Consider the following 52,845-nt stretch of genomic DNA (forward strand, 5'->3'; position numbering starts at 1 on the left):
TCCCACATTGTTATGAATCCTTTTGTTCCGCGAAAGATATTAAATTGACGCATATTAAAGACTTAATTAAAGTCTCATATGTATCTGAACTTATTCATAACATTTTAAAAGTCCTATTGAAGCGCTCCGTTATGAATAACTTAAATCACTTGGCGGTTGAACCGCCAAGTGATTTAATTCCTGAGAAAAGTATTAAGGAGAGTTAAAAAAGTGCTGAAAAAGCCAGTGATAAGAGCTATCAGCGTTGGCCTATCTTTGTACCATTTGTATGTTCTGTTACCGCTCATATCGCATTTATTATACCAATTTAAAATGAAATTAAAAACCCCTTTCTACCTCAACTCAACCTTATGCTCGGATTAAATTTATATCTCCCGTCTACGCAAAAGCATAGCATTAATAGCCACGATAACCGTACTTGCCGACATAAACACCGCCGCAAGCGCAGGCTGGAGCAAAATACCTTTAAATGCGAGCACTCCGGCCGCCAAGGGCAACGCTACTATATTGTACCCGGTCGCCCACCAAAGATTCTGGATCATTTTTGCATAGGTCATCTGCGAGAGTGTGATAATCTTTACAATATCTCGCGGGTCATTGCGAACAAGAATAATCCCCGCCGATTCAATGGCGACATTCGTACCGGCGCCAATCGCGATACCAAGATCGGCTTGCATAAGAGCGGGAGCATCATTAATACCGTCACCGACCATTGCCACTTTCAAATTACGCTTTTGAAGTTCTTTAACCTTCTCGGATTTTTGATCAGGCAGCACTCGGGCAAAATATTCATCAATGCCAAGTTCCTTGCTGATCCACTGCGCCGCATCATCTGAGTCTCCGGTAATCATCACAGGGCGGATCCCTTTCTCTTTCAACGCTTTTATAGCTTCTCGCGATTCTTCTCTAATAATGTCAGCTAAAGCGATTGATCCCAAAAGCGCGCCCTCTTCTATGACAAAAATAATAGTTTGTCCTTTCTTGCCCGCCTCTTCTATTTGACCTGAAAGTTCTTTCGGGACAATAATCCCAATACTCTCAAGAAGCGCCGGTCCGCCAACCATCACTTCTTTTTCCTCAACAAACGCCCTCACTCCTCTACCTTTCAGTGCCTCAAATTTTTTCGGCTCTTTCAGTGAAAGACCCTTTTCTCTCGCTTTAGCAGTAACCGCTTTTGCTATAGGGTGTTCTGACAAGGCATCCAGAGAAGCGGCTAATTCTAATACCTCATCTTGCGTTTTACCGCCAATACTCCATATCGTTATAACGCCAAATTCGCCCTTAGTGAGCGTTCCTGTCTTATCAAACAACACTGCATCAATCTTTCGCGCGGTTTCCAACGCGAGTCTCTGCTTTACAAGAAAACCGTTTTGCGCCGCTTTTGTCGTAGAGATGGAAGCAACGAGTGGTACGGCAAGCCCCAATGAATGCGGACAGGCAATGACAAACACGGCAACAAGTCGAGCAACAGCAAAAGTAACCCCGGCGCCGGCAAAAATCCAAACAACCATGGTTATACTGCCTCCAAAAACGGCGACGATGGTCAAATATAATGCCGCCCTATCTGACAATATTTGAAGGCGTGATTTGGAAGCTTGCGCCTCAGCAACCAAACGCATAACACCGGCGAGAAATGTTTTTTCTCCAATTTGAGCAACTTTCACCCTCAGCGCGCCATCACCGTTTATCGTGCCGGCAATAACCGCATCATTTTCTTTCTTGGAAACCGGTTTTGACTCTCCGGTAACCATTGACTCATTTACATGAGATTCGCCGTCAATAATTTTTCCGTCAGCGGGGATTTTTATACCGGGCTTTACCAAGACTATATCATTTTCCCTAAGTTCTGAAAGATTAACTATCTCTGTTCCATCATCTCTGATTACTTCCGCTGTATCCGGAAGCAGTTTTGACAGTTCTTTCAACGCCCCTTGCGAACTAGACACCGCCCGCATTTCAAGCCAATGACCGAGAAGCATAACGGTAATTAAAGTGGCTAATTCCCAAAAAAGAGATTTCTCACCGGCGAATGTCGCGTAAACACTCCAAAGATATGCCGTGGTAATAGCGAGAGAAATAAGCACCATCATGCCGGGCATGCGCGCTTTTACTTCTTTTATCGCCCCCATTAAAAATACCCATCCTCCATAAAAGAAAATCACGGAACCAAAAACAAGCATCAGATATTCAGACCCCGGAAATTGCGGGGCTTCCAAGCCAAAAAATAGCTTAGGTAGTTCGGAATACGCAATAACGGGAACGGACAGAATCAAACTAACCAAAAATTTCCGGAAAAACATTGCAGTGCTGTGGCCGGCATGTTTACCCTGAAGAGAACCGGAGGGTTTATTATGGTTATGTTCTTGATGGTTCATTTCGCTATAGACAATTTGCGATTAATTGCAAACTGCAAAAGTTATTTTATTTAATTTTTTATTTTTTCTAATTCTTCTTCAATTATAGATTCGTAGACGCTAAAAGAATTTATCCCGGAAACAATTGTGCCGTTTATAAATACCGTCGGCGTGCCGTCGGCGCCGGCTTTTATGGCATCTTCGGTGTCTTTCTTAACTTCTTCCACATATCTTCCCGAAGAGAGGCATTCTTTAAAAGATTTTTCTTCAAGCCCTAAAGACAAAGCTATTTTTAACAGCGATGCCTCCGTATATGTCGTATCATGACCTCCGCCGCCGCTATGCATATAATCGGCAAAATCCCAATATTTGCCTTGCTCGCCGGCGCAATTAGCCCCACCGGCAGCCAAGATTGAATTGTCACTCATCGTTATAAGGTCGCGATAAACATATTTCACCTTGCCGGTTTTCACATATTTTTCTATAATCAACGGCTTAATCTCCTTCTGGAACTGAGCGCAAAATTGGCATCTGAAATCTCCGAAATTAATAAAAACAACAGGCGCTTCGGGATTGCCGAGAGCAGGATCGTCGTCCGCGTCTATTTCGAATACCTCAATATTGCCTGAAGCCCCGTCATTATTTGAAGACCCATTTTTACCATTATTGTTTCCATCTGTGGCAAAAAATGACCCGCCGATTATCAAGCCGGCGATAATAACGGCGATTGGTATAGCGTAAGATTTTTTATTTTGGATTTCCATGTTTAATTATATCCATATTACAAGATTTATGCTCACTGCACCACTTCTGACATTTCCCTGCCTGCCGGCAGGCAGGTCCGCCCATTCTTTGTCTTCATATTCATAACCGCACTGCTCGCACTGATATAATTCTTTATCATCTTTTTTTATTATTTTTACCATAATAATTATTATTTACTAATTAATCTGATAAATAACTACAAACTAAATATTGTTACTTTACACTCCGCAACTGCCACCGCCTTGGATCTTTACAGGCTCAACATCAGATAGGACTTGCCTATACCCCGCTCCGCTTGAGTAAAGTTCGCCCAAGACTTCCTTTGCGTCAACCTGAGACCAAGCCACTCCCCGCTTCTTAAAATATTTGGCGATAGTTAAGTATGTCTCCGGAAACCAATAAGAATTCACTACGAGCGCCGTCTGATACATCTCTTCTTCCGTGGCTCCATTTGAGGCCATAAGCTCCAAGAGGCCAAGCATCGCCATACCATGATTGCAGTCAGGAAAATAAGTTGAATTCCCGCAACACGGACGATAGATATTCTTTGACACGCGCTCTACAAGAGCCTGCTCTCGTGCGTCCAACACCACAAACTTATATTTACTATAATGATCCATCGCATCGCCTTGCGCGATACTCCACCCGCCCGTTGAAGCAAAACCGCCTGCCCCGCCATAACGATGGTCCATCATAGGACCTTCTTCAAGAATCGGGTTCTTATTTGAGAGACCGAAAGCCCAAGTAAGATTTAGTATCACACTGGCATTCTCCGGAGTGATTTTAATATTGCCGTTATTCTCTCCGTAAAGAAGCACTTTCTCATCGTCGCTCAATCCGCCTCTGTTGGCATATAAAGATTCGAATTTCTCGGCATCTATTACGCCACTTTCCATCATCTCTTTCCCTATTGAACCCCAAGCAATTGGTAAGACAACCCCGTCCTGAGGTAAGACTTCTGCCACTGGAACAGCTGACAAATCAGAAGAGATATCTATATCTTGTTGTTCTTTCTTTTTATCTGCGCCATTTACCTGGCCCACAACAATAAAGACCAAAAATGCCAACACTAATATATTCCAGATTGGTCCTTTAAACTTTTCTTCTGACTGCTCTTCTTTTTTGTTTGTCATTTTATTTTAGCCAGTAGTTTTTAGTCGTTAGCCACTAGTGATAACACTAGTGATAATATAATTTAATCCTATTGGCTAGTGACTAATGGCTAGTCGCTAATTTATTATTAATTTTTAATCTCTACAAAGATCTTGAACTCCATCTCGCTATTGTCCGGATCATTTGTCGGGACAAAAATTGAACGGAAGAAACGGCCTTGCGGCTCCTCATGAAAATTCGGGTCAAAAAACACAGTCAACGTTACGCTTTCGCCTGTAGGTATTTCCTCTTTATCTACTTTAGCTGTGGTACAACCACAAGAAGTGGTAATATCACCCGCCTTAATCTTGAGCACACCTTCCCCTTCATTTTTGATCATAAAATCAGTGTTTACTATTCCATTCTTCTTTTCTATAACTCCAAAATCAAACTCCCCCTCGCCGACCTCGACGATTGGCAAAAGTCCGGAAAGATTATCACTAGTCGCCGATCCGCTATTCCTCTTTAATAATCTTTTTACTCCGGCGTTTGCTTCATCTACCTCATCATCCAAGTGCGCGATCATATTTTCAGTTTTTATCAAACGTGACTGTATATCATATATGACAAAGCCGAAGGCAACGATAGCCACGATCACTACAACCGGCATATATACATGAATTTTTGCTATATAATTTTTCATATTTTTTACTTTATTACGTCCGCCTCAAAGACGACCTCTAACTTTGGTTTTGCCTGAGAATTAGTCTCAAGATAGACAACCCTCTTCACTTTGCCTGTTCCATCCGGACCATGAGCCGCCGGATCAAACACTGCTTCAAGCGCCACAGACCCACCCGGAAGAATCTCTATATTAGCTTCTTCTATTGGTCCGTGACCTTGCATGCCATACTCGCCGTGCCTCTTTCCACCTTCTTCTATGACAGAAGCAGTGGTACACATGCAAGAAGTATAAACCTTGCTTATCATTACAGGCTCATTGCTTTCATTTTTAACTTCAAAATTGTGTGAGACATTGCCGTCTGCCATAGAGATAGTGCCGAAGTCATAATTTTCCTCCAAGATATTTAAGACGCCTGCCGAATAAGCCAAAGGATTGCTATTATTCACAGTTTTACCGCCGGATAACAACGCCATTGCAACCACAAGGCCGATAACAACTGCCACCCCCGCTACATAAGTCACTAAATTTTTATTCATATTTTTATTTTAAATTAAAAGACCGAGTAATAAATTAAACCGGCAATCTTCAAAAATAGGCTAAATTAAACTATCCTTAAAGATATTATGCCAGCAAAGACAAAAGATAATCTCCTTTATTTAGAAGAGCAAGCCATGAAATAAAATCCTCAAGAGGATTAAACTTAATATATTTATCAGGCCTGAAATTAAAACAATATTTATCCGTTAAAAAAACAGTAGAGACCGCAAGGAGGACAGCTAAAAACAATACCGAAAGTAACGCTGAAAAACTTACTGTAATAAATGACGCGGATATCATCTTGAATCCCGCTAGATGATGCGCTAGTAGGACTATGGCATTTGTGTCAGGAGAGCAACTTCCACCAAGCATCTGAAATAACGGACACTCAGCATGAATGATTTCGCTCATATACAAAAACCCAAAAACACCTGAAGTGATCAGAAAAATTATAATAAGAAATGGCAGAAGTTTAGATTTCATATTAAATCCATTGTATCAGTAAAATCGATTAATAAATACCCTCCAAAGTCGCGCTGTAGTTTGAAAGAAATGACGGCACGATAAACAGCAAGGCAACAAGTGGCAAGATAAACACCGCAAGAGTTATAATAAGCGTCCAAAGAAAGTATTTTCTCGTCTTTTCTACAGACTTATATATTTCATTTATCTTCTGGTCGCTTTCTTCCAACTTCTTTAGAATCTCATTTTCCATCAACTTATTATACTAGATACTCTCTTGTCATTCAACCAACATTATTCGTCTGTCTCATCTTCTATCTCCCCCATGATCTGTTCCAAAATATCTTCCATAGTCACTAATCCTATAATCTCACTCGGGTCTCCGTCTTTATGTGCAAGATACATATGGACTTGATTTTTGTTCATAAGCCTGAAGAGTCTTTCAATCTTCATAGTCTCAGACACTGCATCCACAGGAGAGATAAAATCCTTAACAGCCCTGTCTCTCTCGTCTGAATTAAGCGCCTTCATTATCTGATTTACGTGTATATATCCTATTATTTTATCTTCATCATTGTCTTCATAAACAGGGAAACGAGAAAAGCCTGAATGAGACACAAAATAAGCAACCTGCTCCACCGGCGCCTCGCCATTTAACATATCCATCTTATACTTCGATGTCATTATCTCACCCACAGATACATCATCAAATTTAAACACATTTTCTATCATCTCATGCTCACTGTAATCTATCGCTCCATTCTCTACTCCAAGTCTTGCCATCGTTCTAATCTCTTCTTCAGTAATGCCGACAGGCGGTTTTATTTTAAAAATTTTATTTAATAATTTATTAAGCCTTAAAAGAATAAAAGCTATCGGGAAAAATACTATATACAATAAATAAACAGGCCATGCAAACAAAAGAGCTATTCTTTCATTATGACTGTAGGCAAAAGATTTCGGCACAATCTCGCCGAAAATAAGAATTAGGATAGTCACTCCGCCCGTTGCCACGCCTAAGGCCGCGGAGCCGAAAAATCTTGTAGCCACTATTGTGGCATAAGCGGCAGTAAAGAGATTTACCACATTATTCCCTATAAGTACGGTTATAAGGAGACGTTGGGGCTTTGATTTAAGTTTTTCTATAATAGAAGCATTCTTTCTCTTTTTCTCCTGCATCATTCTAACCCTGCTCTGATGAAGGCTGAAAAAAGCAGTTTCAGACGCAGAAAAAAAAGCCGATAGGGCAATCAAAAGGATAAATAAGGCGATTTCCATTTATTAACTATAATATCATATTTTAGGAAAATAGACATAAATACTAAAGTAAATACTAATTTATATGTAAACTATAGATATAGTATATTGGCTATAAAAAACTGGATTTTAGGCTAAATTTATGTTAAAAATTAAACATTGCGGGATCATCTAATGGTAGGATGCGACCCTCTGGAGGTTGTCATCTAGGTTCGAGTCCTAGTCCCGCAGCCACCATATGCTAAATCAGGTGACTGACACGCATCAGGTTCTATTGGGGATTGTTAAACACCGAGTGTTTAACAATCTGACATAATAGTCACTAGACGCTTCGATGAAACAATATAAATTAAATCTAATCCATGAAAAAAATTAAATTATCTTACATTACAGGATTAAGGGATATCGTCTTAAAGGAGATAGGTAAAAATAAAGATTTCCATGTATTCAAAGAGTGCCCTGATTCTGTCTATCTGGATAATATAGAAGACCTCGATAATATTAGAAAGTTAAGAAGTGTCGCTCGCGCGTATATTGTATTGCAAGACACTAGATACAACCCTCGTCATATTTCCAATCATAAATCTGTTCTAGGTAGTCTTATAGATGTAATTATTTCTAACGATGAGAGCGAGTTTAAAACTTTCAAAATTACTTGCGCCGGATCATACTCCCCGGAAGCTCGCTCTATTGCTAAATACATACAGGATACATATCAAATTATAGAAAAAGAAAAGGCTGACTTAAAGATACATATTATAAAACAAGACGATGTATGGGAAATTGGTATCCAAATTACTCCGCGCCCGCTCTCTCTACGAGAATATAAGGTGAGAAATATGAGCGGGGCTATGGATCCCACTGCCTCTTATGCCGTGAATTCATTTTGTGCGTTAGATAAAGCAAAAACTTATCTAAATGTTTTTTCCGGTAGCGCCACACTGCTTATTGAAGCGGGTCAGTCTTACCCAAACTTGGAAGATCTGGTCGGCTTTGATAACAATAAAAAACATCTTTCTCTAGCGATACAAAATATCAAGAAAGCCGGATTGATTAAAAAGATTAAGGTTAAAGAAGCAGATATTTATGACAAGCCCGACTTTGGAAAGTTCGATGCGATAACATCTGACCTGCCGTTTGGTATGTCTATATCTAAAGATGAAGATCTAGAGAAGTTGTATAGAAGTTTTATCAAGTATTGCCAAGAGGCGTTAAACCCAAACGGGAGATTGGTGGTCTATACAAGCGAATATGAGACACTAGAGAAAGTTCTTCAAAAATCGAGATTTAAAATAACGAAAAGTCTGGAACTAAAATTCATGACATCAGTAGATGCTTATCTTCGACCAAAGATTTTTGTATGTAGATTAAAATAATTTATGAAAACAATGATTAAAATCTACTTAGCGCGACATGGCCAAAATATAGATAATATTGAAGAAAACAGTTGTTAGACACCCGGTGTCTAACAAAAACGGTATTTTCGCCATCTCATCATACTTGGTTTTTTATGTGTTACAATACTCTTTATGAAACAGAAAACTGCGCTTGATATATTAAAAGCCGGGAAAAATGTGTATCTGACGGGTCCGGCCGGCAGTGGTAAAACCCACGTGATAAACGAATATATCACTTACTTAAAACACCGCGAAGTACCGGTGGGAGTAACAGCTTCCACAGGTATCGCGGCTACTCATATCGGTGGTGTGACCATCCACTCTTGGTCCGGCGCAGGCATAAAAGACACTCTATCAGGTAAAGAGATTGAAGCCCTTACAGAGAAAGAATACTTATATAAACGGCTATCAAAGACAAAAGTCCTGATAATAGACGAGGTGTCGATGCTCTCCCCTTCTTTATTTGATACGGTAGAACACATCTGTCGCGCGATGAAAAGAAACGATGAACCTTTTGGCGGGATGCAGATAGTCCTATCTGGAGATTTCTTTCAATTACCGCCTATCGGACAAAGAGGTATGGATGTAGAATTTGTCACCGCCTCAAATGCGTGGAAGTCTATGGATGTCCGTGTGTGCTACTTAGACGAACAATTTCGCCACAACGATAATACGCTAGAAAGTATATTGAAAGAGATGCGAAGTGGAGAGATATCTTCCACTACACGAGAAAAGCTCTCTAAAATGTGCGACAATGCCACAAAACAGACTGTCACGCCGACACGACTATATACCCATAATATTGATGTCGACGCAGAGAATGAAAAGGAGCTTCGGAAATTACCCGGTGGCGAACACCTCTTTGAAATGAGCGCTAAAGGACGCAAAGCCATCGTTGACTCACTTAAGAAAAGCGTCCTTGCTCCCGAGACACTAAGACTTAAAAAAGATGCCGTAGTGATGTTTGTAAAAAATAATTTTGAAGAAGGTTATGTAAACGGCACACTTGGCGTGGTAAAAGATTTTGACCAAGGAGTCCCAGTAGTTGAAACTCTTTCCGGTAAGACTATCTATGTAGGACAAGCAGAATGGGCTATTGAAGAAGACGGGAAAATACACGCGAAAGTTGAGCAGTTACCCATACGCCTGGCTTGGGCTATCACAGTGCACAAAAGCCAAGGGATGAGCTTGGACTCTGCACAGATTGATCTTTCAAAATCATTTGTTCCCGGGCAGGGATATGTGGCGCTCTCGCGGCTAAGAACACTTGAAGGACTTTCTCTGTCCGGTATCAATGATATGGCGTTTGCCGTGCATCCGCGAGCTCTTGAGATAGACCGGTACCTTCTTTCTGAATCATCGAAATGGGAACAAGTACTGCAGAGATTCAAACCGGAAAATCTATGTGAAATGCACGATGAATTTATAAAGAAATGCGGTGGCACCACTGATAAAAAGCAGGTAGAAAAAAATGTTAAAAAAGGAGAAGAGAAAAAGGAAAAAGAAGAACGTACCCCCACTCACGAGAAAACACTTACCCTCATAAACAAAGGACTTTCTCTAAATGAGATAGCGGACAAAAGAGGAATGACAAAAGGGACTATTATCTCACATTTAGAGAAGATCAAAGAGCTTAAACCTGACTCTGATATCAGTCGTTTCAAACCAAAAGAGCAGGATATCAAAAGGATAAAAGAAGCGTTTAAGAAGACGGGCGACACCAAGCTCTCCCCCGTCCATAAAAAACTCAGCGGAATGTACACTTATGACGAACTCCGGTTAGCTAGGTTGTTTTTGGAATAAACCGGAAAAGGATTCCTCAAGGTCTCACCTTTAAGAAATATCTTATCCACAGAAAGACTATTTTTACAGTTTTTTTTACTAAATTTAAGTTAAAATATAAGAAAGGGGCATATACCCTAAAAGCTTTTAAAAAAAGATTATTTAAAAAGTAAAAAGGTCGAGTCAATCTTATAAATCTTATAACTTAAAATATATTTTTATGAAAATAGTAAATTATGTAGCTGATATATTAGTAATCGTAGGAGGTATAAATTGGGGTCTTGTTGGACTACTAAACTTCAATCTAGTAGCAAAAATCTTTGGAAGTGTCCCTGTATTGGAAAAGATTATTTATATCTTAGTGGGAATAAGCGCTATCTACTCTATAACTCTTCTAAGGAAATTGGGCGGTGCATGCGAACACCAGACAATGTAATCTAGATTACATTGATACGCAAAAAAATAAAAGCGCATTTATAGCGCTTTTATTTTTTTTGCTCAATTTATTAATTTGTTAGACACCAAGTTGTTAGACACCGGGTGTTTAACAACTTGGTGTCTAACAAATTGTATTATTGTATGTATGAGTTAGAACTTTTTCTCCGCATAGACAGAGATACTTCTTCGTTTAAATGCCTTACCCTTCAAGATATGACGGTGGGACTTTGAGATCTTATGTATCGTAAAATAAGGATCGAGTATTTTTTCAATCTCTTCTTCAGTAAAGACATGTTCAGGCGTGCCACTCTTTGGGTGGATATATGTCCCCTCTTCACAGCTCGGACTCTCACGAAGAAGACGTTCGGCGTGTCTGTCTTCGTCTAGTAGAAACGTCTTAAAGAAAAACCAGCCTCCGGGTTTAAGCACTCTTACCACCTCTTTAAGGAGGCGTTCTCTCGCCTCCTCTTTCAAAACATGCGACGCCATCATATCAAGCGCGAGAGAACAAGACTCGTCTTCAAGAAGAAACGGGTCAGCGATTGACTGACATCGGTATTCCAAAGGAAGCCCCTTACTCATGTCTTTAGCTTGAGCTATCGCCTCTTTAGAGATATCAATACCTACTCCACTCGCGCCGAAAGTCTTTGACAGATAGACCAAGTTCCTGCCATTACCGCAACCAACGTCAATAATATTATCAGCATTATCAAATTGCACGGGTGGACGCTTGCGACCAAGCCATCTAATAAACTTAAGAAGGTCCTCACTTGGATTACTCGAAAGAGAGAGGTGTTTTACCTCTTTATATTCTTTATTCCAAAATTTACGATCATCGCGTCCTCTTTTCCTCTTATTCATAGTTGGTATTACATCATAATATTATACTAATGACAATATATCGTTTTTTATATATACTTTAAAATTATGCCCAAAGTGAACCAAAAGACTTATGTTTACGGCAAGCACGCGCTCAAAGAGGCGCTTCTTCACGCTCCTGAAACAATCAAGAAAGTATTCCTTGCGCCAAATATCAATGCTCCGGATCTAATCGCCCTTATAAAGAAAACGGGTGTCCAAACAGCGGAACTATCCAAGACAAAGACATCTGAGAAAAACCTTGAGTCGGCCGTGCATCAAGGTGTAGTCGCTCTTGTTTCAATAGAGAAACTAGTCAAACCATACCATGAATTCATAAACTCACTTCAGATAACAAACGACACCGTGCTTGTGCTCTTAGACGAACTCCAAGACCCGCAGAATATAGGAGCTGTGATACGTTCGGCTGCCGCCTTTGGCGCATCGGGCGTGCTTATACCCGAACATCATCAAGGGCAGGTGACTGGGGCCGTCCTTAAGGTCTCTGCCGGTATGGCCTTCCGTATACCTCTTGTCTTGATAGGCAATGTAAACAACACATTAGGCGATCTTAAGAGGCGCGGTTTCTGGACATACGGACTGATCGGAGAAGGTAAAGAAAATATCAATAATGAATCGTTTAGCTCCCCTACTGTAATAATCCTTGGCAATGAGTCTAAAGGGATCCGCGAGAAGACACGGGAACTTTGCGATATACAACTCTCCATACCGATAAACTCAAAATGCGAATCATTAAACGCCGCCACTTCTTTAGCAATAGCTCTCTATGCCTGGAGCTCTAAGCACCCAAAAGCACTGAATGAAGACCAAAGACCAGCTGACCAATCTAAATAAATTTAATATAATACTAAAACAATCTATTATAAATAACGAAAATATATGAAATTAAAAATAGCATACATAGGACTGGGGAAAATGGGTCTCAATATGGTGGAACGCCTGATTAAGAAAGGTTATGAGATCTCAGCCTTTGATATAAATGAGGAAGCTAGAAGAAAAGCCGACGAAGCCGGAGCGTTAACATTTGACTCTATTGAAAAGCTTGTCAGGCGGGAAGAAAGCCCGAGGTTGATTTGGATAATGGTCCCTTATAAATTTGTCGATGATGTGCTTGAGAAAGTTAAACCAATACTTCAAAAAGGCGATACTGTTATAGACGGAGGCAATTCTCCTTACAAAGAATCCATAAGGCGAGCTAAAAAGCTTAAAGAAATGGGCATAAACTTCCTGGATGTCGGCGTATCAGGCGGTCCGAGCGGGGCCAGAAACGGCGCATCACTCATGATTGGTGGAGAAAAAAAAGATTATGAAAAATATGAGGAACTGTTTAAAGACTTATCAGCACCGGAAGGTTATGGCTATATGGGCGACCATGGCGCCGGTCATTTTGTGAAGATGGTACACAATGGAATAGAATACGGCATGATGCAGGCGATCGCCGAGGGTTTTGCAATAATGAAAAAATCACCACTCAACTTAAACCTTACAAAGATAGCCGAAGTGTATAACAACGGCACTGTTATAGAATCGCGCCTTATAAGTTGGCTTGGCAAGGCTTTCAAGGAAGAAGGAGAAGGCCTTAAAGAAATCTCTGGAAAGATCTCTCACAGCGGAGAAGGCCTTTGGACAGTAGAAGCGTCTAAAGAACTTGAAGTGCCTGCGCCTGTTATTGAAGATTCTTTAAACTTTCGAATTAACTCTCAAGAGAATCCTAGCTACACCGGACAGATTGTCTCTGCTTTAAGAAACCAATTCGGTGGCCACGAAGTGAAGGAAAAGTAGAAATTTGTGCACCTTCCGGAATTTGTGCACCTTCCGGTGGTGCACATTACCGCGGCGGATTGACAAACTAATGTTATTGATATATTATTCTAGGACAAGCTAAAGTCTCACTAATAACAGTAGCGAGCCGAAAAATTGGCCCGCTACTTTTAGATTATAAGATAAGGCTATGGCTTATATAAAATATGTATAAACAAAATTTCAAAAGAGATTTAAAAAGAAGACCGTTTCATAAAGGACTGCCATCTCGTAATGGCCGTCGTTTTCATGCCGGACACAGGATAAAAAGCAAAGGCATTGATATTTCTAAATTTGTTAATAAGGCAGTAGAAGCTGAAGCATCAGCGCCTTTTACCCCCGAGCACCTATTTAAAGATTTTAATATTAAAGAAGATATTAAGAAAAATATCCTTGCGAAAGGATATGAATCTCCTACTCCTATCCAAGACAAGATCATTCCTCATATCCTTAATGGATCTGATGTTGTAGGTATTGCAAACACCGGCACTGGCAAGACGGGTGCGTTCCTGATCCCTCTTATAAACAAAGTGCTTATGGATCATAAAGAAAATGTGCTTATCGTCGCTCCTACTCGAGAACTCGCTATCCAGATCAACCAAGAGTTTAAAGATTTCAGCAGATATCTTAAGATATTTTCCGTATGCTGTGTCGGAGGGGCGCATATCGGCCGGCAAATCTCTGAGCTTAAAAGACCTCATCGTTTCATTATTGGCACTCCGGGAAGGATTAAGGACTTAAACAAAAGAAAATTGATCGACTTCTCAAGATTCAACACTGTTGTCCTTGACGAAGCGGACAGGATGCTTGATATGGGCTTTATAGAAGATATGCGATTTATGATGTCTCGACTGCCAAAAGAGCGTCAGACATTATTTTTCTCAGCCACACTGTCAAAAGAGATTGAGAAACTTATTGCCGAATTTCTTAATAATCCTATCACTGTTTCTGTAAAGACGCGCGACACTGCAAGCAATGTGGAACAAGACATAATAAAAATAAAACACGGTGAAGATAAGATAGAAGTGCTTTATAATCTGCTCTCTAAACCGGAATTTAATAAGGTGATTATTTTCGGCAAGACAAAACACGGAGTAGAGAAATTATATGCTACTCTCGCTAAAAAAGGACTGCGTGTTGAATCAATCCACGGAGACAAAAATCATTCCAAAAGGCAAAGAGCGCTAGGACTCTTCAAAGACAATCGCGCTAAAATCCTTGTGGCTACAGATGTTGCGGCTCGAGGTCTTGATATTGATAATGTAAGCCATGTAATAAACTTTGATATCCCGGCAACATATGAAGATTATGTTCATCGTATCGGCAGGACAGGAAGAGGCAATAAAAAAGGAAAGGCGCTTACTTTCGTCAACTAAAAAAGAAAAAAATCAGATTATATCTATGGATGAAAATACTTAGACTTTCAAGTATTTTCTTACTGCAACATAACTTGAAACAGTGCCCAGAAATATTCCTATGACAAAAAGAATGGCAAAAATCTGGAGAAAATTGTTGAGATAATATCCAAAAATATCAATACCCAAGAAGGCGCTCCTTGCAATCGGACTTACCCAGACAAGAAACGGGTAAAAAAGCGCTATGGTTATAATACTCGCAAAAGCCCCGGACATCGCCCCCTCAATAACAAATGGACCCCTTACATAACTGTTAGTCGCGCCTACAAGTCTCATAATAGAAATCTCTTCTCTTGAAAAATAAATAGAGATGCGTATTGTATTGAAAATAACAATAACGGCGATTATGATGAGGACAAGGCTCACTCCAAATCCAAGCGCTCTAAACGAGTTTATAATTTTACTCAATTTTTCTATCACAATTTTATTTTGAAAATAATTTATTTTATCTATCGTGTCGGACTTGTCTTGAGAATTTTTCAAAAAATTAGCTATCCCCTCATATTGGCTTGGATCTTTGGCTTTTATATTTATCTCTGCGCCTAACGGATTATTCTCCAATTCATCTAAAGACTGAGTAATAAGAGAATTATTTTCATGCCTTTGTTTAAATCTGCTGAGAGATTCTTCCTGAGAAACATATGTAGCTTCTTTTACCTCGCCTTCCAGCGTAAGAAGAGATTTTCTTATATTTAAAATATCGTCCTCGGGAACACCCGGTTTAAAGTAAACGGTAATATCAACCTTGTCTTCAATCTGCGCGAGCGTTGAATCAAGAGACGCTTTTGCAAAAATTATAGAACCTATGACAAAAAGTGTCGTTACCATCACAAGGACAGTCGCGGCTGAAACAACCCCCTCTCTCCAGAAGTTAACAAAACCTATTTTTATTATTCTTTTCGTATCAATAAAAAAACTCATAATATATATCTGCCCTCTTTATCATCACGCGTTATTCTTCCTCCCTCAAGTGTGATAACTCTCTTATTTAGAGAATCTATTATCCCTTTATTGTGTGTAGCAAGGACGACTGTCGTGCCAAGCTCATTTACTTTCTTAAGTATATTAATTATTTCCCAAGTATTCAACGGATCAAGGTTGCCTGTCGGCTCGTCGGCTATTATAAGATCAGGTTGATTCACAATAGCTCTGGCAATAGCCACTCTCTGTCTCTCGCCTCCGGAAAGTTCGTTCGGGAAACGCCAGCCTTTATCTTCAAGACCGACTAAATCCATAACTTGAGGAACATCATTTCTAATATCTTCATCTTTCTTGCCGGCGGCCTCCATGGCAAAAGCGATATTCTCAAAAACAGTCTTATTAGGTAAAAGACGAAAATCTTGAAAAACTACTCCTATTTTACGGCGAACTTCAGTCAACATTACTTTTGGGACAGAATGTACATTTATAGATTCAAAGAAAACCTTGCCGTCAGTAGGAGATTCTTCAGCTAAAAGAAGTTTCAAAAGGGTTGTCTTACCGGCCCCTGATTGACCCACTAGAGAAACAAATTCTTGCGGTTCAACCGTAAAGCTTATCTCCTCAATAGCGACAGAATTCTTAGCATATATTTTTGAAACTTTATCAAAATAAATCATGTATTATTTTTTATTATAGCATTTATTAACAGCTAATGGCTAGTGGCTAAATCTTGCTCCGCCTCTATGAATTCATCTAATCCTCCGTCTAAAACCTTTTCTACATCACGTTCCTCTACTCCCGTACGATGATCTTTTACAAGCTTATATGGGTGAAAGACATAAGACCTGATCTGGCTTCCCCATTCAGGAGAAACTTCTTTGCTTATTTTCATCAAAGCCATCTCTTTATCCTTCTCATCTTCTATCAATTTATATATCTTAGCCCTTAACATATTGAGAGCTCTTTCTTTGTTCTGCGCCTGAGAACGTTCCGTCTCACAGTGTACTGCGAGTTTCGTCGGTATATGCACGACCCTTACCGCCGTCTCTCTCTTATTAACATTTTGCCCTCCGGCGCCTGAACTTCTGGCAAATTCATATCTGATATCCTTCTCTGGAATATCCATATCGCCCTTATCAACAATAACAGGCACAACCTCAAGCAAAGCAAAAGAAGTATGCCTGAGCTTCTTAGCTGAAAATGGCGATATTCTCACAAGCCGATGAACTCCTTGTTCTTTTTTTAATTTACCATAAGCGCCACTGCCCGTAACTTCAAAAGTAATATTTTTATAACCCTGCCTGCCGGCAGGCAGGCGCCTCTCAGCACCTTCGTGCTTGTGAATTATTTTAAGCGACCAACCTTTCTTCTCAATATATTTAGAATACATATCAAAAAGGATCCTTGTCCAATCTTCCGCATCGTCTCCACCGGCGCCGGAAAATAAGGTGAGTAAAGCGCCCCCTTTATCGTATTTGCCAAGTCCGGAAAGTTTATCCTTAAGCTCGTTTAATTCTTTGATTATGTCTTGCGCTTTCGCTTTATCGTCCCAGAAATTAGGCTCCTGCATACTCCTCTCAATATTTTCTATTCTTTCTTTAATTTCGCTCATTGATCTATTTTAATAGAATAAATTTTAACTTGCAATCTTAGTCAAATTAAATATTATTAGAGGAGCTTGTCCCGCCGTGGCGGGGTGAATAGATGCCAAGATAGCTCAGTCGGCAGAGCACACCCATGGTAAGGGTGAGGTCCCGGGTTCGATTCCCGGTCTTGGCTCCAGATAGTTCAACTTGCCCCGCTTGGCGGTGGCTTTCCCCGTCAGGGCGGGGTCCGTCGTGTACTACTTAAGGAGTACAAGAAGCCCTGTACCCTTTAGCGGTACACGGGCGGCGCCATGCACCCTTTAGTGGTGCTTAGCGATTCTCCCCCTTAACTTACATACAAACATACGAATAAAATTTTAAACATTTTCCCGCTTTCTCTACCCTTACTATCCTTAATAAATGAGCCGACCGGCAGAAATACTAAGAATGGATTCATCTAGTTTAGTTTAGTTCTAACTTCTTATTACAACTGATTTTATTAAATCTTTAAAATGATACATAGCCTTGCCATCAGTCATATCTTCTACTAAAAATAATTTTACAAAAGGTTTTATCCGAAGAATATTTTTTAGAAATTCTATCTCTTCTAGACAAGGGAACGGATGCACCCATGCACTTTTTTGACACTGGTAAAACCCTAGATCAACCAACTTCTTACGCAGCGCGACCCTATCTTTTCGGCGTGACTCTGGAACATCAAAAATCACTAAGCGCCATTTTTTATCCCACACTTGTGGCTTTTTAATCTGAAATTCATCAAAGATAAACTTTTTAATTTTATCTTTACCTTTTTTGGAGAGACTATACACTAAATACCCATCTTTTTCTTTTATAAATTGTAACTCTCTCCGTTTTTTCAAAGTGTTAAAACTATTCCAGATTTTTTGATAATCTTCATAAGATTTTTTCTTTCGGCTGGTCTGCATTCTATTTAAACCACCAGCTAAACCTGGGGCTACCGCCCCTATTGTTAAAACTCCACCAACCGCAATAATAGCCAAAGTAGCATGTAATATAGTCCTAGCCTTTGGATTTTCTTTAATAATTTTTTCAACCTCTTTTCTCAAGGTCGGCTCAAGTGTGTTCTCAAATTTTATCGGTCTATGTTTTGGCATGTTTCTATTCTAACTAAATTGGCCGATCGGTTAATAAAGTGAGGATAGGATATAGGATGAAGATATGAAGATATGAAGATTAGGTATTCTTTCCATTATTATATAATAACAGAACCAAAATATTTTAAAAGAGAATAATAAATGCCCGCCGAGGCGATTTCATTATCTATTCCCTAAGCCTCAAACTCCACAAACTGGAGTCTTTTTTATTAGTGAAAAAGAGGTAACCTTCGTTTGAACTTAAGAAAAGATTAGTCGCGTCAAAGTTATCTGAGATACCGGCTATAAGCTCGGTATTACCATCGCTTAGATTGATCTTCCAGATAAGATCAGTGAAAGATACGAGCCCTTGATACCAGTCATCAGGGTAAAGAGCAGAAAGCACTATACCAGGAACACCGCAATACACATATACGCTGTCATAAGAAAAGACGCACTTCTCGGCAAGGGTTGATAGAGGAAATTCAGAAGCCTCACCAGTCTCTATATTGTAAACTCTTGTTCTGATGGTGTTCTGCCCGCTTTCATTATATAAGACGTTTTCCCCGCTACTATCCAGTATTGCGTCAAGGCCCTTTATATTACCAAGTATCTTGGTAAATTTACCTGTCTTTGCGTCAAGAGAGTAGAAGAATCCGTCTGCTGTGCCAGAAGGTTTCGTCAATAAAGTAATGATATTTTTTGACGGCCAAGAAAGATTCCATTGCCCAAACGATGATGAGAATATCTGCTTTTTATTTTTATTTTCAAAATCAGATGTAACACCTATCGTCTGTTCTCCTTGCCTATAAGTGTAGAAGATTTTATTTTCTTCAGGAGAAATTACAGCCGAAGAAATATCAGCAGGAAGGAATACTCCTTCTACAGAGGGGGTTGTGCTTGCTCTATCTTCACTACTTAAACCTGCTAAGAAATTTCTCACGGATTCTACTCCGTCATCAACAGTCAAATATCTAAAAAGAAAATTATCCCCAGTGGAAGAAAAATCAGCTTCAAAAATTTTCGGTATGGTTGTGTTTGAGGTACGGTTTCTTTCTGTGCCGTCAGGATTTATCTCATAAATATTACCGGTTGCCCTATCAACATATATAACCTTACCTCTGGCATAAGTAGCGCCTGAAACCGAAGCTAAAGAAAGTTTTATTAATACGAAATTTTTCCCACTGGTAAGACCATTTCCATCAAACGACCCTGAAGACAAGGGGTTGATATTACCACTACCACTATCAGGGAAAAAACCTTTAGGCGCGCTGTCGGAAGGAGCTTTATCTTCATTGTTTCTACCCATAAAAACAAAAGCACCGAGTCCGATGACTGCTAATACTACGACTGCAATTATTATTTTTCTATTCATTTTTTCAAATTTAATTCATGGAAATAACAATCCATAGTTATATTATAACTATCACCTGCTTTAATAGCATCAGAAGCACTCTTACACTTATCCATGTCATCATAAGGACCTATAGCTCTACTGCCATTAGAACTTTGATAAGAAAAATAATAACCACTGGCAGGAGGAATAATAGGTGCTGATATATCCACAGGATCTTCCTTCTTTGTAATCGGATCAATACCTAAACTCATATTAACCAAATTCGGATTTATGGTATATAAGATCAAGTAAGCTGACACGGCAAGGAGCAACCCATAGATAGCGCTTTCAATCCTTTTCTTCCCGGCTGTTTTAAGCCCCTCGCTTCCCCCGCCGGCAAGTTGTAAACCGCCGATCACTATCATAACTACAGCAAGCACGGCCGTCACAGTAAGGGCGAAAGGGAAAAGCCAGCTAAGATAACTAGACAAAGTAACATCTGTCTCATTAAGGCCAGGCAACGGCTCAAGCAGTTCATAGGCAAAGGCTGACACGGGCGACATTAAGATCACGCCAAGCGCTATGACTGCTAATCCTTTGATTTTTAATATTTTTTTCATCATTTCTTAATTATTACCGAAAATAATCTTTAAAGCGGTGTTTGCAAATTGCAAAACATTAAAATTATTTTTAACATTTAACGCTATAGACGACTCACCCCTCTCACCTTCCGGCACCTTCAACTTCAATATATTAGGCGCTTCATCAGGCAAGATGCTATTCCTATTCATCTTCCAGTCAAAAGAAATGTTATTCCTAGAAAAGAAGAATGGCTCTGCTCGCAGACTTATCTCACTATCAACTTCAACTGACCCTTTTAAAGCCTCTTCATATCTTGGACCTTCAAGAGGGTGGTCTTTATATAAAAGGATTCTGGGTTTCATGCTTCCCAAAGGCAATATTATCCCTTTCTCAAAGACGATATCATTTGTCCTGCTTGATACCTTAAGACTGATAGTATAATCATCTTGATCTTTTGTCTGAAAGATAAAATAATCCTTACCGGCACCAGAAGCGCTCTTATCTTTCTTAAAGTTTAAAGACCATTCATATATAAGGTCGGAAGATTTGAGCATTGAACCATTTTTAAACAGATAAGGAATCGCCGTCACCTTTACTTGCGATTGCAATGAGGGTAGTGACCTCCCCTTATAAGAAAAAGGGGTTGTGGTAATAGCCTCCCAAAGAAGGTCTAAGTCGTTACCCACAAGGACAACTGAATCCGAACCAAAGTCCCCTTCAACGGTTGTTACCGAAGCGGAAACAGTACTCTTTTTCCCGAAAGCTGGAGCACTAAAATTAATCACATCTTTACCTATCCCCTTAGATAAAACCTTACCGTCAACACTCCATGTTATGGAAGCGCGGTCAACGTCAAAGTGAAGACTCTTCAATTTAGCCGTTACCGTGCTCCCTGGAGTCGGGTTCTGCGGTATAAGGGTGACAGAAAAATCAGCCCCTGCTGACTCTGAAGTATTAGGCAAACCTAAAAAGACTATAAAGATCAGTGTGATTAAAAATTTGAATATAAAATCTCTCATAAAATTTTTTCTATTTTCTTTACCGCTCGCTCTTTTGCTATTATAGCAATAATTCCGCCAGTGAACACTGGTAGAGCGCTTAAAAATGGTATAGGCAATATTTCAATTATAAAACTTCCTCCGGATATCCATTTACTGGCGCCACTAACACCCTTTAAAGTAAGCCAGAGCCAGAAAGTCAGACCTGCGAAAATACTTATAAACTTGTTCAGAATAAAACCGATTATAGGTATAAACTCAAAAACAAATTGAATCGCATCAAAAAATATAGCTACTGCAAGCATTAAAGAGGCCGTTGTTTTATCTATCTTATTTTGATATTTTTCTTCATCCATAAGGTCAAGCTTAATTTTGATTAAAGTCTTCCTTAGCTTTCTTTATCGCCATTAGCTGTGCCGGGTCTGAAGTGATAATCTGATCTTCCGTATAAGAAGCCAATACTTTTATCGCCACATGCTTCATACCGGCAAAAAATATCCCCTCCCCGACATCTGACTCAAGCAATAGAAATTTCTCTTCATCTGTAAGGTTGAAAGTCTTCTGGACGATATCTATAGAGGCCGGAGACTGCTTCAAGAGGAGCTGTATAGAAGAGTTAGTGATGATAGGCAACCCGTAAGGAGACTTGAGAAAATCGTTTACATCTTGGGTGATAGTGGCAAGTCCAAGATAATATTTCCTGCACCTCTTAGCGATACCGAAAAGGAAAGAAGCCGTATCTTCATGCTTCATCATCCACCACGCCTCGTCTATTACAAGGAGTCTTTTCTTAATATTCTTTCTAATGGCATTCCAAATAAAGTGAGTTATCAAATACATAGCAACCGGCCTTAATTCATCTTCCATATCTCTTATAGAAAAAACTACGAAATTCCTATTTATATCCACATTAGTCGGCTGATTTATAAAGCCCGACCATGTCCCCTTAGTATATTTACTCAAACGTTCCGCTAAAGATTCTGCGCCCTCCATACTCGCAAGCACCATTTCAAGCTCTGAGAGGATTGGTGGCACCGCTTTAGAAAAATCTGACTCTGGCGTAATATCTCGCGAAGCATAAGTCTCTGTAATGGCTCTGTCTAAGATAGCATCCTCCTCCGGAGTAAGCCCTCCGAGCATTATCCTGAAGAGCCCTACCAAGCTGATGATGTTTGAGCGCAAGACATCTTCCGGAGATTCTCCTTCTGCCGGCACCGGAAGGTCAAATGGGTTGATATGATGCTTTGAAGAAAGAGAGATATTGAAATATCTTCCGTCAACAGCCTCGGCTAAATATTCATATTCTCTTTCCGGGTCAATAACAATAACCTCTGTGCCAAACATTAAGCTCCTCAAAACTTCAAGTTTTGTAGTATAAGACTTACCGGAACCGGCCTTGGCAAAAACTACGGAATTATAATTCTCCAGTGAAAATCTATCAAAAAGGACTAATGAACTGTTATGCCTGTTTATACCGTATAAAATTCCCTTATCTGAAGTAAGGTCAAAAGAAACAAAAGGAAAAATACTTGAAAGCGGGGATGAATTTAACCTTGAAGAAACTTCAAGCTTGTCTGTGCCTAAAGGAAGCACGCTCTCAAGACCCTCCTTTTGCTGGAATAATGCCGGCTTCACATATACCAACTTTGATTCAAGGATAGTGCGCACCTCTGACTCAATTTTATTTAATTCGTCTAGATCATCGGCAAAGACAGTAAGATATAAACCGATATTAAAAAGTTTTTCTGTCGCTTGCTGGAGCTGGTCGCGCAAATTCTCAAGATCTTGATAAGCGGTATCAAGGACGGGGTCTCGGACTAGCCCTTTCTCTTCTCTTATATGTATCTGAGACTGCACTTCGGCAACCTTCTTCTGAAGCTGTCTTAAAACGACTGACGTTTCTACTGGATGGATAAATATTGAAATATTAAAAACTTTATCCAAGTTAATAATCGGCGAGAACCAATTTGAAGCAAGAAAACGCGGATAAGAAACCACAAAAAAAGTCCTTGCGACTTTCTCCCCTATCCTTACATTGCTTGAATTTATCTCTAAGGCTGACGGAGCGATAATGTCTTGCAGCTCCATTACGCCCGTCTCATAAACCTGCTCAGGGAAAACAGGCATTATCTCCGTATCCTTATTTTTCTTATCTGTGTTAAATAAATTAATCATAATAAATCAAAAATTGAAATCTCAATTCGCCAGCTGGCGAAGCACAATTACAAATTAAAGTCATAAAATTTTTTAATCTCAAAATCATTTTTAAATTTTGTCCCGATGGCTTTGCCATCGGGGATCCTCGATAAAATCGGGACATTGTCATTTTTCATTTTGATATTTTCAGTTTACATTTTGTTTGGTTACACTCTTATCAAGCTCGCCCGGGTTAAATAATTTAAAATATAGTTCTATAAGTTCTTCGGTGTTGAGCGGGACAGACCTTATCCCCATACTGGAAAGTCCTCCTGAGACGACGTCTGCTCTCTGCTGAAGCTGAACTTTATTTTCAATAAATAATTCGTCTTCCGACTTTATCTTTTTAACATCTTTCTTCTTGCCGAAAATACCCATAACGCTATCTAAGACTCCGCTAGCTGAAGCAAATCCTGACGGAGAATAAGGCACTACCAAGTAGAAAGACTTAGAAACAATATCTGTAGTAGAGACAAAATTCTTGATAAACTCGGAATACTCTCTTGTCTGGACTTTCAAGAGTTCATTAGGCTGTTCCTTCTCAATATCTGACAGCATATTAAGATACGGCCCGATATCAAGCTTGCTTGATTCAATAAAAATCTGCACCGGAAAATCAAGAGAGTTTAAGAAGTTCTGATACTGCATAATGATAGCCGTCTGCTCGTCCTCAGATCTTAAAGCGAAATTTAAACTGGAAGCCATCACCACCATACGCATGGAATTATCACGGAGGATAACCACTCCGTCTCTGACTTCCTTTATGGGAACAAATTGTTGTGTAGGTTTAGAGTTAATCATTTTTATTTTTTAATGTCCAAGCTCCAGGCCAGATCTTTCAGTTTGCTATTCGTTAACTTTGGCGCATATACACCCGCGCCAGACGATTTATTTATTGAACCTGTAGTCTTAACTGTAACATTTTTAGGTTTGTCTTTCTTCCATAGATAAAGCCTTGAAGAAGAATTATAATTAATGGCGTTTTCAACCACTTTTATAAACGGCTGATTATTAATCTTATAAAAAGCAAGCGCTAATACAAAGACTACAACAGGAGTCGCAAATATAATTGTAAGCCAAAACGGAAAAATAACATAAAATAGAAAACTTATACCGCCACCGCCGGCAAGATAAATAAACTGCTTCAAAGTAAGCGGTCCGAAGATCTTATCTTCTACTTCTGTGAATTGTGGGACTTGGAATCTCATAGTAAAAATTTAAAATTTAAAAATCAAAATGGAAAATGACAATGTAAAATTTAAAAATAATTTTGATTTTTGATTTTTGCAATTTACATTTATTTCACTGGCTCTCTATATGGATCGCCTTCAGGATATTTGTCTCCACCTGGGCCCAACGGCTTATCGCCATCATGCTCTGAAACCTCCGGCGGTCTTCTTGATATCTGCGGTTTTGGCGGGAAAGGAACTCCGCCGCTTTTTACATATTCTTTAGGTAAATCTTCTTTCGCTACAACTATTGATTCCTCTTTTTCTTCCATAACAACAGGCAGTGTGGATGGCATAGAAGGAATAGGTATCTCTTTTCCCTCTCCTTCAACAGAAACAGTTTCTTGCTTTAGTGTTTGAGCATTACTAGTGCTTTCATTTACTTTAGCGTCACTAAAGACTTGTGGCATAGGAATAGATTCAGGTGACTCTATCTCTTTCAATATATCTTCCTTGCTTAATGTTTTAGCAGGTTCTGGCTCTCTTACGGTTTCCTGTTTTAGCGATTCTGCAGTATCTTTCTCACTATCTTCTTCGTCTTTTATATTGTGAATCCTTTTGAGTGACTCTCTAATCTTAGAAAATATCCTATCGTTAACTTCAGCAGTGATATCATGAGCGGTCTTTTTATCCACACCCAAGCGCCGACTAATGTTTGGCATAAAATCTTTCGGCTCAGTAACGCCGATCATCAAAAGACCAATCTCATCAGCCAGTTCGCTCATCTTATCAATAGTCAAATTATTCTTCTTAGATATATCTTGGATAATTTCAGTAGAATCGACAGAAAAAATCGCTTCTCTAACATCACCGGGAAGATCTTTATACTTATCCATTAATTTACTATTATATTGATTATTACTCATATTATTATCTTAATCTTTTAACCTTCATACTCTTCTTTATTTTTATCTATTTTATCTCCTATTGTTTGTGATTTATCCTCAAGCTCTTCTTTAGCACCATACTCTTTCATTATGGATTTGGCAGCCGGACCACTTGTAAGCCAAGCGGCAATTGATTTATTATTTATTCCTTTCTTATCACTAAGTTTCTCGATAATCTCATTGATATCTTTTGTATCACTAAGCCCGGCAATTTGTTCAAAGAAAGCATCTGCGACATCTCCACCCATATCAGCCAATTTCTTAACATCCGCAGCGCTAAAATTCTTTATCATCAAGTCTATGTTCTCCTTGTTACCAAAAATTTTATCCCTAACTTTCTTATTAATATTTTCAAGATGTGCCATTGATAAATTCTCCAGAGCGACTACCTTCATCTTTTCATCTGTGAAAATCTTCTCGACGACTGAGTCATCCATCTTCTCCAAATCAGCCGGTTTAATAGCTTTTATAGACTTAACAACACCTTCATCAACCTCCTTGTATTTTTCATCCATATTGCCAGTTGTAGCCAGATCAGGTCTTACTTTATTAACCTCTTTAGTAGACATACCATACTTATTCATAATCTTCTTGCCTTGCTCAATTCTTTCTTGAGTGAAGTTTGTATCCTTTTTATCTCCTTTTTCATCTTTATCTTCAACTTTAAGATTTCCTCGTTTAGCAAGTTCATTTAAAACAGCTGTCCTGTTAAATGGCATCAATCGAGGAGTCATTTCTTTTAATTCCTTGTCAGTAAATTTCTCATATTTCTTTTGTATCTCTTGAATCTTTGCTCTATTAGCGGCAACTATACTTGCCGAGCCATAAGCAACACCTGGTATTTTATTTAAAGTTTGACTAATTTTTCCTTTACCAGTTGCAATATTTTCTGCGATACCACCTGTAGCGCGTCTTGCAGAACTTAAAGCAATCTTTCCAGCTTTACCTTGTCCCCATTTGCGAGCAGTGGTGCCCCATTTCATCATAGTGCTTGAGCCGACGGCGCCCATCTTGCTTGCCACAATGAGTGATCCGATCATCAAACCGATAAGAATTATAAAATAAACCAATGTATTTATAGACCCCTTAAACATAAAGTCCATAACACCAGCGCCTTCTTTCATGCCAATCGCTGTCGCCAGATTGTTTTCACTTATCATCTTGACCACTATATATATCATAAACATATAAGCCGGAGCAAAAAACGATTGAGAGAAAAGAGTTGACCACCATTTTTTTGAATGAGAGCTTGTGGCAGGCAAAATCATACCCGCAAAAGCAAGTGGCGCCAGTATTATTAAAAATAAAAGAGTAATAGTCCTGATTGAGAAAAGTATTCCGGCGGCAAACAAGACAAAAGAAGTAACTAACATAAGAAGCGTTCCTCCAAGCGCGCCTATTATTACTCCACCCATGGACATTTGCTCGCCTCCGGGGACACCCAAAGCGGTGGGGTCTGCGGCTATATCAGGCTTGTCATAAGATTTATATACTGTTTGAAGCTTAAGCCCCTGCATCAAAACAGAAGAAATACCCGCTTCCGCAGTAATCTTGCTGTAAAATTCAACAGCGACAACATTAGAAGCATCTATAACCACCTTTGTAACGACACCGCTAAAATTAACAAGAAGAGCTATGATTATAACTTTCACTAAAAGATCCTTTATACCATAGCCTGCAATCTGTAAAATTGTAGCTATAGCTATATAAAGAAGAATGAAAATGAAAAATATATTAATGGTATCACGAGCTATAGTCCACCCTGTCGTTATGCCTGCCATATTCGCATAACTGTGAAAATCAATGATTGATATCTTCAAAGTTAAATCAAAAAATAATCCGGCAACCCATACAACCAAGCTTGCCATCCACATAATTATATTTGCTATATTAACAAGCAACTCCATGAGTTTACCGCCAATCCACTCACCAGGCGATGTTATTGGATTAGCAGCTTCAGCATTATACGCTCCTAAAGGAGAAAAAAATACAACAGCAAAAAACACTAAAACTAAAGCCAGTGGCAAAAATTTTCTGATTTTTACTTTAATTGACATTTATCGTAACACTCGTCTTAGCTTGTAAACCTTCATTATCAGTAACTCTTAAACTAATAGTCTTCTGACCGGAGGAATAGCTGACACTTACCGTCCCCGGTGTCGCACCAGAAGAAGCGCTCATACCCCTAAAACCATTTCCTATTCCTGTCTCTGATCCATCTATGACAATAGACAAACCGGTGCTGCAATTTATGCCCATTCGGCAACCTTGTTCGTCAAATATACCGTCTCTGTTGTAATCAACAGTCTTCCAGTCATACACGCCGTCGTTATCAAAATCCCATTCATACATAGCAATCTGAGGAGTGCGGTCTATGTCTGCCGAAGAAGAAGGGTCTAGCGTAAACTGACTGTTGATCGAAGCTGAAGCCGGGGCGTTTATAGCCGGAGTCGGAGTGACTAAATCTACGATATAAGGCAATTCATTGTTTGGAAACAACGGCTGAGTAGAGAGAGTATGGGTCGCTTCCCTATTGCCGCCCTGATCAACCGCAAACCATCTAATAGTAGTAGATTCATTTGTATTAAGATCAATCTGTTTTATAAATTTCTGCGAGAAAGTATCCGGTTCAGTGCCGTCTATCGTATAGTAAATTATCGCCGGCTCATTAGAAAGAAGTGTTACACTTGTAGGATTGACTGCCACCTCAACAGTAGATGGAACGTATCTGCCGGGGACACTGAAGGGAGACGAGACTTCAAGCGTCCTTATATTTTCTTCATTGAAAGCCTTATCAATAGCAAACCATTTAAGCGGACTTAGAGGCGCGTTTAAGTTAGTTGAGCTTACAATACTGATAGGACTGCTGTATTTCGTAGAAAATGTCGTCGGATCAGAACCGTCAAGAGTATAGTAGATACCCGTGAGCGCTTCATTGGCCTTTAGACTGATATGCCATGGATCAAAAACTGAAGCAGTGGACACAGGAGGAGTAATGTCCATATAACTATTAACGTCAGGTTGACCAGGACCGCCTGAAACTTTATCCCCGGACTTTAAAGCCATAACTCCTTCTTTGGTTAGTCTATTTATAGCTGCATCCGTTACTGCCACGACAATATTCTGCCACTCATCACTACTGATAAGCCAATCAATGTCCTTGAAAGCGCCGTAATTCATTGCATCTGAAACCATCTTACCAGGAGTGCGCACTTCCACCTTAGAGCAGGATGCGTACGATGGGACATCTTCCATTTTCCAGTTACCCGGAGACTTAACGCCATTAACAGTTATTTCCTTACATACTTTATCACTTAAAAATCCATAACCTGTTTTTACCTCAGTCTCCAGTGCTAATTTTGCTTTAGCTTCAGCCTCAAGCTTTTCATTCAAAGTCATCGTATAAAGACCATAAGGATTATTTTGGGATTCCGAGACACTGAGCCAACCCTTCCATCCTCCATTATTGAAATTATCCATAAAATCGTTAAAATTCACTCCTATATCGCTTAAGGTGCATCTTGCTTTAGTGCTAAACTTTTTAGGCTTCTGAAGCCCTATCCTTATCCTAATAGCCCAGTCCGGCTGACAAAGACCCCTCATAAACTCTTCGTTTGTCATTTCTTCTAATATCTGCCCGCCGGCTTCATCTGCTACCTCAGCTAAAAATCCATTAAAATCTGTCACAAACTTAGGATTTCCTCCTCCTTGCACCCATTTTACAAGCTCGTCCGTCATATAATCAATCATCTTTTTTCTAAAAATCGCCCAAACGGTTTTTGTAATATTATCTTTGACAATCGTTACATAATAATTAATATCTGTAGCATTACTGATAAAATCATTCCAGAGCTGTGAGCAATTACCACATACAAAAGCTTCAGCCGGACGCGGTCGAATTACATAAGCTGAAGACGATATGACAGTCAGTGCCAATAAAAAACCTGTTATATATTTTTTTATTATTAAATTTTTATCCTTGGAGAATCTCATTTGATAATATTATTTGATTAAATCACTTATTCTATTTCCAAATCCGGCAATAAAGACAGCGAACTCATTTTTAATCCTTTCATTCTCCTGTATAGCAATTATTGTCTTAAGGGGATCCCTCTTAACCTCTTTCATATTTTCACTTACACGCAAAGATGCCACCGAATACTCCACCCAGCGCTTATGATCTTCTACAAAACTTGAAGGGACTGTAATCCGCTTCATTCTTATAATCATTTTTTTATAATAATCTATGTATGGATCAACTAAAGAAATATTATTAGTCTTTGCCACCTCTATAAAAACTTCCCCTTCTGTCTTTTTAGGATACGGGATGTCATAAAAAATCTGCTCTAATTCTTTATTATACTTTTCAATCGCTGTTTTACTATTATCGCTAGATACATTAAACTCATTTTCGGACAACACGGGACTAAAGCTTGCGATAAAATCTTTCAACAACGCTTCCGTACTGCTATTTGCCTTATCCAGAATATCCTGATTATCGGCGCTTAATGGACTAATCCCATTCCCCGCTTGAAGACTTAGATTCTTTGAAAGTAAATCTGTAAGATTCACAGAAGAACTAGTGGGGTTACTAACCACCCCCACTCCACCCTGACTCAGAGAAGTGCTAATCTTCTCTTCCAGCTTATCGTCTGGTCCGGGCTTGAGTGGGTCCCGACCCTGATTTACTTCATCACCATCTAAAGCCCCATCTCCGTCAGTATCAGGATTATCAATATCTGTTTTCCAAAGAGCCTCTTCCCAGTCCTTAAGCCCGTCGTTGTCAGAATCTTTGTTTAGAGAGTCCATCGCTTGGTTCACCATGCTGATACTATCGTCTTCTTTAGGCAGGTTGTCTTTATATAAATACTTATCACCATACCCTAAAGCAAAAAACCCTATTGTTAAAACCAACAAGGCAAAAATGGCTAATATAACATTTTTTTTATTTGGTAATACACTTTTCAATCTGCTTTTATTATAACACCTTAAAGCCTAAGAATATAATAAATTACTATAGTTTTGTGGATAAAAAACACAGACTAAGATATATTACATATAATGATAAAAAACCTCATACAAAAAATCGAAAATATGCCGATGTCCTTCTGGCAAGGCATTATTACTTTATATATAATCTTCATCTTAAGGACCATTATAGAAACTTTCACTAATATTGCCCTTGATGGATCAATTGCAAGCTTATTTGCGATCTTATTTGTCCAGCCATTTTGGTTTTATTGCGCCTTCCTAACGCTTTTTATCATATTAAAACTGATAACAAAAGAAAAAATTGAAAAAATAAGCAAATTCGGAATAATAATATCACCTCTTATCTTTATACCGCCAATTATTGATTTTGCCATAAAAGGTCCGTTGTCATCTTACTATGTATTTGTCCAGGGGACTTTTACCGAACTTCTATATTTTTATACCACCTTCTTCTCAAGAACAGGCCTGATGATAAGCACTGGAATGAAAGTTGCTATTTTAGTTTTATTTATACTTTCGGGGAGTTACATCCTGTCAAAAACAATGAGCTGGAAAAAAACATTTTTGGGAATCATTCTGATCTACACTATCTTTTCATTTTATGGAGCAATACCGACTTACATCTTTGCGGGGTATAATTTAATTTTTAAAGATTACACCGAAGTCAATCGGTCAAATGAAACAGATTTTTATTTTGCTCGTGATATATTAAAGTCCAATACAAAAAATAAAACTATCATTTTAAGTGATAATTTAGAGAAAACTGAAGCAAGCCAAAGAATAAACATCCATTTCTACTTAATACTCGCTCCAATACTTTGGATAATAAACTTATTTTTATTATCCATCTGGGTTATCTTATATGACAGAGAAAAGGCCGAAGCAATTTTTAAAAATTTTAGATACTTAAGATTAATATTATACTTCTCGCTCGTCTTAATCGGCATACTTTTAGGAAACATATATAACAGGGGAAATCCTATCAATTCCCTGTTTGATATTACCGCCCTCTTTTCAATGTATCTTGCCATACTTTTTGCCGGTTTATTCTCCATATGGGAAAATGATGAAATTGATATAGAAATTGATAAAATTTCAAATAAAGAAAGACCGTTACCTAAAGAAAAATTCTCCATAAAAGAATGGCGCGATATAAAATATCTTTTTTTAATACTGTCATTATGTTTCAGTATACTATCAAGCTATTATACATTTATCTTTATACTAGCATTCATATTTATCTATCATATCTATTCTGCCCCGCCACTCAGGTTAAAAAAAATACCGATATTATCATCATTCTTAATAGGCTTGCTTACCTTGATTTCCGTATGGATCGGTTTCTTCTTCAGCTCAGGCACGGAAAAATTATTGGATTTCCCGCTGAAATACTCTTTTAGTATTTTTGGGTTTTTCTTACTGCTTGAAAATTTCAAAAATATAAAAGATATAAAAGGAGATCGTGAAGCAAAAATAAATACTCTGCCGGTATTGATTGGAGAAAATAGAGGAAAATTTATAGTAGGTTTATTGGCATGGATTTCACCTTTTTTAATTATCTTTGGATTCCTATTTAATCTATATACATTATTAACTGCTTTTATCTTTGGATTTATCATATTTTTACTCATAAACAAAAAAAACTATAAAGAAAAATATATATTCTTTGCCATATATTTATTTATAATATCTTTTGCTGTGGAATTTTATTTATTTTCTCAAAGGATCTGATCTGTCAAATGCATGCGGACTAAACATTTATACATTTCCTAATTAAAAATCCCCCGTAAGGTAAAACCTTACGGGGGATTATGACTGTTTCTTTATTACTGCTTTTTCGTCGTTACTAAAACGACATCGGGGGTTCTCTCTTTTAATGCTTTTATGAAATTCCCGATATAATCAATCTTCCCGAGCGACATCGACGGAGAGATAAATGAAACCTCTACTTCAATACTGCCGGAGGAAGAACGATTCACGAAAATATTGAAGCGATAGACCCCCATGCCGACAGCGAAAGCGGATCTTTCCGCAATGATTACCCCTCCGTTGCTATCGCTTGATATCACAGAAAAGCCGATATCATTTAACGCCTGCATTGAAGCCTGGAATACTTTGGCGCGGTCATTGTTCTCGTAGCGCAAGAAATTGCGCTCGGTCGTCGTTGTTGTCGTGACGCACCCTGTGGCCACGATTAATATTGAGAATATTAATACTGCCATTGCTGCCAATGAGACGATCCCATTTTTTGTGTTCTTCATCTTCGCTTGCCCCCCTTTATTTTAGCGGTTTGAGGTGTATGTATCTCTTAAAAAATTTTAAATCTATATTAGATACTAAAGTATATTTAGTTATTGTCAAGCCCGCGTGATATTGACTTTTTTGATAAATAGAGTATAATTTATATAGACATCTAAGACATATAAAACTGCTCTCTAACAATTATTCAAATCCTATCAATAACAGGAGGACACAATGAGAAGAACAGCGGCTGAAAAAATCAACAACAGCGTTGCTGTTGGATTAATACTCATCTTAGAGGGAGTATTAGGGATTTTTTTTATAATACTCGCCCTCTCCGGTTGCTCTGCTATAGAAGCGACTGGCGGACGAACCGAGCTCTCGGCGACTGGCGGGCCCGGATCGGTCTTAAGCACACTGGCAGACCTCCATATGAACGGATCACTCCAGACTACACCCGGAGGCTTCACCATCAGGAACGATGACCCCGGTATAGGAGCAATATCCAACGAGGATCGCGGGGTAAGCAAGGACGTAGATATCTATGTTCGCTCCATTTCCTCTTCCGGAGGAAATGGATATATCCTCTACCGCGGTCCGGCAGAAGTGCAAACCCCGGGTTGGGTAAAAATATGGAACGAAGAGACCGGCAAGTGGGACGAGATCAAAACTCCGCGGTGGATCACCGTGGACGGATTGGAGTCAATCCACTTTGAGAGCCCCTTTGTCCAGAGCGTAACTTTACGCTTAAGACTCTCTCACGGCAAGATCCAGGAGGTGAAGTTTGACACCTACGGCCGTAAAGACAGAGGGAGTGCTTATGAGAGGATTAACATTCTCTTCATAAAACTCCCAAGGGCTTCTTACCGACTTGAAGTCTTTTCCTACACAGGAAAAAGCATTTTCAAGTCAGCGAGAGGCTACCCGACAAGCCGTCATATCTATATGGACGACGACCCGGTGGATACGCGGGTCGGCAATACGTGGATCGGCTGGAAGGAGCGGTTGTAAAACACAGCAGTGTGCAATCCGCCGTGGCGGATTGCACACTGCTCTCTACGAAGGAGGACTATATGAAAAATATAATCTTCGCGTTCGCAGTAGGCCTCCTTTTAGTCCTTGAGGGATGCGCTGAAATCAAAACTCCGGAAGAGTATAATCCTCCGGAAACACCCTACAAGGATTGGTATTATGGCGACAAGTGGATGGGTTATTATAAATGCAGCCCATATCCTACCTGTCCAAATGCCTACCTGTATTTGTGGATAACCCCGCCTGAGCCAAAGATGACCGAAGAAAAAAGACGCAGCAAATACAAAATGGGTCGGGATATCCACAAGTGGGGTCTCTTTACCAAAGACCCACCTAGTGAGGAAAGAGAGTTTAAAGACTAAACCCAATGCCTCGTTTTGCTGAAAGCAAAACGAGGCATTTTTTTAGCTCACTGGAAATCCCTCGCAAAATAAGTAATTGTCTACGGATGTCTACGGATGTCGCACTTCCGTAGCTTTACGCAGGCAATCTCGCAAAAGAAGAAAAATAATGATAATATCTAACTAATGATAAAGATAGAAGAAGTAGAAAAATTAGCCAAATTGGCAAGGATAGAAATCACTGATAGAGAAAAAGAACAGTTTCAAAAAGAGATTGGGTCTATTCTTGACTATGTTTCTGAACTAAAAGAAGCTCCTAGTGCAGAGAAAGAAATCATAAAAAAATTAGAGAATGTGAATAAGCTGAGGGAAGATATAAATCCGCACGAAACAGGAATTTACAGCAGAGAGCTATTGGAAGGAGCGCCAAGGAGTGAAAAAGGATTTGTGAAGGTTAAGAAAATATTTGAATAACCTCCTAAGACTAAAGATTATGGATAAAGAATTTTTTAAAAATCTGACAATCAAAAAAGCGACTGAAGCTATAAAAAATGGCGACATCACGGCGCTAGAGCTAACTCAGTATTACTTAAACAATATCAAAGAAAAAAATGGTGAGATAAACGCTTACCTTAGAGTTTTTGCTGACGCAGAAGATCAAGCTAGGAAAATTGACGAAGATATAAAGAGCGGGAAAGAGATGGGCCCTTTGGCCGGAGTTCCTCTTGCTATCAAGGACAATATGCTCATCAAAGGGAAAGTGGCTTCCGCTTCTTCGAAGATTCTTGAAGATTATAAAGCGACTTATGATGCCACCGTCATAACGAAACTTCGCGAAGCAGGCGCCGTCTTCCTCGGCACCGTAAATATGGATGAGTTTGCCATGGGGAGCTCTACGGAGAATTCCGCCTTCGGTCCGACGAAAAATCCTCATGACCCGACTCGCGTCCCCGGCGGTTCATCCGGCGGTTCAGCGGCGGCGGTAGCCGCCGATATGGCACTCGCCTCTCTTGGGTCTGATACCGGAGGATCTATCCGCCAGCCGGCAAGCTTCTGCGGAGGGGTGGGGCTCAAGCCGACATACGGCAGAGTCTCAAGGAGCGGGCTCATCGCCATGGCCTCTTCCTTAGACCAGATAGGACCTATCGCAAAGACAACAGAAGACGCAGAAATAATTTTTAATATAATAAAAGGAGAAGACACACTTGATGCCACCACTTCACTTGGACACGCCGTGTCCAAGTCGGAGGCAGGCGGTAAGAAGTTAAAGATTGGAGTCCTGGGTTATGACAAAAACGGCGTCGCTCCGGAGATAAATACTATGATAGAGAGTTCTATAGAAGTTTTCAAAAAAAATGGCCATGAAATAACAGAAGTGACCCTGCCCTACCTTAAATATTCCCTCCCTTGTTACTATATTATTATGCCGGCAGAAGTCTCTTCAAATTTAGCCAGACTTGATGGGGTAAAATACGGCCTACTAGAAGAAGGCGATAATCTGCTAGACGATTATCTAAAGACGCGAGGTGCTGGCTTCGGCAAAGAAACAAAACGCCGAATAATGATCGGCACATATGTGCTCTCTTCAGGATACTACGACGCCTATTACTCAAAAGCTCAAGAGGTCCGCAATCTGATTAGAAAAGATTTTGAAAATGCTTTTGACCCATCGCAAGACGGCGTTGACGCTATAATACTGCCGACAACCACCGAACCAGCTTTTAAGCTTGGAGAGAAAACCGACGACCCGATGAAAATGTATCTGGAAGATATTTTTACAGTATCGGCTAATTTAGCCGGAGTGCCGGCTATATCTATTCCCGCCGGACATGCAGAGAGAGATAGTGTCAGACTCCCGCTTGGCCTTCAGATAATAGCCCCTCACTTCAGAGAAGATATATTGTTTACACTTGGAAAACAAGTTGAAAATGCAAATCTAGCCAATAGGGATTAACCACTAGCCACTAGATGATACTCATCATATAATTAAATAAATTACAAATCATGAAGCCTTGGATAAATATTGAATACTTCTACAAAAAAATAATAGAACTTTTATATAAAATATATGAATTGCTGGCCGCTTTTTTTGAGACATTCAATTTCCCTTCCATAAAAAGAATGTCAATTATACTATCTATTATTGCAGGTATTGGCATAATATATACCTTAATAAGAATCATCCAGCTCAAAAGAAAAGAAGTGGAAGAAATCAAGGATATAATACCTAAAGAGGTTTCCCCTGAAGAACGGCACAATAGATGGAGCGCTATACTCAAGCACTTGGGAAGCTCAAATGAAGTTGAATGGAGGATGGCTATAATGGAAGCTGACAATATATTAGACGAGATTATAAAAGCGATTGGCGTCACTGGAGAAAACTTAGGCGAACGGCTTAAAAATATTGAACCGTCTGATTTTAATAATCTCCAAAACGCCTGGGAAGCTCATAAGATAAGAAACAGAATAGCTCACGAGGGGATGAAATTCCATATCACAAGAGAGGAGACGACGAGAGTGATAAACCTCTATGAAAAGATATTTAAAGAATTTAAATTTATATAACAAAATGTGAAGCACTCGGTGCTTCACATTTGTTTAGCTTCTATTTACACAAAAATCGCCTGAAGGCGATTTGTTTGCGCAGTCGACGGGACTCGGCTATTACATAGCCAGGTGATTTTTCATCTCATAGCCTCCGGCTCTTCGATAAGAAAAATCCTTTCTCGTCCCGACATAAGCAAAGCAGTTTGCTTATTTCGACTGCTTGTTCACTTCGTTCACTGCGCAGTCGACGGGACTCGAACCCGCAACCTCCCGCGTGACAGGCGGGTGCTCTAACCAGTTGAGCTACGACTGCATAATATTCATAATTATTGAACACCTTGTTCAATATGTCGGCGGGGGGGATCGAACCTCCGACCTCAGCTTTATGAGTGCTGTGCTCTAACCAACTGAGCTACGCCGACGTTACTTACCTTGTTGCGGGGGACGGAATTGCACCGTCGGCTGGAGGTTATGAGCCTCCCGAGATACTACTTCTCCACCCCGCGATATATATACAAACTAACTATGTTGTTCATCTTTTACATAACCTCCAAGGTTATGAGTCTGATAATCCATCCGCGAGATACTACTTCTCCACCCCGCGATATACACAAATAAAACAGAAAAAACCAAAATATCATTGATTTTTCTACATTAAGCAGTATAAACAACTTTAGATATTTATCAAGCCACGAAGTACTTAATCATCACTTCCTTCACTATACTGTTCACAAGATTACCGTCAGCCTTCCCTTTAACCTTAGGCATCAAAACTTTCATTATCTTACCCATATCTTGCGGACCGGTAGCGCCCGAGTCCCTCACAGACTCTTCCACTATCTTTCTAATCTCATCTTCCGAAAGTTGTTCCGGCAAATAACTAACCAAGACAGCAAGTTCGCTTTCTTCCCTCTCAAATAATTCATTTCGTCCTTCTTTCTTATATATCTCCATCGCATCCTTGCGCTTCTTAGCCTCTTTGCTTATCACTTGCACAACCTCTTCGTCATCTAATTGGCTCTTTGAATCAATATCTTCCGTCACTCCTTCTTTTGCCATTTTTGTCTTTTTTGCTATCTCGGCGTTTCTTATTTCAGACTGGAGAATTTTAAAAGTAGAAATCTTTACATCTTCTTTATTTTTAAAAGCTTCTTTGAAATCTTGCTGTATTTTTTCTTTTAGTATCATAACTAAATATTAACATATTATCCTAAAATTTCCAGAAATTCCTCTTCATTTATAGTCTTCACGCCAATCTTCTTAGCCTTGTCATATTTTGAGCCAGGGTCGCTACCATAGACGACAAAATCGGTATTCTTAGAGACTGACTCTGACACTTCTCCCCCCAGCTGTTTAATCATCTTCTTCGCTTCATCCCGACTCATCTTACTAAGAGAGCCCGTCAACACAAACTTAAGCTTTTTAAGTTTGGCTCCTTTTACTTGAGTCTGTTTTTTGATCATCACTCGAGGGAGGAGCTTCTTTAAAAATCTTTTATTATCATTATCTCTAAACCAATCATATATGCTTCTTGCCACAATAGGCCCAACATCAGAAACTTTTTCCAATTCTTGAATAGAAGCCTTTTCTAAATTTTCAATAGTATGAAAACTCTCGGCTAAATCTTCGGCAGTGCTTTCTCCCACATTCTCTATTCCTAGAGAAATTATAAATCTTGAGAAATCTATTTCCCTGCGGGAATTTATCGCTTTAATGAGGTTCTTTGCCGACTTTTCAGCAAAGCGTTCTAATGGCGTTATATCTCCCTCTTTTAGATCAAAAAAATCAGCCGCATCCTGTACCAAATTATTATCTAAAAGGGCATCTATTATCTTAGGACCAAGTCCCTCTATATCAAACGCCTTCTTAGAAGCAAAATAATAAAGGCCCCTTCTGTGGCGCGTAGCGCATTTCTTGTTATGGCATTTTGCGATAGGGCTATCTTTTAAAAATACTACTTTCGACTTGCAGATAGGACAGACATTTGGCATTTTAAATAGCTTCTCTTTCCCTGTCCTCATCTCTTTTATAACGCTCACTATATCAGGGATAATGTCTCCCGCCTTCTGCAAAATAACAGTATCACCAATACGAACATCAAGTCTTTTTATCTCATCCTCATTATGAAGCGTGGCTCTTGATACTACAGAACCGGCAATAGTCACCGGCCTTAAGTGGGCAACCGGAGTCAAGGCGCCAGTCCTCCCAACTTGCACATCAATATCTTCTACAACTGTCGTTGCCTGCTCAGCCGGAAACTTCAAAGCGACGGCAAAACGAGGGGCCTTACCTGTATAACCCAGTCGTTCCTGCCACTCTGAATTGTTTAATTTAACAACAACGCCGTCAATCCAATACTTTGTCTTATCTTTTTTCTTTTGCCAAACACGCCAAAAATCTACAACCTCTTCAATATTTTTACATAATTTAAAATGCGGATTTACTTTAAATCCTAACTCTTTAAGAAAGCTAAGCTCTTCAATCTGAGTCTCTGGAACCTCAATCCCTACGGACGTCGCATGTCCGTAGTCTAACCAAGCCAGATCGTATATAAAGCTATCAAGTTTGCGCGAAGAAGCAATCTTCGGGTCAAGCTGGCGAATAGAGCCGGCGGCGGCATTTCGCGGGTTGGCAAACAACTGTTCCCCCTTCCTTCCCCTTTCCTTATTAAGATTTTCAAATTCATCTTTTCCCATCCAGATCTCGCCTTCCACAATGCAATCAACATCTTTATTTAGATGAAGAGGAATCGACTCTATGGTCTTAACGTTAGCTGTCACATCCTCGCCCACCTTTCCATCACCACGCGTTGCCGCAGTTTTTAATATCCCTCTCTCATAAGTAAGGATAATTTTAAAACCGTCAATCTTAAGCTCCGAGACATATTCAAGTCCTTTGGCTATCGGGTAACCAAATTCTTTATCAAGCAGGCGCTTAACTCGATTATCAAATTCCCTTATTTCGTCTTCATTAAACACGTCATTAAAAGACCATTGTGTCACCTTATGATGAATTTTCTTAAATTTTTCAAGCGGTTTTCCTCCCACTCTCTGTGTCGGAGAGTCGGTAGTTATGAGATCAGGGAAAGACTGCTCCAGCTCATAAAGCTCGTGCTTTAGAGAATCAAGCGCCGCTTCAGTTATCTCTTGCTTATCAAGCACATGATAAAGATACCTGTGATGGTTTATTAATTTTTTAAGCTTCTCTATCCGCTCTTTTGCTTTAGAGTATCTTTCTTCCGCGTCAATTTTTTTCTCAAACATTTTAAAATTAATAACTAGCTTGCAATACGCGTTCTACCTGTAATTTGCCTGGGTCAGCTGTACAACTTGAACCGACATTTCCGATATTATAACCGTAAGATATCAGCTTTGTATTCGGCGGGGAATCTTTATATACCTCAATTTGAGCGCAAGATCCATTACTAAAACCTAAATAAAAAGTGGTGGTGGAAGCTACCATAGACCCGCTTATAGGCGACCCGAGACAATTAATATCATAATTTGGCTTATCAAATTCTTTCTTTTTTATATCCCAATACAGAGCGCATTCTATACCGGCATCAGAAGCGGTAAAAGCCCTGCTTGACTCTCGGCTGATCTGGGATATTTTAAACTGTCTAACCACTATATTATATATACCCAAAGAAGCTGACAAGATTATAGTCAAAATAAGAAGAGAAAAAAGAAGAGTAAACCCCTGCCTGCCGGTAAGCAGGCGCTTTAAATTAATCTTTGATAAATTTTTTAATTTATTATTCATAATCATTTATTATGGATGCCAATCAAAGATATGATCCTCCCATATAAAAGAGCGATTGCCAAACTTATCCTCCCACGATACAGTTATTGAAATTCTAGCTTCTCGATCAGAAACATCTTTTTCTAGAGTAAATTTTCGCATAAAAATAGTATTAATACCGGTTGAATGATTATATTTTTTTAATGTATCATCATATTTAAGAAGTGGGCATGATCCGGCGCAATTTGTTATTGCCGCACCGGAAACATCCCAAGGGATAGTAGTATCAAGATAACAATCAGAATTGTTACAACTATTAAGTTTAAAAAGCCAATTTTCACTATTTAAATAATTATTATCCCTCCAATTCTTAATATATTCCATAGCATCCTGAGCTAAAAAAGACGCAATTACATTATTCTTAGACAAAGTAGACATCTTAATACTATAAGTAGCTAAAGATATCGGCCCCAGTATGGCAAAAGTAATGATAGTAAGCGCAACCATTGTTTCAATCAAAGTAAACCCTTGCCCGCCAGCGGGCAAGCGCACTTTTACTCTATTTGTTTTTTTTAATTTATTATTCATAATATTTAATTCTTAATTAGGAATCCGGCGCAAGTTGAGATACAGAAGCTTGCAACTCAATCTTTGATTGTTCTTTCTCTTTTACACCGGAAGAAGCGGAAAGATTAATCCTCACTATAGGCTGAAAATTATCGCCTGAAGATTCGCCTCTTAAATCAAAGGCGAGAGAATCTATGCTAATTTTAGAATCTGTCAGAGGAAATTCATTTACCCCATCCGACCTTATTAACTGATTACCAGATAATTGATAAGTAATATTCTCAAGCCTCGCATTTATAAATGAGAATGTATCTCCTGTGGAAGAATAATTATCCCCTGTCCTGATCTCTCTTGACATTGCATCCAGGGCGAAATTTAAATTATCCGAAACAGATCTAAATGATTCAATCTTTTTTTGCGCGTCATTTATATTTAAAATGGACTCCATCGCCATCGTCATAACAACAGTAAAGACAGCTATTGCGACTATCATCTCAAGTATCGTGAATCCCTGCCTGCCGGCAGGCAGGCTTTTACTATTATTTATTTTTTTAAATTTATTATTCATATTTTACTCAGCTTCAACGCTAACCTGCCCGCTTTTCCAGACAATAACCTTCACACCGTTTGCAGTCTCTCCCGCCGACCTAAACAATATCATCGTATCAGAAATAGCATCGTCATCATTTATATTCGCATATATACTGGAACGCTTATAAATAACATCTGCCGTATTCACGCTTCCGGCGCCTGGACAGGCAAACGGTGAGGTTATTTTCTGATTTATGCATATCTGCTTTATTCTGTCGGAAGATTGAACTTTAAAAATCTCCTCTTCTTCTCCTACTGTATAATTATTGTCAGCATTACTATCTGAAAAAATAATAACAGTATCAGGAAGCGCCATATCAAAATGAACACCATAAGCCACCGACGATCCCGGTCCTGAAATAATCTTGTTGCTTATTCCATAAGCCTGAGCCTCTCTTATAATTGAAACTATTTCTTGAGTGACTCCTTCAAGCTTTATCTTTTTATTGAAAGTCGTATAATTTGCCAAAATTACAGTTGTTACCATGACCATAATACCGACAGAAACGATAAGCTCAATAAGGGTAAACCCCTGCCTGCCGATAGGCATGGTCTGCCTGCCTTGCGATTTCAATCTTTTTTTTAATAAATTAAGGAGATGAGAAACCATATCTATTATCTAATTTTACATTAAAAGAACACAAACTCCAACAACCTTTCTCCGAACAAAAACCCTATAAATGTCCCCGCAATGAGCAATGGTCCAAAAGCAATCTTGCTCTTAAGCCCGAGTCTTTTACTGAAGATAAAAAATAATCCGACAACAGCCCCGATCCAGAAAGAAAGTATTATTGATGCCAACCCAACCCAAAAACCTAAGAGCCACCCTATACCAAGTGAAAGCTTGGCATCGCCAAGCCCCATCCATTTACCTTTTGAGAAAAACCAGAACAAAGCAAAAAATAAGAAAAAGATAATCCCACCTATAAAATCCCAAAGGACGGTCCTTTGTGAAATAAATAAGCTTAAAAAAGATAAAATAATAAAAGCATAAACTAAGCCGTCAGGGATTATCTGATGATAAAAATCATAAACAGCGATCACTATCAATAAGCTGAAAATTCCCCAGAAATATATAGCGAAGAATGCCATCTGACCCTCAAATTGGAAACCGAGTCTCCAAGTAATGGTATACCAAGTAAGAGCAAAGACGACCCCTGTTAAAACTTCAACGATAGGATACTGAGCAGAAATTTTTGAACCGCATTTCCTGCACTTTCCATTCTGCGCGATAAAACTAAATACAGGGATAAGCTCGTACCACAAAAGAGTTTTACCACAAGAAAAACATTTTGACCTTCCCTTAAACATTGATTCGCCAGTATTGTAACGGGCAATCACCACATTTAGGAAACTCCCTATAATAGTGCCGAAAATAAAAACAAAAAAATAAATTAAAGTTTCCATAAAATATATTTTAACATAAAATCCCGCCAAAAGCGGAATAAAATTTCTACTTATCAATTTTACGGGCACCTATCAACTTTGTGACCTTATGACTTTGTGACTTTACGTACGGTGTGCTTTACGGACGTCGCACTTCCGTAGTAGAATAAAGATATGGAAAATAATATATTTCATGTCATAAATAGAGGTGTAGAAAAAAGAAAAATCTTCCTTCATGATAAAGACTATCTTCGTTTTAGTCACAACATCAAAGACTTTAATACTATTAAAAATGTTCCCTCTTACTTCAACCGCCGTATTCATAACTACGGAAGTGCGACGTCCGTAGAAGAAGAGTTAGTTGATGTTCTCTGTTGGTGCTTAATGCCTAATCATTCTCACATGATAACTATCAATAAAATTGATATGGGTACAAGCTTTTTTTCTAAAAAAATATTTGGAGGATATACGAAATATTTTAATAAAGAAAATAAAAGAAGCGGTGTTTTATTTCAAGGAAGATCTAAAATAATCCCAATAGAAAAGGATGAGCACTTACTACATCTGCCTTTTTATATTCATTCAAATCCTCTTAATTTACTTCAACCAAACTGGAAAGAGACCGGTATTAAAGACATTAAAAAGGCGCTTAAATTTTTAGAAAAATATCGTTGGTCAAGCTATTTAGATATAATAGGAAAAGAAAATTTTCCTGATACAACTAACAAAAAACTTTTTTATGAAATATTTGACACTAATGAAAAGAGATATAAAAAAGACTTTGAAGACTGGCTATCTAGTTTTAATTTTAATTAAGTCTACGGAAGTGCGACGTCCGTAGAATTAATATATACATACAACATAAATCCCGCTTTTGGCGGGATTTATGTTGTAAAACTAAATTATTTAGTTTATGGTGTCACATCATAACATCCATCGTCTGTGCCCGCTGCAGAACAGTCAGCTCCTTGTCCATTAAATGTATATGTACTATCAGCATCACTACCAAGGACAGAATGTCCGCCAGTGCCAACAAGACCTGTTCCATCTTGCTCTAGATTAGCGCCTAAATGATAAAAATTACAAACACCGGTTGCTATAGCACAGACAGCTCCGGCAGAAGTCACATTGTCATAAGAATATATAGCTCCAGTACTTGGATCCTTAGGTTCAGCAGGAATAAAGCCGTCAGTAACAAGTTGAGCTACAGTATCTGGATACTCTGAACCATTACTATCAGCAAAAAGTTCAAGAGCTAATTGGACCTGCTTTATATCAGAAACTCTTTTAGCATCACGAGATTTCTGCCTTGCGCTGTTTAGTGAGGCAAGTACCACTGATGAAAGAATACCGATGATCGCAATAACGACCAGAAGTTCAATCAAAGTAAAACCCTGCCTACCGGCAGGCAGGCTCTTTGAACTGATTTTAAATTTATTTTTTAACATATTATTTTTCATTATTTATTAATTTTTTAATACGATTTATCGACCGGTTAAATTATTATTTATATAAAGTATTATAATATATAAAGCTTACAAATACGCGAAAAGCGGTGTGGATAACTAAACCCACCCTTTGCCTTGGCAAAGGACACACTAATCCGCCATATGCGGTTTAGTGTGTGGGTAAATCCTCTCTATATACCAGAAGAAATGTTATAGATAGGCCCTATAACAGCGATTAAAAGAAACCCGACAAAAATGGCAAGGACGATAATCATTACCGGCTCAATAAGACCGATCAGGTTCTCAATAGTATTATCAACTTCTCTCTTATAGAATCTAGCCATTGTTTCCAAGATAAAATCAAGCCTTCCGCCTTCTTCTCCCACGCGAAGCATTTGCGGCACAAGAGCGGGAATTTCTTCATATCGCCTTAACGATTCTGACAATGAACCTCCTCCCTTAATGGATTCCGCCACATCAAGAAGAATAGATTGATAAACTTTATTACCCACAACATCAGCCGTTATTTCAACGGCCTTTATCATCGGCACGCCGCCCGAGAGAAGCGTTTGCAAATTGTCAGTCAGGCGCGCAACATAAATTTTTTTATTAATTAAACCTAAAAGAGGTAATGTTATCATCATTTTAGCGACAAAATATTGGCCATTCTCCGTCTTAATATACCGCCAAGCTATAATGGCGCCGATTATAACAAGAATAAGCATATATAAAATATATTCCTGAAAGAAATTCCCTATTCCCATAATAATCCTTGTATACAAAGGGACTTCTTTACCAACCTCATCCAAGAGTACGCCTATTTTAGGGATAACAACCGTGAACATCAGAATCATCACTCCAAAAAAAGCAAATACGACAAAAGCCGGATAAAAAAGCGCCCTTTTCGCCTTTGAAGCCAATTCATAAGAACGCTCCATATAATCAGCTAAATAAGTGAAGATTTCATCCAGTTTACCAGACTCTTCTCCAGATTTAACCATATTTACAAAAAATTTTGAAAAAACTTTCGGATGCTTGGAAAGAGCCGCAGACATTGGCGCACCGCCTTGAATATCAGCCACAATCTCTTCAAGTTTTTCTTTCATTAAAGGGCTTGCGCTCTCGCTTGCCAAGAGTCTGAAAGAATCAATAATAGGAACTTTCGCCTCAAAAAGAGTGGAAATCTGTCTTGAAAAAATAACGACATCTTTAGTCTTTATTCTTTCAAAAATATTTAAATTACGATTTAAAAAAGGCACCGCCTCTGCTTCAGGCTTTATAGCTAAAATAATAAGCCCTCTTCTTTGGAGAGAATTAATTGCAATCTCAATAGACGGAGCATCTACACTCCCTGAACTCTTTTTCCCTTCTTTATCAGTAGTCTCATAAATGTAAAGCATACAAGTATAATTACATTAACCCCTCAAGCCCGTTTGGATTTAACGAATAAGCGTAAGCGCTTTCTGTCGTTATCTCGCCCTGCCTTAAGAGCGAAGCGAGTGACCTGTTTAAACTCATCATCCCTTCTTCAAATCCGGTTTCTATCACTAAATCAATTTCATGCGTCCTGTTCTCTCGAATGAGATTTCTAACGGCGTTGTTTGAAATTAAAAGCTCATAAGCCGGGATAAGCCCTCCTGAAACTCTGGGTATAAGCCTTTGAGAAAATATTCCCAAAAGAGCCCCTGAAAGCTGCAATGAAATCTGCCCCTGCTGATCAGCTGGAAATGAATCTATAATACGATCAATTGTCTGAGAAGCATTATTAGTATGAAGAGATGAAAAGATAAGATGCCCTGTCTCAGCGGCAGTAACTGCCGTACTTATAGTCTCACGGTCGCGCATCTCGCCTATCATCCCCACATTAATATCCTGACGAAACATGGAACGAAGAGCTGTTTTAAAATCATGAGTATCACTCCTGACTTCCCTTTGATCTATGATTGATTTATCTTGAGTAAAAATATACTCTATCGGGTCTTCAACCGTAATAATATGTTCTGCCCTCTCGTGATTTATAGAATCAATCATTGCCGCAAGTGTAGTTGACTTGCCGTGTCCGACCGGACCGACAATAAGAAAGAATCCTTGCTCTTTCTTTGTAAAATCAATAAGAGACTCCGGCAAACTAAGCTCGGCAAAAGTTTTTATCTTTGCAGGAATAAGCCTTAAAGCAGCTCCTATAAACCCTCTCTGAAAAAACGCGTTTCCTCTAAACCGAACTTTGTCTTCAAAAGAAAAAGAAAAATCAACCTCTTTCTCTTTCATTAAAATCTCTTCGTCTTCAGGAGAAATCATACTTAAGACAAGCCCTTTGACGTCATCAGGCGTAAGGATAGGTTTCTTAATAAGCGGAATTAACGCTCCGGAAATACGAACAGTAGGATGACGGCCGACAGCAAGATGCAAGTCTGAAGCGCCTTCTTTGGCAACTATTAAAACTAAATCGCTTAATTCTTTTTTATAATCAGTCATTTTTATTTTTCGCTTTCCCGGGCAGAGTCTGTATTATCACTGCCTGTTGGATTATTTTTCTTTTTTAATAATAAATCTTCCACCTTCTTGGCTATTTCACTTGGCGTAAAATATGCCTTTACAACATAATCATCAACCTTCAAATCAAGTCCTTTTTTAATGTCTTCTTTCTGCCCAAGATTAGTAAGAATTACAATAACAGTGCCAGCAAGAAGATTCTCTTCTCTTATTCTTTTTAGAAGCTCAAATCCGTCCATCTTCGGCATTACAATATCAAGAAGCATTATGTCAGGAGAAAATCCTTGCTTTATCTTTTCCAAAGCTTCTTGACCGCTCATCGCTATTTCAACTTTATATCCTTTCTCCCTGAATTTAACAGAATACACATCCAAGATAAACTCGTCGTCATCTACTATAAAAACTGATGGTTGTTTTTCTGCCATATAAAAATTATACCTTATATATCTCTTCAAATCCAATAGTTCCGTCGAAAACTTTAAGAACCGCGTCTTCTCTCATCGTAAGCATGCCATTCTTTCTCGCTTTTGCCATAATCTCATTCTCAACAGGATTATTCACAATAGCTTCCTCTATATCTTTGGTTTTTTCAAACATTTCAAAAACAGCGGCTCTTCCTCTTGTCCCCCTCGGGCAAGAAGATGACGGCATAGCCTGATAAATTTTATCAGGTATCTTTATCGCGCTTCTTATATCAGGGTGAACTCCTTCTAATTCTTTCTCCAGCTTCGCTCTTAAAGAATCTGTCATTGGCATTTCTTTCTTAGACTCGGGGCAAAGTGTCTGGACGAGTCTTTGTCCGATAGCAAGCACTAATGTTGGAGCAAGAAGATACGGGTCTACGCCCATATCAACAAGACGAGGGATAACTCCCACCGCGCTATTGGTATGAAGAGTAGACAATACAAGATGCCCCGTTAGAGCGGCTTGAATAGCAAGTTGCGCTGTCTCTTTATCTCTGATTTCGCCAACCATTATTATGTCCGGGTCTTGCCTTAACACAGACCGAAGTCCATTGGCAAAAGTATAGCCAATCTCAGGCCTCACTTGAGACTGGCTTACCCCTTCAACGTTATACTCAACAGGATCCTCAAGAGAAATTATATTATTTTTTTCCCTATCTAAAGACTGAAGCATTGCATATAGTGTCGTTGTTTTACCGGAACCCGTCGGACCTGTTAAAAGAATCATACCATACGGACTTTTAATCGCCCTTTTAACTGCCTCAAGATTTCTTCCGGACAACCCCACCTCTTCAAGCGACTTAACCCCTTTATCACGATCAAGAATACGAATCACTACTTTCTCTCCAAAAAAAGAAGGGAAAGTGGAAACACGAAAATCAACTTGTCTGCCTTCCATCTTCACAGAAAAACGCCCATCTTGCGGTTTTCTCTTTTCGTCAATCTTAAGATTTGATAGAATTTTTATCCTGGCAACTATAGAGTCGTGCACATTGGAAGGAAGTAAAAGACTTGTATACAAAACTCCGTCCTCGCGAAATCTAACTTTTAATTTGTCCGCCCATGGCTCAATATGAATATCTGAAGCATTCCCTTCTGTAGCGTGGCGCAATATAACAGCCACCATTTTAGTAATAGGCGCATCCTCAACAGCCTCCGCTTGGGACATATTGCCGGAATCATTAACACTCCCAAGCAACGGATCCACTTCTATCTCACCAAGTACTTTTGTAACTTCGCCTCTCAAGCCCTTATAAGCATCAAGGACCATATCAAAATCAGACTGAGACACGAGAAAAACTTTAAATGACAAGTTAAGCTTTGAGACGATAAACTGCAAGGCTTCGCGCGCATTAATATCTTGAGGGTCAAGCATTCCCACTTCTAAAATACTGTCATTTACTTCAATCGGCACCATCTTATATTGTCGCGCAATCTCTTCAGGGATAATTTTTAAAATATCAAAAGAAAGCAGAGTTTTATCCACCTCTTTTATGGGGACTCCGATATCCTGTCCTTTAGCGGAGACAATATCCTCTTCTCTTACGCCTTTAACAATAAGAGCTTGCTCCAAACTAAGCCCGCTTTTATCCATCTCTTTATAAATGACAGGAAGATCTTCTTGGGTTATGAAATTATTTTTAATTAACACATCAACAAAGCTCATATTTACAAATAGATCAAAAAAATAAATAAAATCCTTTAAACAACACTTTATATGCCAATAGGCCTAAAAGGATTTAAACGTCCTTTTTCTTCAAATGGAAGTTCTTGAGAATGATCAATCAATCCGCGAAACACTTCTTGTTTAAAAAATTCCGTATCAAGCTTCACATCCTCAAGAATTTTAAGAGTTTTTAAAAGATCTTTGCCGGATTCAGGGATATTAAGATTCACAGCCAAAGTGTCGTCGTTTATGCCGGAGACGAGCATTTGGTTATTAATAGGCTTCTTTCCAAGAAAATTAAAATAGGCCAAAATACTGACAATAACTGCAATTATTATAAGTATCAAAGATAGCGTTTTTTTCTGATTTTTTATAATCATAATTTAAATTATTTACATTTATTTTTTAGCATAAGTTTTTATTCTCATTGTATACTCATACCAATCGCTTTCATCTGCATCAAATAAAAGACTTTCTATCTCCATAATTCTCAAATCATTTTCAAGCTCGCTGATAAAGGACAGCAATGGCTTATACGGACCATTAAAAGAAAGATTTATATAAACAGCGTCAAAGATGTCATTATTTATTTCATTTGCTTTAGACTTTTTATCTTCCACTTTTGCAATATCAACCTGAATATCTTTAAGCGCAAAACCGTATTTTTTTACAAGACTCTCTGTCTCCACGACGAGATCCATCTTTTTAATACCGGACGGAATAAGTTTTTCAAGTCTTGCCAAATCACTCTCCGGAATCTCGTTATATTTTCTTATAAGATTATCCCTAAGATCAATAAGTTCTCTTGAGTTGGAAAGAACAGTGTTAAAATCTTTCTTCTCAACTGCAAGCAAGTTTATATCTTCCCAATTTTTCTTTACAGGCCCTAAAAAGATGCCTATGGCTGTCCCTAAAAAAAGTATTGAAAAAATGATTTTTATCATATTATTTATTGTCTGATGAAAGATAAGAAAAAAATGAAGGAATAAATTCTATTTTAGCTTCAAAATTAACAATACCGCCTTCTCCCAAAGAAAGACTGGTAATGTCCACAGACTGAACACTTGAATCATCTTTAAATGCTTCCACTTGATTGGCGACAGAAGTATAATTTTTAGCTACTCCGCCTAAAATTACTTCATTTGACCCGGTATAGCCGAAAGAAACAAGCGATACATTCTTTAAAGTATTATTCCCTAAAAACGCAAAAAGTCCGCTTAGATAACCATGCTCGTTAAGAAGCTTTTTGCCGAGCTCAATCTTAGTAGATACCTTGTCAAGCTCATAAATAAAAGAGTTGTCAAAAGATTCTTTTGTCCTATTTAAAGATTCTTCCAATACGCTAATCTGTTTTGCAATTAAATTTTTATACAAAAAAGTCCCGCCAAAAGCCAGCAACGAGATAGCAAGCATTATCCCAGAGAAGACGATTAACACTCCGGGTCCCTGACCCTGATAAACTATTTTTTTATTTTCTTTTTGAGGAATAAAAGATATCTTTTCCATACTATCTATATTTTATATTATTCTTCAAATCCACGCAAAGCAAGACCGACGGAAACACCGAAACTTGGACCTGTTTTTGTAAGAGCCGATTCCAAGAAAGCCGGAAATTCAGTCTTAGCAAAGGGATTAGCGTTGCTTGTCTCTATCCCAAAGTTATTAACAACCTCATCTGTCAATCCATCAAGTAGCGCTCCTCCGCCGGATAACACTATTCTGCTCACTACTCTTTTATATTTTTTCTGATAGTCAAGTATCGCTCTATTAGCTTCAGAAAAAATATATTGCAATATCGGCTTCATTACATCTACAAATTCCTTATGTTCAGGCTTTGAAGAAAGACCTATCTCCTTCTTCATATCTTCGGCTCTGTCAAATTCAATATTAAGCGAATGAGAGATAGCTAAAGTCAAATCCTGGGATCCCTTATTTATAGTATGCACCATGCGGACAATCCCATGATCCACTATGGCTATTTTAGTTGTTGAGGCGCCGAAATCAACAACCAGAATAGGCGATATCTCTCGCCCTAATGAAGAATGAACGGCGCTAAAAATTTCAATCTCAAAACTCTCAAGTTCAATACCCAGCTTGGCTATCATCCTTTTATACTGATCTACTGTGTCTTTATGAATAGCCACGAGCAAAACACTCATCGTCTGATTCTTTTTTATATTACTGTCACTCGTGTCATCCGCTTCTTCATTATTATCAGGAAGAAGCTTCCAATCAAAGACCGTCTCAGATATAGGCACTGGAATATATCTTCTAGCTTCAAGTTTAACCACTTCTTCTATCTTACTGTCTGAAACAACCGGCAAAGTTATAGTCGTAACAAAACTCGCCTTAAGAGGAATTGCCACCGCCGCTCTTTTTGTCTTGACATTAGATTCTTTAAGCAAATCCCCTACTGCCTCAATCATTTTTTCTTCAGACAATACTACCGACTGCCCCACCTTCTTATCAGCGTAAGGACCTACAGATAATTCGCCGTAAGTTTGAAGTATCGCTCGTTCTTTATCTTTCTTTATTTGGACAACTTTAAAAGAGGCTGACCCAAGGTCAAGACCTAACACGCCTTGGTCTTTACCGACAAACTGTCCTAAAATTGACGATAAACTGTTACTTAAAGAAAATGCCATCAGGTTTTATAAATTTAATTTATATTATACCATATAAAGATATCTATGAAGCGACTTATCCCCAGTTATATACGAAAAATAAATAACAAATTGCCAATACGCCAAACATTAAAAATATTATTGGACTTGCTTTTCCCTCAAAATTGCCTCGGGTGCGGAAAGAATGACGCGATTATATGTAAAAATTGCCGAGAATCAATACCCGAAGCCGAAGACAGCGCCAACAGTGAGAATAATCCTTCTTCCATACCAACCATAGCGGCAGCTTGTTATAAAAATGAAATATTAAAGAAAGCGATCTGGCTCTTAAAATACAAAAAAATAAAAACGGTTGCAGAGCCCCTTTCCGAACTAATTAGCGATAGATGTGTTGAAGACTTATCAGAAATAAATACTTTCTACTCTATAAGAAATTGCCTGATTATCCCCATACCAATATCAAAAAGAAGATTAAGAGAAAGGGGGTTCAACCAAGCAGGACTTATTGCGTTTAATCTTACGAAAAAGATGACAATAAATATGCCAACAATAAATTTCTTATTTGAACAAAATATCCTTAAAAAGACAAGGGAAACTTCTTCTCAAGTCTTGATGAAAGACAGGACCAAGCGACTCAAAAATTTAAAAGGCTCTTTTAGAGTTGAGTCGCCTGAAAAAGTAAAAGATAAAAATATAATCTTAGTAGACGACGTCTCAACAACCGGCGCCACTCTCCACGAGGCAACTTCTGTCCTCAAAAAAGCCGGCGCCAGGATAATAATCCCGATTGTCGTAGCAAAATAAAAATCTGGAAAAATATCAATAAATGTGATACTCTTTTTTAAATAAGGCTAAGTCAATCCCACTAGGATTGACCGCCCAATCCCGCCCGCAAGGCGGGATTAAGGGAGAGGTGGCTGAGTGGCTGAAAGCACCACACTGCTAACGTGGCAGGGGCGTCAAACCCCCTCGAGGGTTCAAATCCCTCCCTCTCCGCCA

General features: G+C 38.8%; 57 protein-coding genes and 6 tRNA genes. 18 read left to right on the forward strand and 45 right to left on the reverse strand.

Features of this window, described 5'->3' with window-relative positions:
- The coding region (locus tag NUV40_02235; protein MCR4342707.1) for a hypothetical protein at positions 1 to 206 on the forward strand (206 nt) is incomplete at its 5' end.
- A gap of 159 nt (positions 207 to 365) precedes the next feature.
- On the opposite strand, the gene NUV40_02240 is transcribed toward NUV40_02235, so the two are convergent.
- The 9 genes from NUV40_02240 to NUV40_02280 all read right to left on the reverse strand — a co-directional run bounded on the left by NUV40_02240 (position 366) and on the right by NUV40_02280 (position 7,173).
- On the reverse strand, positions 366 to 2,375 hold the full coding sequence (locus tag NUV40_02240; protein MCR4342708.1) for a heavy metal translocating P-type ATPase: 2,010 nt from the start codon (positions 2,373 to 2,375) through the stop codon (positions 366 to 368).
- 50 nt (positions 2,376 to 2,425) lie between these two features.
- Positions 2,426 to 3,118 (reverse strand): DsbA family protein, encoded by a 693-nt coding sequence (locus NUV40_02245; GenBank protein ID MCR4342709.1) that lies wholly within the window; start codon positions 3,116 to 3,118, stop codon positions 2,426 to 2,428.
- 6 nt (positions 3,119 to 3,124) lie between these two features.
- Positions 3,125 to 3,280, reverse strand: coding sequence for a hypothetical protein (locus tag NUV40_02250; GenBank protein MCR4342710.1), 156 nt, complete (start codon positions 3,278 to 3,280; stop codon positions 3,125 to 3,127).
- Between the two features lie 57 nt (positions 3,281 to 3,337).
- Positions 3,338 to 4,252 (reverse strand): hypothetical protein, encoded by a 915-nt coding sequence (locus NUV40_02255; protein MCR4342711.1) that lies wholly within the window; start codon positions 4,250 to 4,252, stop codon positions 3,338 to 3,340.
- 107 nt (positions 4,253 to 4,359) lie between these two features.
- Positions 4,360 to 4,914 (reverse strand): DUF1573 domain-containing protein, encoded by a 555-nt coding sequence (locus NUV40_02260; GenBank protein ID MCR4342712.1) that lies wholly within the window; start codon positions 4,912 to 4,914, stop codon positions 4,360 to 4,362.
- A 5-nt stretch (positions 4,915 to 4,919) separates the two neighbouring features.
- On the reverse strand, positions 4,920 to 5,432 hold the full coding sequence (locus NUV40_02265; protein ID MCR4342713.1) for a DUF1573 domain-containing protein: 513 nt from the start codon (positions 5,430 to 5,432) through the stop codon (positions 4,920 to 4,922).
- 85 nt (positions 5,433 to 5,517) lie between these two features.
- Positions 5,518 to 5,916, reverse strand: coding sequence for a hypothetical protein (locus NUV40_02270; GenBank protein MCR4342714.1), 399 nt, complete (start codon positions 5,914 to 5,916; stop codon positions 5,518 to 5,520).
- 28 nt (positions 5,917 to 5,944) lie between these two features.
- Positions 5,945 to 6,148, reverse strand: coding sequence for a hypothetical protein (locus NUV40_02275; GenBank protein MCR4342715.1), 204 nt, complete (start codon positions 6,146 to 6,148; stop codon positions 5,945 to 5,947).
- Positions 6,149 to 6,189: 41 nt separating this feature from the next.
- Positions 6,190 to 7,173 carry a hemolysin family protein gene (locus tag NUV40_02280; GenBank protein ID MCR4342716.1) on the reverse strand — a complete coding sequence of 328 codons (984 nt, stop codon included), beginning with the start codon at positions 7,171 to 7,173 and terminating at the stop codon, positions 6,190 to 6,192.
- A gap of 139 nt (positions 7,174 to 7,312) precedes the next feature.
- On the opposite strand from NUV40_02280, the gene NUV40_02285 reads away from it, so the two are divergent.
- From NUV40_02285 to NUV40_02300, 4 genes are all read left to right on the forward strand, one after another.
- Positions 7,313 to 7,386 (forward strand) — tRNA-Gln (locus NUV40_02285).
- Positions 7,387 to 7,514: 128 nt separating this feature from the next.
- Positions 7,515 to 8,528, forward strand: a complete 1,014-nt coding sequence (locus NUV40_02290; protein ID MCR4342717.1) for a methyltransferase domain-containing protein — start codon at positions 7,515 to 7,517, stop codon at positions 8,526 to 8,528.
- A 153-nt stretch (positions 8,529 to 8,681) separates the two neighbouring features.
- Positions 8,682 to 10,352 carry a helix-turn-helix domain-containing protein gene (locus tag NUV40_02295; GenBank protein MCR4342718.1) on the forward strand — a complete coding sequence of 557 codons (1,671 nt, stop codon included), beginning with the start codon at positions 8,682 to 8,684 and terminating at the stop codon, positions 10,350 to 10,352.
- Between the two features lie 199 nt (positions 10,353 to 10,551).
- A complete protein-coding gene (locus NUV40_02300) occupies positions 10,552 to 10,767 on the forward strand; it encodes a DUF378 domain-containing protein (GenBank protein MCR4342719.1) in 216 nt (71 codons plus the stop codon).
- Between the two features lie 152 nt (positions 10,768 to 10,919).
- On the opposite strand, the gene NUV40_02305 is transcribed toward NUV40_02300, so the two are convergent.
- Positions 10,920 to 11,630: a class I SAM-dependent methyltransferase gene (locus NUV40_02305; protein MCR4342720.1), complete on the reverse strand. Its 711-nt coding sequence runs from the start codon at positions 11,628 to 11,630 to the stop codon at positions 10,920 to 10,922.
- A 66-nt stretch (positions 11,631 to 11,696) separates the two neighbouring features.
- Between NUV40_02305 and rlmB the strand changes: the two genes are divergently transcribed.
- The 3 genes from rlmB to NUV40_02320 all read left to right on the forward strand — a co-directional run bounded on the left by rlmB (position 11,697) and on the right by NUV40_02320 (position 14,824).
- On the forward strand, positions 11,697 to 12,482 hold the full coding sequence (gene rlmB / locus NUV40_02310) for a 23S rRNA (guanosine(2251)-2'-O)-methyltransferase RlmB (protein MCR4342721.1): 786 nt from the start codon (positions 11,697 to 11,699) through the stop codon (positions 12,480 to 12,482).
- A gap of 45 nt (positions 12,483 to 12,527) precedes the next feature.
- A complete protein-coding gene (gnd, locus tag NUV40_02315) occupies positions 12,528 to 13,430 on the forward strand; it encodes a decarboxylating 6-phosphogluconate dehydrogenase (protein ID MCR4342722.1) in 903 nt (300 codons plus the stop codon).
- A gap of 185 nt (positions 13,431 to 13,615) precedes the next feature.
- Entirely contained in the window at positions 13,616 to 14,824 is a 1,209-nt protein-coding gene (locus NUV40_02320; GenBank protein ID MCR4342723.1) for a DEAD/DEAH box helicase, read from the forward strand.
- A gap of 39 nt (positions 14,825 to 14,863) precedes the next feature.
- On the opposite strand, the gene NUV40_02325 is transcribed toward NUV40_02320, so the two are convergent.
- Genes NUV40_02325 through NUV40_02335 form a run of 3 tightly spaced genes read right to left on the reverse strand, consistent with a single transcriptional unit; the run spans position 14,864 to position 17,396 of the window.
- Positions 14,864 to 15,784 carry an ABC transporter permease gene (locus tag NUV40_02325; GenBank protein ID MCR4342724.1) on the reverse strand — a complete coding sequence of 307 codons (921 nt, stop codon included), beginning with the start codon at positions 15,782 to 15,784 and terminating at the stop codon, positions 14,864 to 14,866.
- On the reverse strand, positions 15,781 to 16,461 hold the full coding sequence (gene ftsE / locus NUV40_02330; protein ID MCR4342725.1) for a cell division ATP-binding protein FtsE: 681 nt from the start codon (positions 16,459 to 16,461) through the stop codon (positions 15,781 to 15,783). The genes NUV40_02325 and ftsE overlap by 4 nt, the downstream gene beginning before the upstream one ends.
- A 32-nt stretch (positions 16,462 to 16,493) precedes the next feature.
- A complete protein-coding gene (locus NUV40_02335; protein ID MCR4342726.1) occupies positions 16,494 to 17,396 on the reverse strand; it encodes a PCRF domain-containing protein in 903 nt (300 codons plus the stop codon).
- A 94-nt stretch (positions 17,397 to 17,490) separates the two neighbouring features.
- Here NUV40_02335 and NUV40_02340 point away from each other — a divergent pair.
- Positions 17,491 to 17,566, forward strand: a tRNA-Thr gene (locus NUV40_02340).
- Positions 17,567 to 17,843: 277 nt separating this feature from the next.
- Here NUV40_02340 and NUV40_02345 read toward each other — a convergent pair.
- The 12 genes from NUV40_02345 to NUV40_02400 all read right to left on the reverse strand — a co-directional run bounded on the left by NUV40_02345 (position 17,844) and on the right by NUV40_02400 (position 30,681).
- Complete coding sequence (locus tag NUV40_02345) at positions 17,844 to 18,506, reverse strand: hypothetical protein (protein MCR4342727.1); 663 nt, start codon at positions 18,504 to 18,506, stop codon at positions 17,844 to 17,846.
- Positions 18,507 to 18,672: 166 nt separating this feature from the next.
- Positions 18,673 to 19,860 carry a hypothetical protein gene (locus tag NUV40_02350; GenBank protein MCR4342728.1) on the reverse strand — a complete coding sequence of 396 codons (1,188 nt, stop codon included), beginning with the start codon at positions 19,858 to 19,860 and terminating at the stop codon, positions 18,673 to 18,675.
- Positions 19,857 to 20,444: a pilin gene (locus NUV40_02355; protein ID MCR4342729.1), complete on the reverse strand. Its 588-nt coding sequence runs from the start codon at positions 20,442 to 20,444 to the stop codon at positions 19,857 to 19,859. Before NUV40_02355 ends, NUV40_02350 begins: the two co-directional genes overlap by 4 nt.
- Positions 20,445 to 20,447: 3 nt before the next feature.
- Complete coding sequence (locus tag NUV40_02360; protein ID MCR4342730.1) at positions 20,448 to 21,422, reverse strand: hypothetical protein; 975 nt, start codon at positions 21,420 to 21,422, stop codon at positions 20,448 to 20,450.
- A complete protein-coding gene (locus tag NUV40_02365; protein ID MCR4342731.1) occupies positions 21,419 to 21,757 on the reverse strand; it encodes a hypothetical protein in 339 nt (112 codons plus the stop codon). Before NUV40_02365 ends, NUV40_02360 begins: the two co-directional genes overlap by 4 nt.
- A 10-nt stretch (positions 21,758 to 21,767) precedes the next feature.
- A complete protein-coding gene (locus NUV40_02370; protein MCR4342732.1) occupies positions 21,768 to 23,576 on the reverse strand; it encodes a DUF87 domain-containing protein in 1,809 nt (602 codons plus the stop codon).
- A gap of 168 nt (positions 23,577 to 23,744) precedes the next feature.
- On the reverse strand, positions 23,745 to 24,398 hold the full coding sequence (locus NUV40_02375; GenBank protein MCR4342733.1) for a hypothetical protein: 654 nt from the start codon (positions 24,396 to 24,398) through the stop codon (positions 23,745 to 23,747).
- Between the two features lie 2 nt (positions 24,399 to 24,400).
- Complete coding sequence (locus NUV40_02380) at positions 24,401 to 24,805, reverse strand: PrgI family protein (GenBank protein MCR4342734.1); 405 nt, start codon at positions 24,803 to 24,805, stop codon at positions 24,401 to 24,403.
- A gap of 89 nt (positions 24,806 to 24,894) precedes the next feature.
- Positions 24,895 to 25,692, reverse strand: a complete 798-nt coding sequence (locus NUV40_02385; protein MCR4342735.1) for a hypothetical protein — start codon at positions 25,690 to 25,692, stop codon at positions 24,895 to 24,897.
- A 17-nt stretch (positions 25,693 to 25,709) separates the two neighbouring features.
- The gene (locus NUV40_02390; GenBank protein MCR4342736.1) at positions 25,710 to 27,770 is read right to left on the reverse strand and encodes a type IV secretion system protein; all 2,061 of its coding nucleotides are present in this window, start codon (positions 27,768 to 27,770) and stop codon (positions 25,710 to 25,712) included.
- Complete coding sequence (locus tag NUV40_02395; GenBank protein MCR4342737.1) at positions 27,760 to 29,706, reverse strand: chitobiase/beta-hexosaminidase C-terminal domain-containing protein; 1,947 nt, start codon at positions 29,704 to 29,706, stop codon at positions 27,760 to 27,762. Before NUV40_02395 ends, NUV40_02390 begins: the two co-directional genes overlap by 11 nt.
- A gap of 9 nt (positions 29,707 to 29,715) precedes the next feature.
- Positions 29,716 to 30,681 carry a thrombospondin type 3 repeat-containing protein gene (locus tag NUV40_02400; GenBank protein MCR4342738.1) on the reverse strand — a complete coding sequence of 322 codons (966 nt, stop codon included), beginning with the start codon at positions 30,679 to 30,681 and terminating at the stop codon, positions 29,716 to 29,718.
- A 93-nt stretch (positions 30,682 to 30,774) separates the two neighbouring features.
- Here NUV40_02400 and NUV40_02405 point away from each other — a divergent pair, with 93 nt between their 5' ends.
- Positions 30,775 to 32,436: a UbiA family prenyltransferase gene (locus tag NUV40_02405; protein ID MCR4342739.1), complete on the forward strand. Its 1,662-nt coding sequence runs from the start codon at positions 30,775 to 30,777 to the stop codon at positions 32,434 to 32,436.
- 95 nt (positions 32,437 to 32,531) lie between these two features.
- Here the strand turns inward: NUV40_02405 and NUV40_02410 are convergent, their stop codons facing one another.
- Positions 32,532 to 32,966, reverse strand: coding sequence for a hypothetical protein (locus NUV40_02410; GenBank protein ID MCR4342740.1), 435 nt, complete (start codon positions 32,964 to 32,966; stop codon positions 32,532 to 32,534).
- Between the two features lie 214 nt (positions 32,967 to 33,180).
- On the opposite strand from NUV40_02410, the gene NUV40_02415 reads away from it, so the two are divergent.
- From NUV40_02415 to NUV40_02435, 5 genes are all read left to right on the forward strand, one after another.
- Positions 33,181 to 33,957: a hypothetical protein gene (locus NUV40_02415; protein ID MCR4342741.1), complete on the forward strand. Its 777-nt coding sequence runs from the start codon at positions 33,181 to 33,183 to the stop codon at positions 33,955 to 33,957.
- A 62-nt stretch (positions 33,958 to 34,019) separates the two neighbouring features.
- A complete protein-coding gene (locus NUV40_02420; GenBank protein MCR4342742.1) occupies positions 34,020 to 34,340 on the forward strand; it encodes a hypothetical protein in 321 nt (106 codons plus the stop codon).
- Positions 34,341 to 34,505: 165 nt separating this feature from the next.
- Positions 34,506 to 34,793 (forward strand): Asp-tRNA(Asn)/Glu-tRNA(Gln) amidotransferase subunit GatC, encoded by a 288-nt coding sequence (gene gatC / locus NUV40_02425; protein ID MCR4342743.1) that lies wholly within the window; start codon positions 34,506 to 34,508, stop codon positions 34,791 to 34,793.
- Between the two features lie 19 nt (positions 34,794 to 34,812).
- The gene (gene gatA, locus NUV40_02430) at positions 34,813 to 36,273 is read left to right on the forward strand and encodes an Asp-tRNA(Asn)/Glu-tRNA(Gln) amidotransferase subunit GatA (protein MCR4342744.1); all 1,461 of its coding nucleotides are present in this window, start codon (positions 34,813 to 34,815) and stop codon (positions 36,271 to 36,273) included.
- A 50-nt stretch (positions 36,274 to 36,323) separates the two neighbouring features.
- Positions 36,324 to 36,884, forward strand: a complete 561-nt coding sequence (locus tag NUV40_02435) for a hypothetical protein (GenBank protein ID MCR4342745.1) — start codon at positions 36,324 to 36,326, stop codon at positions 36,882 to 36,884.
- Positions 36,885 to 37,105: 221 nt separating this feature from the next.
- Here the strand turns inward: NUV40_02435 and NUV40_02440 are convergent.
- From NUV40_02440 to NUV40_02485, 10 genes are all read right to left on the reverse strand, one after another.
- Positions 37,106 to 37,179: transfer RNA gene (locus NUV40_02440), tRNA-Asp, on the reverse strand.
- 35 nt (positions 37,180 to 37,214) lie between these two features.
- A tRNA-Met gene (locus NUV40_02445) sits at positions 37,215 to 37,288 on the reverse strand.
- Positions 37,289 to 37,301: 13 nt separating this feature from the next.
- A tRNA-Met gene (locus NUV40_02450) sits at positions 37,302 to 37,372 on the reverse strand.
- 178 nt (positions 37,373 to 37,550) lie between these two features.
- Positions 37,551 to 38,054 carry a GatB/YqeY domain-containing protein gene (locus tag NUV40_02455; protein MCR4342746.1) on the reverse strand — a complete coding sequence of 168 codons (504 nt, stop codon included), beginning with the start codon at positions 38,052 to 38,054 and terminating at the stop codon, positions 37,551 to 37,553.
- Positions 38,055 to 38,071: 17 nt separating this feature from the next.
- Positions 38,072 to 40,129, reverse strand: a complete 2,058-nt coding sequence (ligA, locus tag NUV40_02460) for an NAD-dependent DNA ligase LigA (protein MCR4342747.1) — start codon at positions 40,127 to 40,129, stop codon at positions 38,072 to 38,074.
- 7 nt (positions 40,130 to 40,136) lie between these two features.
- Positions 40,137 to 40,628, reverse strand: a complete 492-nt coding sequence (locus NUV40_02465; protein ID MCR4342748.1) for a hypothetical protein — start codon at positions 40,626 to 40,628, stop codon at positions 40,137 to 40,139.
- Between the two features lie 9 nt (positions 40,629 to 40,637).
- Complete coding sequence (locus NUV40_02470) at positions 40,638 to 41,195, reverse strand: prepilin-type N-terminal cleavage/methylation domain-containing protein (protein ID MCR4342749.1); 558 nt, start codon at positions 41,193 to 41,195, stop codon at positions 40,638 to 40,640.
- 16 nt (positions 41,196 to 41,211) lie between these two features.
- A complete protein-coding gene (locus NUV40_02475) occupies positions 41,212 to 41,742 on the reverse strand; it encodes a type II secretion system GspH family protein (GenBank protein ID MCR4342750.1) in 531 nt (176 codons plus the stop codon).
- Positions 41,743 to 41,745: 3 nt separating this feature from the next.
- Positions 41,746 to 42,375 (reverse strand): type II secretion system GspH family protein, encoded by a 630-nt coding sequence (locus NUV40_02480; GenBank protein MCR4342751.1) that lies wholly within the window; start codon positions 42,373 to 42,375, stop codon positions 41,746 to 41,748.
- A 20-nt stretch (positions 42,376 to 42,395) separates the two neighbouring features.
- Positions 42,396 to 43,172, reverse strand: a complete 777-nt coding sequence (locus NUV40_02485; protein MCR4342752.1) for a prepilin peptidase — start codon at positions 43,170 to 43,172, stop codon at positions 42,396 to 42,398.
- Positions 43,173 to 43,325: 153 nt separating this feature from the next.
- On the opposite strand from NUV40_02485, the gene NUV40_02490 reads away from it, so the two are divergent.
- Positions 43,326 to 43,967, forward strand: a complete 642-nt coding sequence (locus tag NUV40_02490) for a hypothetical protein (protein MCR4342753.1) — start codon at positions 43,326 to 43,328, stop codon at positions 43,965 to 43,967.
- A 95-nt stretch (positions 43,968 to 44,062) separates the two neighbouring features.
- On the opposite strand, the gene NUV40_02495 is transcribed toward NUV40_02490, so the two are convergent.
- The 9 genes from NUV40_02495 to pilM form a co-directional block, all read right to left on the reverse strand.
- A complete protein-coding gene (locus tag NUV40_02495; GenBank protein ID MCR4342754.1) occupies positions 44,063 to 44,599 on the reverse strand; it encodes a type II secretion system GspH family protein in 537 nt (178 codons plus the stop codon).
- A 191-nt stretch (positions 44,600 to 44,790) separates the two neighbouring features.
- Positions 44,791 to 45,999 (reverse strand): type II secretion system F family protein, encoded by a 1,209-nt coding sequence (locus tag NUV40_02500; protein MCR4342755.1) that lies wholly within the window; start codon positions 45,997 to 45,999, stop codon positions 44,791 to 44,793.
- 10 nt (positions 46,000 to 46,009) lie between these two features.
- A complete protein-coding gene (locus NUV40_02505; protein ID MCR4342756.1) occupies positions 46,010 to 47,074 on the reverse strand; it encodes a PilT/PilU family type 4a pilus ATPase in 1,065 nt (354 codons plus the stop codon).
- A 2-nt stretch (positions 47,075 to 47,076) separates the two neighbouring features.
- Positions 47,077 to 47,517, reverse strand: coding sequence for a response regulator (locus tag NUV40_02510; GenBank protein MCR4342757.1), 441 nt, complete (start codon positions 47,515 to 47,517; stop codon positions 47,077 to 47,079).
- Between the two features lie 7 nt (positions 47,518 to 47,524).
- Positions 47,525 to 49,222, reverse strand: a complete 1,698-nt coding sequence (locus NUV40_02515; protein MCR4342758.1) for a GspE/PulE family protein — start codon at positions 49,220 to 49,222, stop codon at positions 47,525 to 47,527.
- 47 nt (positions 49,223 to 49,269) lie between these two features.
- A complete protein-coding gene (locus NUV40_02520; GenBank protein MCR4342759.1) occupies positions 49,270 to 49,602 on the reverse strand; it encodes a hypothetical protein in 333 nt (110 codons plus the stop codon).
- An 18-nt stretch (positions 49,603 to 49,620) separates the two neighbouring features.
- Positions 49,621 to 50,166, reverse strand: coding sequence for a hypothetical protein (locus tag NUV40_02525; GenBank protein ID MCR4342760.1), 546 nt, complete (start codon positions 50,164 to 50,166; stop codon positions 49,621 to 49,623).
- Between the two features lies 1 nt (position 50,167).
- Complete coding sequence (locus NUV40_02530; GenBank protein ID MCR4342761.1) at positions 50,168 to 50,728, reverse strand: hypothetical protein; 561 nt, start codon at positions 50,726 to 50,728, stop codon at positions 50,168 to 50,170.
- A 17-nt stretch (positions 50,729 to 50,745) separates the two neighbouring features.
- Positions 50,746 to 51,867: a type IV pilus assembly protein PilM gene (pilM, locus tag NUV40_02535; GenBank protein ID MCR4342762.1), complete on the reverse strand. Its 1,122-nt coding sequence runs from the start codon at positions 51,865 to 51,867 to the stop codon at positions 50,746 to 50,748.
- 45 nt (positions 51,868 to 51,912) lie between these two features.
- Between pilM and NUV40_02540 the strand changes: the two genes are divergently transcribed.
- Positions 51,913 to 52,650 carry a ComF family protein gene (locus tag NUV40_02540; protein ID MCR4342763.1) on the forward strand — a complete coding sequence of 246 codons (738 nt, stop codon included), beginning with the start codon at positions 51,913 to 51,915 and terminating at the stop codon, positions 52,648 to 52,650.
- Between the two features lie 103 nt (positions 52,651 to 52,753).
- Positions 52,754 to 52,845, forward strand: a tRNA-Ser gene (locus tag NUV40_02545).

It is taken from the genome of Patescibacteria group bacterium (genome assembly GCA_024654625.1).
Classification (GTDB): Bacteria; Patescibacteriota; Minisyncoccia.

Bases quoted from the DNA above. Each gene is read 5' to 3' on its own strand.
- NUV40_02240 (MCR4342708.1), bottom strand. From the start codon at position 2,375: ATGAACCATCAAGAACATAACCATAATAAACCCTCCGGTTCTCTTCAG.
- NUV40_02245 (MCR4342709.1), bottom strand. From the start codon at position 3,118: ATGGAAATCCAAAATAAAAAATCTTACGCTATACCAATCGCCGTTATT.
- NUV40_02250 (MCR4342710.1), bottom strand. From the start codon at position 3,280: ATGGTAAAAATAATAAAAAAAGATGATAAAGAATTATATCAGTGCGAG.
- NUV40_02255 (MCR4342711.1), bottom strand. From the start codon at position 4,252: ATGACAAACAAAAAAGAAGAGCAGTCAGAAGAAAAGTTTAAAGGACCA.
- NUV40_02260 (MCR4342712.1), bottom strand. From the start codon at position 4,914: ATGAAAAATTATATAGCAAAAATTCATGTATATATGCCGGTTGTAGTG.
- NUV40_02265 (MCR4342713.1), bottom strand. From the start codon at position 5,432: ATGAATAAAAATTTAGTGACTTATGTAGCGGGGGTGGCAGTTGTTATC.
- NUV40_02270 (MCR4342714.1), bottom strand. From the start codon at position 5,916: ATGAAATCTAAACTTCTGCCATTTCTTATTATAATTTTTCTGATCACT.
- NUV40_02275 (MCR4342715.1), bottom strand. From the start codon at position 6,148: ATGGAAAATGAGATTCTAAAGAAGTTGGAAGAAAGCGACCAGAAGATA.
- NUV40_02280 (MCR4342716.1), bottom strand. From the start codon at position 7,173: ATGGAAATCGCCTTATTTATCCTTTTGATTGCCCTATCGGCTTTTTTT.
- NUV40_02290 (MCR4342717.1), top strand. From the start codon at position 7,515: ATGAAAAAAATTAAATTATCTTACATTACAGGATTAAGGGATATCGTC.
- NUV40_02295 (MCR4342718.1), top strand. From the start codon at position 8,682: ATGAAACAGAAAACTGCGCTTGATATATTAAAAGCCGGGAAAAATGTG.
- NUV40_02300 (MCR4342719.1), top strand. From the start codon at position 10,552: ATGAAAATAGTAAATTATGTAGCTGATATATTAGTAATCGTAGGAGGT.
- NUV40_02305 (MCR4342720.1), bottom strand. From the start codon at position 11,630: ATGAATAAGAGGAAAAGAGGACGCGATGATCGTAAATTTTGGAATAAA.
- rlmB (MCR4342721.1), top strand. From the start codon at position 11,697: ATGCCCAAAGTGAACCAAAAGACTTATGTTTACGGCAAGCACGCGCTC.
- gnd (MCR4342722.1), top strand. From the start codon at position 12,528: ATGAAATTAAAAATAGCATACATAGGACTGGGGAAAATGGGTCTCAAT.
- NUV40_02320 (MCR4342723.1), top strand. From the start codon at position 13,616: ATGTATAAACAAAATTTCAAAAGAGATTTAAAAAGAAGACCGTTTCAT.
- NUV40_02325 (MCR4342724.1), bottom strand. From the start codon at position 15,784: ATGAGTTTTTTTATTGATACGAAAAGAATAATAAAAATAGGTTTTGTT.
- ftsE (MCR4342725.1), bottom strand. From the start codon at position 16,461: ATGATTTATTTTGATAAAGTTTCAAAAATATATGCTAAGAATTCTGTC.
- NUV40_02335 (MCR4342726.1), bottom strand. From the start codon at position 17,396: ATGAGCGAAATTAAAGAAAGAATAGAAAATATTGAGAGGAGTATGCAG.
- NUV40_02345 (MCR4342727.1), bottom strand. From the start codon at position 18,506: ATGCCAAAACATAGACCGATAAAATTTGAGAACACACTTGAGCCGACC.
- NUV40_02350 (MCR4342728.1), bottom strand. From the start codon at position 19,860: ATGAATAGAAAAATAATAATTGCAGTCGTAGTATTAGCAGTCATCGGA.
- NUV40_02355 (MCR4342729.1), bottom strand. From the start codon at position 20,444: ATGATGAAAAAAATATTAAAAATCAAAGGATTAGCAGTCATAGCGCTT.
- NUV40_02360 (MCR4342730.1), bottom strand. From the start codon at position 21,422: ATGAGAGATTTTATATTCAAATTTTTAATCACACTGATCTTTATAGTC.
- NUV40_02365 (MCR4342731.1), bottom strand. From the start codon at position 21,757: ATGGATGAAGAAAAATATCAAAATAAGATAGATAAAACAACGGCCTCT.
- NUV40_02370 (MCR4342732.1), bottom strand. From the start codon at position 23,576: ATGATTAATTTATTTAACACAGATAAGAAAAATAAGGATACGGAGATA.
- NUV40_02375 (MCR4342733.1), bottom strand. From the start codon at position 24,398: ATGATTAACTCTAAACCTACACAACAATTTGTTCCCATAAAGGAAGTC.
- NUV40_02380 (MCR4342734.1), bottom strand. From the start codon at position 24,805: ATGAGATTCCAAGTCCCACAATTCACAGAAGTAGAAGATAAGATCTTC.
- NUV40_02385 (MCR4342735.1), bottom strand. From the start codon at position 25,692: ATGAGTAATAATCAATATAATAGTAAATTAATGGATAAGTATAAAGAT.
- NUV40_02390 (MCR4342736.1), bottom strand. From the start codon at position 27,770: ATGTCAATTAAAGTAAAAATCAGAAAATTTTTGCCACTGGCTTTAGTT.
- NUV40_02395 (MCR4342737.1), bottom strand. From the start codon at position 29,706: ATGAGATTCTCCAAGGATAAAAATTTAATAATAAAAAAATATATAACA.
- NUV40_02405 (MCR4342739.1), top strand. From the start codon at position 30,775: ATGATAAAAAACCTCATACAAAAAATCGAAAATATGCCGATGTCCTTC.
- NUV40_02410 (MCR4342740.1), bottom strand. From the start codon at position 32,966: ATGAAGAACACAAAAAATGGGATCGTCTCATTGGCAGCAATGGCAGTA.
- NUV40_02415 (MCR4342741.1), top strand. From the start codon at position 33,181: ATGAGAAGAACAGCGGCTGAAAAAATCAACAACAGCGTTGCTGTTGGA.
- NUV40_02420 (MCR4342742.1), top strand. From the start codon at position 34,020: ATGAAAAATATAATCTTCGCGTTCGCAGTAGGCCTCCTTTTAGTCCTT.
- gatC (MCR4342743.1), top strand. From the start codon at position 34,506: ATGATAAAGATAGAAGAAGTAGAAAAATTAGCCAAATTGGCAAGGATA.
- gatA (MCR4342744.1), top strand. From the start codon at position 34,813: ATGGATAAAGAATTTTTTAAAAATCTGACAATCAAAAAAGCGACTGAA.
- NUV40_02435 (MCR4342745.1), top strand. From the start codon at position 36,324: ATGAAGCCTTGGATAAATATTGAATACTTCTACAAAAAAATAATAGAA.
- NUV40_02455 (MCR4342746.1), bottom strand. From the start codon at position 38,054: ATGATACTAAAAGAAAAAATACAGCAAGATTTCAAAGAAGCTTTTAAA.
- ligA (MCR4342747.1), bottom strand. From the start codon at position 40,129: ATGTTTGAGAAAAAAATTGACGCGGAAGAAAGATACTCTAAAGCAAAA.
- NUV40_02465 (MCR4342748.1), bottom strand. From the start codon at position 40,628: ATGAATAATAAATTAAAAAATTTATCAAAGATTAATTTAAAGCGCCTG.
- NUV40_02470 (MCR4342749.1), bottom strand. From the start codon at position 41,195: ATGAATAATAAATTAAAAAAAACAAATAGAGTAAAAGTGCGCTTGCCC.
- NUV40_02475 (MCR4342750.1), bottom strand. From the start codon at position 41,742: ATGAATAATAAATTTAAAAAAATAAATAATAGTAAAAGCCTGCCTGCC.
- NUV40_02480 (MCR4342751.1), bottom strand. From the start codon at position 42,375: ATGGTTTCTCATCTCCTTAATTTATTAAAAAAAAGATTGAAATCGCAA.
- NUV40_02485 (MCR4342752.1), bottom strand. From the start codon at position 43,172: ATGGAAACTTTAATTTATTTTTTTGTTTTTATTTTCGGCACTATTATA.
- NUV40_02490 (MCR4342753.1), top strand. From the start codon at position 43,326: ATGGAAAATAATATATTTCATGTCATAAATAGAGGTGTAGAAAAAAGA.
- NUV40_02495 (MCR4342754.1), bottom strand. From the start codon at position 44,599: ATGTTAAAAAATAAATTTAAAATCAGTTCAAAGAGCCTGCCTGCCGGT.
- NUV40_02500 (MCR4342755.1), bottom strand. From the start codon at position 45,999: ATGCTTTACATTTATGAGACTACTGATAAAGAAGGGAAAAAGAGTTCA.
- NUV40_02505 (MCR4342756.1), bottom strand. From the start codon at position 47,074: ATGACTGATTATAAAAAAGAATTAAGCGATTTAGTTTTAATAGTTGCC.
- NUV40_02510 (MCR4342757.1), bottom strand. From the start codon at position 47,517: ATGGCAGAAAAACAACCATCAGTTTTTATAGTAGATGACGACGAGTTT.
- NUV40_02515 (MCR4342758.1), bottom strand. From the start codon at position 49,222: ATGAGCTTTGTTGATGTGTTAATTAAAAATAATTTCATAACCCAAGAA.
- NUV40_02520 (MCR4342759.1), bottom strand. From the start codon at position 49,602: ATGATTATAAAAAATCAGAAAAAAACGCTATCTTTGATACTTATAATA.
- NUV40_02525 (MCR4342760.1), bottom strand. From the start codon at position 50,166: ATGATAAAAATCATTTTTTCAATACTTTTTTTAGGGACAGCCATAGGC.
- NUV40_02530 (MCR4342761.1), bottom strand. From the start codon at position 50,728: ATGGAAAAGATATCTTTTATTCCTCAAAAAGAAAATAAAAAAATAGTT.
- pilM (MCR4342762.1), bottom strand. From the start codon at position 51,867: ATGGCATTTTCTTTAAGTAACAGTTTATCGTCAATTTTAGGACAGTTT.
- NUV40_02540 (MCR4342763.1), top strand. From the start codon at position 51,913: ATGAAGCGACTTATCCCCAGTTATATACGAAAAATAAATAACAAATTG.